The organism is Mycobacterium sp. SMC-13, assembly GCF_045311035.1.
GTDB lineage: Bacteria > Actinomycetota > Actinomycetes > Mycobacteriales > Mycobacteriaceae > Mycobacterium.
In genome coordinates this window covers 1-56,561 of record NZ_JBJIAI010000011.1, presented here as the reverse complement: position 1 = coordinate 56,561, position 56,561 = coordinate 1, and the positions used below count along the sequence as shown (strand labels likewise).

Genomic DNA, 56,561 nt, shown 5'->3' with positions numbered 1-56,561 from the left:
CACTGGCGCGGGGTCCTCGGTACCGACCAGCGGCGGCAGCGGTGGCAGGAAGATCGGCACGAGGCTGGCCCCCGTGACCCCGGTCAGCCTGGCGACGACCTGCGCGACGGCGTTCGTCGCCGCATAAGTCAGGCTGCCGACCAGCTGCACGGGCACCGTCATCGCCTGTGCCAGCGGGCTGATGACGAAGATGTTCTTCTCGGCGACCGACCGCAACTGCGCCGTCACCTGCTGGAACGCCTGGTTGAGGAAGTAGGGCACGGACGCGGCGACGGTGCGCACGCCGAGCGTCAGGTCGGTGCCGATGTTGGGGTACCCGTACTTGCCGATGACGTCCAGCACGGCGGCCCGCAGTGCCGCGTCGTCGTCGATCGGCGTGACGGTGCTGCCGCCGGGGCCCGTGATCGAGACGCCGTCGGACTTGGGCGCCGGTGTGCCGCCGAACAACGTCACGACCGTCGGCGTGACGTCCACGATCTGGTATTTGAGGTTGACGCCACCGGCGGTGAACAGATCGGGGTTGTTGGCGATGACGAAAGTCGATGTCTCGTTGGGTGATTGGAACCCATGGCCGAAGCCCTTGCTGTCCTGGTGACCATGGTCGGTGACGACGATGACGGTCCACTGCTCACCGGTCGCCGCTTCCCAGTCGTTGACCGACTGCATGATCTCGCCGATGTTGCGGTCGACGTTCCGCACCGCCTCGGCGTAAGCCGTGGACGCGCCGCCGTAGTTGTGCCCGTTCTCGTCGACGCCGACGAAGTAGCTGAACACGAAGTTCGGCTTGTCGGGGTCGGCGGCGGCGATCGCGGCCTCGGTTGCGTCGCCGACGGCGTCGTCGGTGAGCGACCAGTTCGAGTCGCCCGCGATGTGCGAGATGTTGACGACGTGGTCGGCGCCGACCGAACCCGACACGGCGATGGCCGAGATGACGTCCCAGTTCGCGATCGCCGTGGTCTGGATGCCGGGATTGAACGTCTCCAGTTGGTTGAACACCGTCGGAAACCGGTTGTAGACGGCTGGATTGAAGATGTTGTTGATGACGCCGGTCCTCTCACCCCAGACGCCGGTGAGGATGGCGGTCCATGACGGATTGCTGATCGTGGTGTGCCCGACGATGCTCGCAGGCGCCGTGGTGCCGCCCTGCATGAGCTGGAAGAAGTTGGCGTTGGCCGGGTCGGCCAGCACCCGGCTCAGATTGGTGCCATCGACGCCGATCACCAGCACATTGGGCGTGGTGTCAGCGAGCGTCGAAACCGACTGCGGCGCAGCGGCGCTGGTTGGCTTGAGGGTCTTGCGTTCCAGTTCGTCGCGCACCGCGGCGAGGGCCACCAGCACCGATGTCGAGCTGAGTGGCGATACCGGCGCCTGCAGCGACCGCAGGGCCCTGGTGAGTTTGGCGATGGGATCTGTCGATACCGCGGCCACCTTGACCGTGGGCTGCGCGGAGCTCGCTTGCGTCGAGATCGCGGCGGTGACTGTCGGCGTGCCGGCAGTCGTGGCCGCGGCCGTCGGGTGCTCTTCGCGGTTGAGGCCGGCGACGCGCGGCGGGGCTGTCCGCGGCGCGGGCTTGGTGCGCTCGGCGGCCTTCGTCTGGTTGGCGGCGGGCTGGTCAGCGGCGGGCTTGTCGGCTGTGGGCTTGTCGCGCTTCTTGTCCGGCTTTCCGGCCTGTTCCTCGTTGGCGGGTTTCGTCTTCGACTTGGCGGGCTTGCGCTGCTTTTTCGGCTTCTTGGCGGGAGCGGCTGCCGCCTGGGATGCCTGCGAGGTCGAGGAGGTCTGGGATGTCGATCCCGACCCTGCAGCTCCCGCCCCTGTGGTGTCAGCCCAGGCCGGGCAGTCGCTCCACCCCGCGAGCGCGGTTCCGATCCCCAGGGCGACCGCCAGTCCCCCGACCCGGCCAATGCATCTTCCCGCTGTCATCCGGAATGTATAACGCGCGACAATTATCGGCCGCACAGGAATCGCGAACCTGATGCACAGTCATCTCGAAGGTTGGGCACCCTCTGCCCCGCCGCGGGTTACCGTGGCAACGTGCCGCATCCGATCATGTTCGACGATGACGACCCCGGCCTGGCAGAGCTGCGCGCGGTCGCGCTGAGCTTCCCCGAGGCCTTCGAGAAGGTGTCGTGGGGCCGGCCGGTGTTCTGTGCGCCCAAGATGTTCGCGATGTACGGCGGCAATTCGAAGGCGACGGGCGAGATGGTCGCCTACCCGCATTCCCTGCTGGTCAAGGTCGACGAGTCCGACCGCGCAGCACTGGAACAGGATTCGCGCTTCTACTACCCCGCCTACATGGGTCCGTCAGGCTGGCTCGGGCTGGATTTCACCGCGGCGAAGGTCGACTGGGACGAGGTCCGAGAACTGCTCGACGCATCGTTCCGGCTCGTCGCGACCAAGCGATTGATCAAGCTGCTCGACGCGCAATGAGGTAGGCCTGCGGCGTGGATTCGGCCGCGTCTTCGTCGGGTTGCCGGACCGTTTCCGCATAGACGCGAAACCCGCTGCCCGACAACAGGTCTGCGACGAACTCGGGCCGCCGGCGGATGAACGTCAGGTCCACCGACTCGCCGTCGAAGTCCGTCAGCACCCGGGGCTCATCACCGACCTGAAATGCCAACAGCAGCACCCCGCCCGGCGACAGGACCCGGTGAAACTCGGCGAAGACCCGCGGCAGGTGCGCGTCTGGGACGTGGATGATCGAGTACCAGGCACAGAGCCCGCCGACGCTGCCCTTGGCCACGTCGAGGTCGAGCATCGACCCGACGCGGAACTCCAGAGCCGGATTGTGCTGCCGCGCCTGCGCGATCATGTTGGGAGACAGATCGATTCCGGTGACGTCGAGGCCCGCCGCCGCGAGTGCCGCAGTGGCCACACCGGTGCCGCAGCCCACGTCCAGCACGCCGGCCCCGCGGTCCACCAGTTCGGCGAACGCGCCGATCATGGCCCGGTCCACCGGCCGGTCGTCGAGATGGTCTTGGAACCGAGCGACGTAGTGCGCGGCCGCACGGTCGTAGCCGTCGCGGGTCGTGGCCAGGAAATCGGGCATCGGCCAACGGTACGCGGGAATGCCGACACGGTCGGCCGGACGCGCGGCTACCGCAGCGCGACCTGGTGTCGTGCTGCCGGGCAGCATGGGGCGCCGAATCACCCTGCGGTCCTGTCTGTTTCACCCTCTTCTTCTCTACTCTCGGGTGGGTAGAGGGTCGGGTGGTGGTAGTGATTCGTCCTTGGCTGGCCGACGTCCAGCAGGGGTGGTGGGGTCCATTGGGTGCGACCGTCGGGGCCCATGGTGGTGTGCCAGCCGCCGGTGTCGACCAGACGGTTGTCGCGGCCGCAGGCCAGGGTGAGGTTGGTGATGTCGGTCAGTCCGTCGTCGCGCCAGTTGGTGATGTGATGAGCCTGCGAGCGGGAGGCCGGGGCGGTGCAGTTGGGTCGGGTGCAGCCGTGGTCGCGGGCGAACAACGCCAACCGTTGTGCTGTGCTGGCGGTTCTGGCTGCGCGGCCCAGATAGAGGGGTTGGCCGGTGTGGTTATCGAAGATGGCGAGGTAGTTGTCCGAGCCTTGCGCGGCCATCCGCACCAGATCCTTGACCGGCAGCTTGGTACCGGTGTGCGTGAGCGCCATCCCGGCGCGCTTTTCCAGGTCGGTGACGGTGCAGGTGGCGACCACCGCGACCGGGAACCCGTTGTGCACCCCGGAGGCCCCGGTGGCCAGCATCATCCGGCCCACCATCTTGAAGGCGTCGTACTGCCGCTGCGCCACAGTCCTTGTGTCGTTGTCGATCTGCTCCTGCGTCGGGGTCCCGGAGAAGCAGGGCTGCGGATCGGCCGGGTTGCACATGCCCGGGGCGGCGTACTTGTCGAACAACACCTGCCAGTAGGCGCGCCCTTCGGGGTCGAGTTCGGCGGTGACGTCGGTGCGCCCGTCAGGCCGCTGCTTACCCATCACGAACGACCGCTTCGGGTCCGGCTCGTCGTCGTCGGGTTCGGGGCCGTCCTGATCCAGCTTGTACAACAAGTCCGCGGCCGCGCGCCGTAAATCCTCCGGGGTTTTGACCCGGGCATCGGCCACCAGATCCGTCTCGCACTGGGCCAAGGTGACCGGGTCGGCCGCCCACAACGGGACCTTGCCGAAAAACCAGGTGATCACCTGCACGTGCTCACTGTTGATCGCACCCTCAGCCAGCGCGGCGGCCACCAGTTCCCACACCGGACCCAACGGCTCACCGGTGATCGCCGAGCGCGGACCCAAATTATCCGTGTCGCGGACCCTCCGGCGGGCCTCCTCCCGGCTGATGCGGTGCCGGACATGCAGCACCTCAGGCCAATCCTTGGCCCCGATCCCCTTGGCGGTGGCCTGGGTCTGTGCGGCCGCCAAAATCTGGTGATCGACAGCCTCGGCCGCACACCTCAAGGTTTCGCGGCGGGACTGCAACTCCAACAACGTCGGCACATCCAGACCGCTGTAATCCAAGGATGCCAGCCGCGCATGCGCCGCCTCGTAAGCGGCGTACGCCTCCTCGACAACGGCCGGATCGGTCAATCCCATATATCGAACACTAGTTCGACCCACTGACAAATTTCTGCAGTTTGGGACGCCTGTGCCGAAAGTGAACAATGAGGTCAAACCTGTTGCCCAGCAAGGTGTTCCACCAGCCGCAACGACTCCGGAGTTACCGCGCCGACCGTCAGTCCTCGTGAAAGCCGGGCACCCACTTGTCGACGATCTCGGCGTAGTTGATGGTCGCGTCCAGCTGTGCGGCAATACCGAGCAGACCGCCGAGCACCCGGAACATCATCAGATAGTTGGGCGGCAGATTCAGCTGGCGGCTGGTCTTGAACGTGGCGGCGAACTGCTCGCTGCGGATGTCCGCGGCGGTGGCAGCGATGCCCTGCAGCCATCTGCGACTGAAGTGGAAGCTCTTGTGGCGCAACGGTTCGATGTACGGCAGCAGGTAGGCGTTGATCTCGTCGGATGACACGGTCGCGCCGGCCGGGATGAATCCTTCGTCCCTGAGATAGGCCGTCAGCTCCTCCCACTTCTCATCGCGCGCGAGGCGCAGGATGGGACCGGTCGCGCGGGGCAGACCGCCTTCGTGAACCGCAACGGCACCGAAGTCCATGACACCGAACCGGCCGTCGTCGAGCAGCATGAAATTGCCGGGATGGGTGTCCACGTGGAGCAGCCCGCAGCGATACGGGGCGCTGATGGTGACCTCCAGCAACAGGTGCGCGCACTTGTTGCGTTCGTCTTCCGTGCCATTGGCGATGATCTCGGAGAGCTTGCGGCCCTCCATCCATTCGGTGATGACCACCTTGGGTGACGACGCGACGACCGCAGGGACGTAGAACTGCGGATCGCCCGCAAAAGCCTTGGCGAACGCCCGCTGATAGTCCGCCTCGATGCGGTAGTTCAGTTCTTCCTCGGTGCGCTCGATGAGCTCGTCGATGATGCTCTTGACGTCGGCGCCCGGAACCACCTGCTTGAACAGTGTGGTCAGCATGCGCAACGTCTTGAGGTCGGCGCGCACGGCCTCGTCGGCACCCGGGTACTGCACCTTGACCGCGACGCGGCGGCCATCGCTCCACACCGCGCTGTGTACCTGCCCGATGCTCGCGGAGGCGACGGGCGTGTCGTCGAAGGACTGGAAACGCTCACGCCACTTGGTGCCCAGCTGGGCATCGAGCACGCGGTGCACCTTTTCGGCGGGCAGCGGCGGGGCGTCGCTCTGGAGCTTGGTCAGGGCTTCGCGGTAGGGCTCGGCGTACGCCGGTGGGATGGCGGCCTCCATGACCGAAAGCGCTTGTCCCAGCTTCATGGCCGCGCCCTTGAGCTCCCCCAGCACCTGGAACAGCTGTTCGGCGGCCTTCTCGACGAGCTCGGCGTTGACGTCCTCTTTCGACTTGCCGGCCATGCGCTTGCCGACGCCCAGGACGGCGCGGCCCGCAATCCCGGCAGGAAGGGTTGCCAGCTTGGCGGCACGTCCCGTGCGGCCACGGCGGATTTCAGCCATGGCCTCGATCTTGGCTTTCTTAGCCGATCTTGACAACAGCCCGCTACGAAACCGGGACAACCACCAGATCGTGCGGCTGGTTGTTCATCGACACACAGCCGTCGTCGGTGACGACGACGATGTCCTCGATCCGGGCGCCCCAGTGCCCCGCGAAGTACACACCGGGCTCGACGCTGAACGCCATGCCGGGCTCGAGCGGCAATGCGTTGCCCGCCACGATGTACGGCTCCTCGTGCACCGACAGGCCGATGCCATGGCCGGTGCGGTGGACGAACACCTCGGCCAGCCCCTCGGCAGCCAGCACATCGCGGGCCGCGGCGTCGATCTGCTCAGCCGTCATCCCGGGCCGGACCGCGGCCACCGCCGCGGCCTGCGCCCGCTGCAGCACCGAATACTGTTGTGCCACCGCGGGATCGGGCTCGCCGATGCTGTAGGTCCTGGTGCAGTCCGAGTTGTAGCCGGGCTCGACGGGCCCGCCGATGTCGACGACGACGATGTCCCCCACCTGCAATTCACGGTCCGAGCATTCGTGGTGCGGGTCGGCACCGTTCGGTCCGGAGCCGACGATGATGAATGCCACCTCCGAATGCCCTTCGGCGACAATCGCTTCGGCGATGTCCGCGGCGACGTCGGCCTCGGTGCGGCCCGGCTTCAGGAACTCGGGTACCCGCGCGTGGACGCGGTCGATGGCTGCGCCGGCCTTCGTCAGGGCGTCGATCTCACTGGCGTCCTTGATCATTCGCAACTGCCGCAGCACGTCGGTGGCGAGTACCGGCACCGCGCCGAGCACCGACGCCAGCGGCAGCAGATGCAGCGCGGGCATCGCGTCGGTCACCGCGACGGCACTGCCCGGCAGCGCCGCGGCGACCAGCGCATAGGGGTCGTCGCCGTCGACCCAATCCTGCACCGCCAGGCCCAGTTCCAGGATCGCCGACTCCTTCAACGACGCCAGTTCCAGCCGCGGCACCACGACCGCCGGCGTCGAACCGTCGGCGGGCACCACGAGTGCCGTCAACCGCTCGAAGGTCTGCGCCCGCGACCCCACCAGATACCGGAGGTCGTACCCCGGGGTGATGACGAGTCCCGCCAGGCCGGCCGCCTGGGCGGCCGCGGCGGCCGAGCGCAGACGCGCGGCATAGACGTCGGTGTTGAATCGACCTGCTGTCACATTCCCCGTCACTTCGCTCGCCCGCATAGCAATAGGCTAGTGCGATGCCGACCGACATCCGCGACAGGCGGGCCTGAGCATGAACCAGCCGATCCTGCTGCTCGACGGAGCCAGCATGTGGTTCCGGTCGTACTTCGGGGTGCCGTCCTCGATCACGGCGCCGGACGGCCGCCCCGTCAACGCGGTCCGCGGCTTCATCGACAACATCGCGGCCCTGGTCACCCAGCACCGTCCCGGCCGCCTGGTGGTGTGCCTGGATCTGGATTGGCGGCCGCAGTGGCGCGTCGACCTGATCCCTTCCTACAAGGCGCACCGCGTGCTCGAGGAGAACCCGGACGGCGAGCCCGATATCGAGGAGGTGCCCGACGATCTGACGCCCCAGGTCGCCATGATCATGGAGCTGCTCGACGCGTTCGGCATCGCCACCGCGGGCGCACCAGGTTTCGAGGCGGACGACGTGCTGGGCACGCTGGCGACCCGGGAACAGACCGACCCCGCGATCGTGGTGAGCGGTGACCGCGACCTGCTGCAGCTGGCCAGTGATGACGGACCTGGAATCAGGGTGTTCTATATCGGCCGCGGCCTGGCCAAGGCGGTGCTGTACGGGCCTGCCGAGGTCGCCGAGACCTATGGCGTCCCGCTGGATCGCGCGGGTGCGGCATACGCCGAACTCGCCCTGATGCGCGGCGATGCGTCCGACGGTCTGCCGGGCGTCGCCGGCATCGGCGAGAAGACGGCGGCAACGCTGCTGCAGACCTACGGCTCATTGGCCGCCATCGAGGCGGCCGCCCAGGACCCGACCTCCAAAATGGCTGCGGCGCAACGCAAGAAAATCCTGGCCGCGGCGGACTACATCACGGCCGCGCTGCCCGTCGTCCTCGTCGCGACCGATGCGCCGGTGTCCCTGTCGACGGAGTCCGACGCCCTGCCGCTGGCGGCCCGCGACCCGCAGCGCGTGGCCGACCTGGCCGGCAAGTACGGCGTCACCAATTCCATCGCGCGGCTGCAGAAGGCGCTCGACAAGCTGTAATCCGCCGGTTCATGCGACGAGTGTGCCGTCAGATCGCAGATCTGCTCGGTGGGGCGATCCAGCCGCACGCTCGACGGCGTAAACGACTCAGGCCGGAACCCCCGTGTCACATGTGACGTAGAGGTTCCGGCCTGGGCCTGGTGAGAGTTGAGTGGAACTACTTCGGGCGGCCGACTTCGTAGGTGCCCTTGTCGTCCTTGAAGGTGACCTTGACGGTGCGCTTGGTGCCGTCGATGTTCACGTCGCAGTCGAACGTCTGCCCGGACTTGACCTCAGGGTCGGTGCCATTGTTGCACTTGACGTCCTTGACGTTCTTGGCGCCGTAGCCGTTGGTCTCGTCGGTCAGGATCTTCTGCACGCCCGACTGCGCGGCGTTGATGTCGAGCTTGGTGGTGACGAAGAAGCCCGGCCACAGGAAACCGAGGACACCGACGACCGCGACGACAACCGCGGCCACGACCCCACCGATGATCATCAGCGTCTTGCTGCTGGCCTTCTTGGCAGCCGGGGCGCCGAACTGCTGGTCGAACTGCTGACCCGCGGCACCCTCACCGAACTGCGGCTGGCCGTACTGACCCGGCTGGCCGTACTGGGGCTGACCGTACTGACCCGGCTGGCCGTACTGCGGCTGACCGTAGGCGCCCTGCTGCGGGTAACCCTGCTGCGGGTAACCGGGGTACTGCTGCTGGGGGTAGCCCGGAACCTGCTGTGCCCCAGGCTGCGCGGCGCCAGGCTGCACCGCCGGGTACTGCTGCTGGTACTGCTCCGGGTTGTAGGCCGGCTGCTGCCCCCACGCCGGGGCGGCAGTGGTCGGCTGCTCGGCGCCGGACGCCGGCTGACCCCAAGCGGGCTGCTGACCTTGCCACTGCTGTGACGGATCAGTTCCCTCTGGACCGCTCATCGTCTCTCCCTCGGTGCTCTACTGCCCGGACGTCATCCGAGCTGCTGGTCAACCACACTACCGGTGTCACCGTTCCTGGATGACCCGCACGCGGGGCGCGTGTCTGGGCATCACCTGGCACGGCCGGCCTTAGTCTCGCGGTATGACGGACCGAATCCGGCTCGGCAACGCCGTCTTGACGCGCGTCGCGGAAACCCAGGTGCAAATCCCCACCACGCTGTGGCCGTCGACGCCGCCGGAGGCCTGGCACGCCGAGGCCGAGCTGCTGGCCCCGCGATTCTGGAACCCCGAGACCGACCTGTTCCGCATCGCGATCCAGAGCTGGGTGCTGCAGGTGGACGGGCTGACCATCGTCATCGACACCGGCGCGGGCAATGACCGGCACCGGCCGCACATGCTGCCGCTCGACCACCTCGACACGCCATTCCTCGACAACATGCGGGCCGCGGGCATCGACCCGGACGACGTCGACGTCGTCCTCAACACGCACCTGCACACCGATCACGTCGGCTGGAACACCCAACTGGTCGACGGCGCCTGGGTGCCGACGTTCCCCAACGCCCGCTACCTGATGCCGGAGGCCGACTACCGGTTTTTCGCGCCCGACAACCCCGAGACGACCGACGAGATGCGAGCGGTGTTCGAGGACAGCGTCATCCCGGTGGCCGACCAGACCGTGCAGTTCTCCGGCGACCATCAGCTGAGTGACTCGGTGTGGCTGCGCCCGGCCCCCGGCCACACGCCCGGATCGTCGGTGCTGTGGCTCGATGCCGGCAAGCCGGCGGTGTTCGTCGGCGACCTGACGCACTGTCCGATCCAGATTCCCCGGCCGGATGATCCGTGCGCTTTCGACGTCGACGCGGCCGAGGCGACCGTCACCCGCAAGCGGGTGTTCACCGAGGCATCGCGGCGCCGGGCGGCCGTGGTGCCGGCGCACTATGCCGGCCATGGCGGCGCCACCATCGTGGCGCGCGGCGACCGGTTCATGGTCGACGACTGGCTGGATCTCGGCCTGGCCTGAGGCGCGGCAGGTCACATGGTGTCGATGGCGACGACGCCGCGACGCACGGCCCCGATGGCACGTTTGGCCGTGGCCCGCAGCTGCGGCGCCGGCGCGGCGAGCCGCACCTGGTCCAGCAGGTCCAGCACCTGACGGCACCACCGCACGAAATCACCTGCGGGAAGCGCATTTCCGTTGCCGTTGTCGGACATCAACAGCGCCGCGGTCAGGTCGCCATAGGTCGCCCAGCTGTACATCGCCGCGGCGAACCCGGCGTCGGGTTCCCTGCTGAACGGCAACCGGTGCCGGCGCTCGTCGCCCCGGATGTCGGTCCACAGCCTGCGGGTCTGGGCCAGTGCCCGTCGCACCTCGTCGGTGACCTGTTCGGAGCCCGGCGGCACCGACGGGCCGTCACCGCGCGATTCGAACAGCACCGCCGAGACGACGGCAGCCAGTTCGGCAGGGTTCAGGTCATCCCACACCCCGCCGCGCAGACATTCGGCGACCAGAAGGTCGCTCTCGCTGTAGATCCGGGCCAGCAGCCGTCCGTCTTCGGTCACCGCCGGCTCACCTTCGGCGCCTTCGATGAAGCCCCGCTCGCTCAGCAGCGACACGATGCGGTCGAAGGTGCGGGCCAGGGAGTTGGTGGCCGCCGCGACCTTCTGCTGGGTCTGGTCGTTGTCGCGTTCGATGCGCAGGTAGCGCTCGGCGGCACGCACTCTGGCCTCGCGGTCGGGCAGTTGATGCGCGGGGTGACGGCGCATCTGTTCCCGCAGGCCGGCCAGCTCCGGGTCGATGTCCGGCGTCGCCTCGGCGGATCCGCGACTGCGCCGCACCGAGGGCACGTCGAGCGCTTCGGCCGCCGACAGCAGGGCCGACGCCAGGTCACGGCGCACCTTGGGTTGCCGGTGTTCCACCCGCTTGGGCAGCGACATGCTGCCCAGGCGCTGCGACGTCCCCGCGTAGTCGGCCGCGGAAATCCGTCCCGCCCAACGGTGTTCGGTCAGCACCAGCGGTCGGGGGTCGTCGGCGTCGTACGCCGGCTCCAGCACCACGGCCAGACCGCTGCGGCGGCCCAGGCCGATGGCGATGACGTCGCCACGCTTCAGCGCGGCCAGCGCGTCGTTGATGCCCTTGCGCCGCGTCAGGCGACCGGCCCGGGACTGCGCCCGCTCGCGTTCGGTGATGCGCGCCCGCAGCCGGGCGTACTCGAGCACCGACTCCCAGTCGTCCCCCTGCTCGGCTGCGATCTCGGCGAGCATCCGCTCACCGCGCCTGATGCCGCGCACCAGCCCGGTGACCGACCGGTCGGCCTGGTACTGCGCGAACGACTGCTCGAGCAGCCGGTGCGCCGCGGCCGGCGTCATGTGCTGCACCAGGTTGATCGTCATGTTGTACGACGGCGCAAAGGAGCTGCGCAGCGGGAACGTTCGGGTCGACGCCAGGCCGGCGACCTGGGCCGGATCGGCCATCTCGTCGGTGGCGTGCCACAGCACCACGGCGTGGCCCTCGACGTCGATACCGCGGCGCCCGGCGCGGCCGGTCAGCTGCGTGTACTCCCCCGGCGTCAACGGGGCATGCTGCTCGCCGTTGTACTTGACCAGCCGTTCCAGCACCACGGTGCGGGCGGGCATGTTGATGCCCAAAGCCAGTGTCTCCGTGGCGAAGACGGCCTTCACCAGGCCGGCCGTGAACAGCTCCTCGACGGTGTGCCGGAACACCGGCAGCAAGCCGGCGTGGTGGGCGGCCAGGCCGCGCAGCAGGCCTTCGCGCCACTCGTGGTAGTCGAGCACCGCCAGATCGGACTCGGCCAGATCGGCGCAGCGCCGGTCGACGATCTCGGCGATCCGCTCGCGCTCGGCCTTGTTGGTCAGCCGCACCGCGGACCGCAGACACTGCTTGACCGCGGCATCGCACCCGGCGCGGGAGAACACGAACGTGATGGCCGGCAGCAGGCCGGCCTGGTCGAGCGTGCCGATGACGTCGGGACGGCTCGGTGGCCGGTACATGGCAGGCCGGCCCCGGTGCCCGTCGCGGCCGCGCCCGCGGGGCTGCCAGTCCATCAGCCGGTCCGCCTCGCGGCGATGCGCGATGTGCCGTAACAACTCCGGGTCGACGCGCGCCTTGCCCTTGGCCCCCGACGCGCCCTTCGACAGGTCGAAGAGATCGAACAGCCGCTTGCCGACGAGCATGTGCTGCCACAGCGGCACCGGACGGTGTTCGTCGACGACGACGGTGGTGTCACCGCGAACCGTCTGAATCCAGCCGCCGAACTCCTCGGCGTTGCTCACCGTCGCCGACAGGCTGACCAGCCGGACCTCGTCGGGCAGGTGCAGGATCACTTCCTCCCACACCGCGCCGCGCATGCGGTCGGCCAGGAAGTGGACCTCGTCCATCACGACGTACGCCAGGCCGTGCAGCGCGTGCGAATCGGCATACAGCATGTTGCGCAGCACTTCGGTGGTCATCACGACGATGTCGGCGTCACCGTTGATCGCCTGGTCACCGGTGAGCAGGCCGATACGTTCGGCGCCGTAGCGGGCCACGAGATCGTTGTGCTTCTGGTTGCTCAGCGCCTTGATCGGGGTGGTGTAGAAGCACTTGCGCCCGGCGGCCAGCGCCAGATGTACCGCGAATTCGCCGACGACGGTCTTGCCGGCACCGGTCGGGGCGCACACCAGGACGCCGCGCCCGTTCTCGAGCGCCACGCAGGCCTCGGTCTGGAACGGGTCAAGCGTGAACGACAGACCGGCGGCGAAGTCGCGGAGCTGTGGCCCCGGTTCGACCGGGGTCACGTCCTGCGGGTCAGGTGGCGTCGTCATCGATGGTCAGCCGGGTCGGGGTGGGCACGGCAGCCGGCGCATCGATGGGTTCGACCGACCCGATCGGGGCGGCCTCGTCGTCGGGAACGGCCTGGGCTTCGAGCTCGGCCTCGCGCCGGACCTTGCGCCGGTCGTGCAGCCGCGCCACCTGGATCGACATCTCCAGCAGCACGGTGAGCGCCAGCGACAGCGCCAGCATCGAGAACGGATCGGAGCCGGGCGTCACGAACGCCGCGAACACGAACAGGCCGAAGATCAGCCCGCGGCGCCAGGCCTTGAGCTTCTCGTAGGTGAGCACCCCGACCAGGTTCAGCATGATGATCAGCAGCGGGAACTCGAAGCTGATACCGAACACGATCAGCAGGTTGATCAGGAAGCCGAAGTATTGCTCACCGGACAGCGCGGTGATCTGCACGTCGCTGCCGACGGTCAGCAGGAACGACAGGGCCGTGGACAGCACCACGTAGGCCAGGATCGAACCGGACACGAACAGCAGCGCGCCGACGCCGACGAACAACGACGCGAAGCGCCGTTCCTTCTTGTAGAGGCCCGGGGTGATGAACGCCCAGATCTGGTAGAGCCAGACCGGGCAGGCCAGGATGATGCCCGCCGCCATGCCGACCTTCAGACGCAGCATGAACTGGTCGAAGGGCGCGGTGGCCAACAGCCGGCACTCCCCGTCCGGCGCGATGGACGCCCGCGACGACGCCGGCAGCGAGCAGTACGGGCCGCGCAGCCAGTCACCGAGGCTGGGGAATCCGAAGAAGCTGTGGCCGTACCAGAGAAAGCCGACGACGGTCGTCAACAGGACCGCGATGACCGCGATCAGCAGCCGGGTCCGCAGCTCCTCGAGGTGATCGACGAGCGACATGGTGCCGTCAGGATTGACCCGCGACCGTCGGCGGCGCGGGTCGAGCTTTCGGAAAATTGCGGTTACTGGCACGTGAGTGTGAAAGAGGCCGACCGCCGCGTGCGCTGGGCCCGCGGCGGGATCACGGCAAAGGTCAGGCCGGGTGCTTGTCCGCGGCGTCCGGCGCCGCCTGCGGTGCGGGTGCCGGGTTCTCGACGCGCTCAGCAGTGATGGGACGCGGCGCAGGCTGCTGCTCCGTCGTGCCGTCCGACTGCATCTCCTTCAACTCGGACTTGAAGATGCGCATCGACTTACCGAGCGAACGCGCGGCGTCCGGCAGCTTCTTCGCGCCGAAGAGCAGCACGAACACCGCGATGACGATCAACCAGTGCCACGGTTGCAAACCGCCCAATTTGGGTCACCTCCAGAAGTTGAGGCCGAGTCTACTCGCCAGGGCCGGGTTCATACGCCGCCAGCGCCGCTACCGCGGACTCCCGCACGCGGTCGGCGAGTTCGGGCGGGTCCAGCACCCGGACCGCCGAACCGAAACCGAGGACGAACCGGGCCATCCACTCGGTCGACGCGTAACTCATCGTGGCTTCCCAGCTGCCGTCGGGAATCTCGCGCTGCACCGCCAGCGGGTAGTAGTCGAACATCCACGCCGCGGACTCGTCGATCAGCAGCGTCGCCACCGGGAGTGTCGGGTCCGCGGTCTCCGCGGAGAACAGCGACGTGTCGGGTCCGGCCTGCACCGCGGGTGCCGGCGGCGCGGCAGGTTCGTCCAGCGCGGTGGCGTCGACGACGCGGTCGAAGCGGAACAGCCGCACCCCCTCGGCGGTGCGGCACCACGCCTCGAGGTAGCTGTGGTCACCGATCAGGGCCACCCGGATCGGGTCGACGACGCGCTGCGAGACGGTGTCGTGCGAAGCGGAGTAGTACTCGAGGGACAACGCCCGCTTGTCGCGCACGGCGGCCCGCACCGTCGCGGTCGCCTTGTTCTCGACGTCGCCGGTGACGTCCGGGGCCGGCACCGCCGCGGCCGTCGCGCCGGCGGTCCCGGCAGCGGCCTCGATCTTGGCGATCACGCTGCGCGCCACGTCGGGATCCACCACACCGGGTACGTCGACCAGCGCGCGCAGCGCCATCAGCACACCGGTGGCCTCCGGCGACGTCAGCCGCAGTGCGCGGTCCATCCCCGCCGAGAAAATCACCTCGATGGTGTCGCCCTCGAAGTCGAGGTCGATCAGTTCCCCGGGGCCTCCACCGGGCAGCCCGCACACGAACAGCTGCCAGAGGTCGGCTTCCAGTTGCTTGCGCGTCACGCCCAGATCAGCGGCGGCCTTGGTGTGGCTGACCCGCGGATTGGCCTGGAAATACGGGACCATGTTCAACAGCCGCACGAGGCGGGTGGATACGTTGCTCACTTGTGAAGGCTCTCCCCCGCCTGCGCACGCAACCGTCCGATCACGTTGTCCCGCAAAGATTTCGGCTCCAGCGCGACCGCGTCGGCGCCGTAGCCGGCGATCTCCCGGGCCAGCCGGTCGACCATGCCGATGTCGACGACGATCTCGTCGCCGCTGCGCCCGCCGCGCGTACTGGGTGACGAGCTGACGGCCTGCCTGCGCAACGCCGTCGCCCGCCCCTCGGCGACCCAGATCCGGGCCTGTTCGCCGGCCGGCCACTCGGAGACCGCGCGGTGCACGATGTCTCGCAGGTTGACGCCCTCGGGCCGGGTGACGGCGTGGTCGGGTCCGACGGCGCGGACCTCGCCGGCGATGCGCGACACCCGGAAGGTGCGCGCGTCGTTGCGGTCGCGGTCGTGACCGACGACGTACCACCGGCCGCGGTAGGTGACCACGCCCCAGGGCTCGAGGGTGCGGTCGACGTACGGCGAACTCCGATTGGGACGGTGCGCGAACTGCACGGCACGGCCGGAGTCGATGGCCGACAACAGAATTCCCAGGGCCTCCTCGGAACCGCGCAGCCCCTGCGTGGTTCCGGTGGTGATCGCGACGCCCGCGTCGGGCGCGTCGACGTCCACGCCCGCGGCCCGCAGCTTGAGCAGCGCGCTCTGCGTGGCGGTGACCATCTCCTGCGATTCCCACAGCTGGGTGGCGATCGCGACGACGGCGCGCTCGTCGCCCGTCAGCTCGACGGGCGGCAGCTCGTAGGCGGTGCGGTTGATGCGGTAGCCGTCATTGACGTCCATCATCGAGGCGCGCCCGGTCTCCAGTGGGATGCCGAGGTCGCGCAGCTCGTTCTTGTCGCGCTCAAACATCCGGGAGAACGCCTCGTCGGTCGGCGGGTCCTGGTAGCCCGTGACGTTGGCCCGGATCTGCTCTGCGGACAGGTAGCTACGGGTGGACAGGAGCGCAATGACGAGGTTCATCAACCGCTCAACCTTGGACGTCGCCACGTCCAACAGACTAAGTGGTTGCTGTGCGCCACCCGGTTACCGGCGCGCCCGCGGTGACGGACGCGCCCGTCACATGCTGGCGATCAGCCGGTTCACCCGCTCGTCGACCGACCGGAACGGGTCCTTGCAGAGCACCGTGCGTTGCGCCTGGTCGTTGAGCTTCAGGTGCACCCAGTCGACGGTGAAGTCGCGCCCGGCTTCCTGTGCGGCGGTGATGAATTCGCCGCGCAGCTTGGCCCGGGTGGTTTGCGGCGGGGTGTTGACCGCCGCGTCGATCTCCTCGTCGGTGGTGACGCGGGCGGCCAGGCCCTTGCGCTGCAACAGATCGAACACGCCGCGTCCGCGCTTGATGTCGTGGTAGGCCAGGTCCAGCTGCGCGATCTTGGGGTCGGACAGCTCCATGCTGTAGCGATCCTGGTAGCGCTGGAACAACTTCCGCTTGATCACCCAGTCGATCTCGGTGTCGACCTTGGCGAAGTCCTGGCTCTCGACGGCGTCGAGCTGGCGGCCCCACAGGTCGACGACCTGCTCGAGCTGCACGTTGGGCTCGCGGGTCTGCAGGTAATCGACGGCGCGCGAATGGTATTCGCGCTGGATGTCCAGCGCCGAGGCCTGCCGCCCGCCCGCCAGCCGCACGGCGCGCCGGCCGGTCAGGTCATGGCTGACCTCACGGATGGCCCGGATCGGGTTGTCCAGCGAGAAGTCCCGGAACGGCACGCCCGCCTCGATCATCTCCAGCACCAGCGAGGCGCTGCCCACCTTGAGCATGGTGGTGGACTCGCACATGTTGGAGTCGCCGACGATGACGTGCAACCGGCGGTACTTCTCGGCGTCGGCGTGCGGCTCGTCGCGGGTGTTGATGATGGGCCGTGACCTGGTGGTCGCGCTGGAGACACCCTCCCAGATGTGCTCGGCGCGCTGGCTCAGACAGAACGTCGCGGCCTTCGGCGTCTGCAGCACCTTGCCCGCGCCGCAGATCAGCTGGCGGGTGACCAGGAACGGCAACAGCACGTCCGAAATCCGGGAGAACTCCCCGGCCCGCACGATCAGGTAGTTCTCGTGGCAGCCGTAGGAGTTGCCCGCCGAGTCGGTGTTGTTCTTGAACAGGTAGATGTCGCCGCCGATGCCCTCGTCGGCGAGCCGCTGCTCGGCGTCGACCAGCAGATCTTCGAGCACGCGCTCACCCGCGCGATCGTGGGTGACCAGCTGCGCGAGGTTGTCGCATTCGGCGGTCGCGTACTCGGGGTGGCTGCCCACATCGAGGTACAGGCGTGCACCGTTTCGCAAGAAGACGTTGGAACTGCGGCCCCACGACACCACTCGCCGGAACAGATACCGCGCTACCTCGTCAGGGCTGAGCCGGCGGTGACCATGAAAAGTGCAGGTCACGCCAAACTCGGTCTCGATTCCCATGATCCGTCGCTGCACACAATCGAGCTTACGGGTTGGGCATGGGTATTAGGTGGGCAACAGGCCGCGCATCAGCGAGAGATACCCGCGGCCTGCCGGGCGGCCCGGACGAAGGCGGTCTGGGTCGAGTCGATTCCGTCGAGGTATCCGCCGACGAGCGCGGCGTCCCGCAGCAGCACGAGCGATGCCGCGACCTGCTCGGCGTCGTCGCGAGCGCCGGCCGCGTCCTGCAGCGCACCACGAAACCAGTTGCGGTGCCGGGCGATGAGTTGCCGCACCGGACTGTCCGGCGCGGGGTACTCGGCGGCCGCGTTGATGAACGGACAACCGCGGGTGTGGTACCTCGCGATGTCTTCGGCGATGCCGTCGATCACCAACTCGAGCATGTCGGCATCCGGGCCGGCGGTGGCTGCGGCGTCGCGGAAGTAGCCGCGGATGGTCTCGTCCTCGAGCCCGAGGTACGCCTCGACGAGCCCTTCCTTGCCCTTGAAGTGGCGGTACATGGTGGCGCGCGTGACGCCCGCCTCGGCGAGTATCCGGTCGACGCCGACGGCGTGGATTCCTTCGCGATAGAACAGCTCCGCCGCGACCCGGAGCAGCCGCTCGCGTGGTCGCAGAGTCGCTTCGGCACTGTCCATGACCCCAGCGTACTCGCGAGCCAGAACGTTCTTTCTGATTCAGGGAACACATGCCGGGCGTCGGCGGTTATACAGGCAGAACGACCGTTCTTTCTACGTTAAGGAGACGCCATGACCATCACCCGGACCGAACAGGCCGACATCGACCGCGCCAACCGCACCGGACGGCAGCCCGTCGTGTTCGTACACGGCCTGTGGCTGCTGCCGAACAGCTGGGACAGCTGGCGGACGTTGTTCGAGGAACAGGGTTTCGTGACCGTCGCCCCCGGTTGGCCCGACGATCCGGCGACAGTGGAGGACGCCCGTCGCGATCCGTCGGTGTTCGCCCGCAAGAGCATCGGTGACATCACGCAGCACTACGTCGACGTCATCGGCGCACTCGACCGCAAGCCGATCGTCATCGGCCACTCGTTCGGCGGATTGATCACCCAGAAGCTGGCGGGCCTCGGCCTGGCCAAGGTCGCGGTCGCGATCGATCCCGCGCCGTTCCGCGGTGTGCTGCCGCTGCCGATCGCGGCCCTGCGCTCGGCGTTCCCCGTCCTCGGCAACCCGCTCAACCGTGGCCGCGCAGTCGCGCTGACGCCCGAGCAGTTCCGGTTCGGGTTCGGCAATGCCGTGTCCGAAGAGGAGTCGGCCAAGCTGTACGAGAACTACTCGGTCGCCGGCTCGGGCCTGCCGCTGTTCCAGGCCGCCACCGCCAACTTCCACCCGGGCACCGAGGCCAAGGTCGACACCCGGAATCCGGAACGTGGTCCGCTGCTGATCATCTCGGGCGAGAAGGACCACACCGTGCCGTGGGCCATCGCCAACGCGTCCTACAAGCGGCAGCAGAAGAACCCGAACGTCACCGAGATCGTCGAAATCCCGGGACGCGGCCACTCCCTCGTCATCGACAGCGGGTGGCGCGACGTCGCCGCCACCGCACTGGATTTCGTCCGGCGCTTCTGACACATCCAGAAACGGCTCCGTCCGCCACCCGAGGTGGGTGGCGGACGGAGCCGTGCCGGTTCGGCGGGGATCAGAACGACGTATCCAGGTAGCCGGCGCTCTGGTTGGCCTCGTCATGGTTGGAGAAGTGCTCGCCCAACACGTACGACGAGTGCGGGTCGGTTCCGTTGGGGATCAGCGGATCGGTGTCGGCGCTGGCGATCGGCGCCAGCAGGAGGGCACCGGCAATACCGGCCGCGGCCACTGCGGGAGCGATGAACTTGATCGGGTTCTTCATGATCGGTGCGCTTTCTGTCGAAGGGCTCGTCCGCTTTCGGACTGCCTCAATCGTCGGCTCTGACCAGGCAAAAGTCGCTACCGCAGGCATCAATTCGGTATTGCAGCCAGCAGGAAGACGCGGTTGGGTGCCAGCGCTGACGACAACGGCCCGGACGCCGGTGAATCTGTCCACATGATGATCAATCGACGGACGATGCTCGGCGGTGCGGGCGCGGTCGGGGTTGCGGCGATCGCCGGCGCCGGCGCCGACCGCGCGTTCTCATCCCCTTTACCCCGCAAGGAAACTCAGGAAAACACCATGACCGACGACGCCGCCCGGTTCGGCAACCCGCGCATTCCGGCCGAGCTGAACACGGCACAGCCGCACATGTTCCACCTCGGCGCCCTGGCGCCCACCCAGTTCGAGGGCGGCACGCTGCGCCAAGCCTACGAAGGCAATTGGCCGATATTGACCGGACAGGAAGCCAGCGTGGTGATGGTCACCCTGGAGCCCGGCGGCATCCGGGAACCGCACTGGCACCCCAGCGCCTGGGAGATCAATGTCATCACCAGCGGCGTGGCGACCTGGACCCTGCTCGATCCGATGGGGCACTCCGAGCAGTTCGAGGCCAACGTCGGCGACGTGGTGTTCGCGCCGCAGGGCTCACTGCACTACTTCGAGAACAAGGGCACCCAGAATCTGAGCCTGCTGATCGTGTTCAACGCCAGCACCCAGGAGGGCGAAGACGACATCGGCATCGGCGCGTCCATCAGCAAGCTGCCGCCCGATGTTCTCGGCGCCGTGTTCGGCGTTCCCGCAGACACTTTCACCAAGTTCAAGAAGATCGACCAGTCGCTCACCATCATCAAGCGGCCGGCCCACTGAGCCGCCTCACGCCAGCGACAGGAACAGCTTCTCCAACTCGGCCTCGGTCATCGGATCACGGCCCTCCGCGGCGTTGCCGGCCAGGCACTCGCGGAGGCCCGTGGCGACGATCTTGAATCCCGCCCGGTCGAGCGCCTTCGACACCGCCGCGAGCTGCGTGACGATGTCCTTGCATTCGCGGCCCTGCTCGATCATCGAGATGACACCGGCCAGCTGTCCCTGCGCGCGGCGCAACCGGGCCAGAACGGCGGCCATGGCCTCTTCATCGCCGACCATGTCGCACCTGCCTTTCCTTGGTTCACGGTCCGAGCCCGCTATACCCCTCAGGGTATCAGCGGCCGGCCGGGACGGCAGCGCGCTCCCACAGCGCCCGCCACTCGTTCTCTTCGGTCTGCTTGTCGCGGTGGAGCAGTTCGGACGGCTCGGTCAGATGGATCGTCGGGTGCGGCGTCGCAAAGAAGTTGCCCTTGCCCTGCGCCGAGACATGGCCGCCGACGTCGATGTAGCAGTAGCCCTCGCCCGACATCGCCGCACCGTCGCCGACCCGCCCGAGGTAGCGCAGCGCGTTACGGGCCGCCGCCCTCGCCCCGTTCTTCGCGAAGATCGCCGCCTTGGGCAGCGGTCGCCCCGACTCGGCGGTCACGGCGGCCGCGTCACCGATGGCGAAGATGCCCGGGTACCCGGTGGCCATCTCGGCGTCGACGGTGATCCAACCCGCGCCGTCGATCGTCACGGCCGGCTCGTGAGGCGGGACGAACACCAGGAGATCGAACTCGGTGGCGGTGCCGTCGGCGAAGTGGATCACCTTGTGCTCGGCGTCGATGTGCTCGACGGCATGCTCGCCATGGAAGCCGATGTCGTTGGCGCCCAGCATCTCCACCAGTTCCAGCCCGGCGTACGGCCCTGCCGAGGGCATGGGCTGCTTTTCCGGGGTGTACACCGCGATGTCGGTGGCCTCCCGGTGACCGTTGTCCCGCAACAGGTCCGCGGCCAGCAGCGCACCCTCGTAGGGGGCGACCGGACAGCGGTACGGCAACGAGGTGACCAGGAAGACGAGCCTGCCACCGGAGAACTGCCGCAACGCGGCGTGCGCGGCCGCGGCAGCCTCGGCGCTGTAGTAGTGCACAGCGGACCCGGCATCGACGGCATCACGCAGCCCCGGCACCTTGTCGATGACGTTGCGGGCACCGGTGGCGATGATCAATGCGTCGAACCCGATCTCGTCGCCGTCGGCCAGCGTCACGACGCGAGCCGAATGATCGATGTCGGCAACAGTGCCGGTGACGGTGTTGACGCCGCGCAGGGCGGAGACCGTGGGCTCGATGGGCACGCTGCCCTCCTCGCGCCAACCGCGCAGTACCCAGGGCAGGGTGAAGCCGAGGAAGTGCGAGAAGTCCTCGTCGACGATGGTCAGGTCGAGATCGTCAAGGGCCACTCCGGATTCGGCGAGTTCCTTGATGACCGACAGACCGCCGATACCGGCGCCGAGGATGACGAGCTTCGTGTCTTTCACGTTCCTACCTCCAGAACTTCATGCGGGACGGTCGATCGGATTTGGGGTGCCCGTCGCACCACTGGCCGGCGGGTACCGTGGCCTTGACGGCGTCGACGTGCATCCCACAGCCCGACCAGGTGGTCTTGCCGCATTGCGAACAACGCTTGGCCTGGCACATGATTCACTCCCTCCAGTGGTCGCGCGAGCGATCGAGCCGGTGAGCCATGTTGTGCTCCTTGGCGATTCGATCCGATCGGACTCTCCGCCGCGGCCCGTACCCTTCCTTCATAGCATGCCCCCTGGGGTATGTGACAACGAACTTGTCGGAGATCTCACACTAACATTCATACCCTAGGGGGTATGGTACGTTCGGCTTGATTCAGTACCCCTAGGGGTATCGCATATTGCGCGCGGCTACGGGCTACAGCCTGCGTCGTCGTGCGCGGCGAAGGGAGACAACGATGCCACCTGTCCTGGCGAGAATCTGGGTGCCTGCGGTGACCGTGGTCGCCGTCGCGCTGGGCGCGACGGCAGTCACGCAACTGCGCGGCGCGTTCGGCTCCGAACCGATCTTCACCGCCACCGGCCGCACTGCCGAGCCACTCGAGCCGACGCATGTCAAGCATGTGGTCTATGAGGTTTTCGGCCCCACCGGCACCGCGGGCAGCGTCAACTACCTCGATGACAACGCCCAGCCGGTGCAGGCAAGTTTCGCCGCCCTGCCGTGGACCGTCGAGATCACCACGACCGCACCGGCGACGATCGCGAGCATCGTCGCGCAGGGCGACGGCAACCGGCTCGGATGTCGTATCACCGTGGATGGCGAGGCCCGCCAGGAGCAGTCCGCCCTCGGGCGTGATGCCCAGACCTCGTGTCTGGTCAAGAACGCATGAGCAGCAACAACCGTGACCACGACACCCGCCCGGCGTACATGCGATTCATCCGGCGGTTCGCCTGGCCCATCGTCATCGGCTGGCTGCTGCTCACCGTCGCCCTGAATGTCCTTGTGCCACAGATCGAGTCGGTGGCCCGCGAACACGCGGTGACGATGTCGCCGCAGGACGCCCCGGCGTTGATCGCCGCCAAGAAGATCGGTGCGACGTACCGCGAGTCGGATTCCGACAGCATCGCGATGGTCATCCTCGAAAGCGACGAGAAACTCGGCGACGAGGCCCACCGCTTCTACGACAGCCTGGTGCGGGCGCTGCGGGCCGATTCCGCGCACGTACAACACGTGCAGGACGTCTGGGGCGACCCGCTGACCTCCGCGGGCGTGCAGAGCCGCGACGGCAAGGCGGCGTACGTCCAGCTGAATCTCGCCGGCGACCAGGGCAGCACGCTGGGTAATGAATCGGTCGACCGCGTGCGGGAGATCGTCGAGCGGCAGACGCCGCCCCCGGGGCTGAAGGTCTACGTGACGGGGCCGGCACCACTGACCACCGACATGAACGAGGCCGCCGACAAGAGCATGCTCACGATGATGGGCGTCACAGGCGTCGTGATCATCATCATGCTGGCCGTGGCCTACCGCTCCGCGAGCACTGTCGCGCTCGTGCTGGTGATGGTCGGTTTCGAGATGGGCACCGCAAGGGGCCTGGTCGCGCTGCTCGGCGACCACGGTCTGCTGAGCTTCTCGACATTCGTGGTCGCCATGCTGTCCTCGCTGGCCATCGCCGCGGGAACCGACTACGCCATATTCCTGGTGGGCCGCTACCACGAGGCCCGCCAAGCCGGACAGACCCCGGAAGCCGCCTACTACACCATGTTTCGCGGCACCGCCCACATCATCCTGGGTTCCGGCCTGACCATCGCCGGCGCGACGCTCTGCCTGCACCTGGCACGGCTGTCGTACTTCAAGGCGCTGGGCATCCCCTCCGCCCTGGGGCTCGTCGTGGTCGTTGCGGGCGCGTTGACCGCGGCGCCGGCCGTGGTGGCCGTCGCCACGCGCCGCGGCCTGCTCGAACCGAAACGGATGACCAAGACCACGGGCTGGCGACGCATCGGCACCGCCACCGTCCGCTGGCCGGCGCCGATCTTCGTCGCGTCCCTACTGGTCGCCCTCGTCGGAATCATGTTCATGCCCAGCATGAAACTGAGCTTCGACGACCGCTTCTACATCCCTCGCGACCTGCCGTCGAACGTCGGATACGACGCCGCCGAGCGCCACTTCAGCGCTGCCACGATGAATCCCGACATCCTGATGGTCGAGACGGATCACGACATGCGCAACAGCGCCGACATGATCATCCTGGACAAGCTGGCCAAGGACATCTTCAAGTTGCCCGGAATCGCGATGGTGCAGAGCATCACTCGCCCGTTCGGCGGGCCGACCGAACACACCTCCATCCCCTTCCAGGTCAGCGCCCAGTCCATCCCGATCCAGCAGAACCTCCAGATCATGAAAGACCGGATGGGCGACATCCTGAAGATGAGTGACGACCTCGGTGGCCTGATCGGACCGATGAAGCGCCTGCAGGCGTTGGTGGACCAGATGGGTGGCGCCACGGGGCACCTGGCGACGGATGTGCACGAAATGCACACCACCATGGGCGAACTGCGCGACCATCTGGCGGACTTCGATGACTTCGCCCGGCCGCTGCGCAACTACTTCTACTGGGAGCAGCACTGCAGCGACATTCCGGTCTGCGCGGCGACCAGATCGGTCTTCGACGCCATCGACAACGTCGACACGTTCAGTTCGGACATGGCCGCACTGGGCACCGACATGGACAGCACGGTCGCGCTGTTGCCACAGATGAGGGCCCAGTTCCCGCCCATGATCGCGACGGTGGAGTCCATGCGCGGCACGCTGCTCACATTGCACAGCAGTTTCTCCGGGCTGATCACCCAGATATCCGCGATGACCGACACCGCCGGCGCCATGGGCCAGGCCTTCGACGCCTCCCGCAGCGGCGACTACTTCTACCTGCCACCGGAAGCCTTTGCCAATGCGGACTTTCAGCGCGGCCTCAAGCTGTTCCTGTCCCCCGACGGCAAGGCCGCGCGCTTCATCATCACGCACGCCGAAGATCCGGCCACCCCGGACGGCATCGCCGCGGTCCTGCCGACGCTCGAGACCGCGCATCAATCGGTGAAGGGATCGGCCCTCACCGGTGCCAAGTTCTACCTCGCCGGCACCGCCGCGATCTATCGAGACATCCAGTCGGGCTCGCAGTACGACCTGCTGATCGTCGGCACCGCCGCGCTGACCCTGATCTTCGTCGTCATGCTGCTCATCACGCGGGCGCTGGTCGCATCGCTGGTCATCGTCGGCACCGTCCTGCTGTCCCTCGGTGCGGCGTTCGGACTCTCGGTGCTGGTGTGGCAGAACCTGTTGGGCCTCGAGTTGAACTGGATCGCACCGGTTTTCGGCCTGATCATCCTGCTGGCGGTCGGCTCCGACTACAACCTGCTGCTGGTCTCCCGGTTCCAGGAGGAAATCGGCGCCGGACTGAAAACCGGCATCATCCGCTCGATGGGCGAGACCGGCAGTGTCGTGACCACAGCCGGCCTGGTGTTCGCCTTCACCATGATGTCGATGGCCGCCAGCGATCTGAGCTCCATCGGTCAGGCCGGCACGACCATCGGACTCGGATTGTTGTTCGACACCTTGATCGTTCGGTCATTGATGACGCCGTCCGTCGCGGCGCTCCTCGGCCGGTGGTTCTGGTGGCCGCTGCGGCCCCGCCGCACGGCGGCGGCAACCGAGCAGCACTCCCCTGCGCCGGTGGGCTGATCAGTCGCCCGGCGTCCGCGCCAGGATCGCCAGCAGCAGTTCGGCGCGGACCCGGGCGATCGCGAGGTCGACGCCGAGCAGCGCCTCGGCGGTCTCGATGCGCTTGCGCATGGTGTGCCGATGCACGCCGACGGCCGCGGCCGCGGATTCCCAGTGGCCGTTGGCTTCCAGGAATGCGCGCAGCGAGGTGAGCAATCCCGAACCGAACTCGGCGTCGTGGTCGAGGACCGGAGTCAGTACCGCCGCGCCGAGGGCAACCAGCACGTCGCGACTCTCCCCGAATGCCAGCAGCGCGCTGCCGGCCAGCGCCGAGAATTCGAGCGGAGGCCGGCCGCATTCGGCGACGGAGGCCGCCAACCGGGCGTTGTCGACGGCCTCGGCGAGCTTGGCCAGCGGCTGAATTCCGCTGAGCCCCAGGCGGATGGTCCGGCGCAACGACGCATCGATCCGGGACACCAGGGCAGCGGCGATCTCCTCGGCCTCCGCTCCCGGCAACAGCACCGCGAGCCACGTGTCGGCGCCGTGCACGAATGCGGGTTGACCCGCCTGGTCCAACTGCTCATGGATCGCCGCGCTCACCTTCTTGAGCAGGTTGGCGGTGTCGGCGTCGGCGTTCGTGTCCGAGTCCGCCTGCGCGACCAGCACCCTGATCCGGCCCCGGTGATCGGCGGCCTGCGACAGTTGCGCCCAGGCCGGTTCCAGGTTGGCCTCACCGGTGAGGATGAGGCCGAGCGCCTGCTCGTTGAGCCGCTGCTGCGCCTCCTTCAAGCGCACCGGTTTCTCGAAATCCAAGGCGAGCAACGAGTTTGCGTGGCCCAACAGCACCTGATCGACCGGACTCAATGCCGTTTCACTGACCACGCCGAGCACCCCGTGTGAACGGCCGCCGACGCGGATGGACTGCTGCGCGACGGTGACACCTTCGGCCAGCACCGCGACGGCCGACGCGGCCCCGGGCTCGATGGCATCACGCACCAGGTTGACCGTGGTGACGTTGAGATTGCGCGGGTGGGAAGCGATCACCGTGCCGGACGGATCCAGCACCACCACGCTGGCGCGCAGCGCTCGCCCCAGTTCGGCGGCAACCTCTTGCGGGCCACCACTGACGACAGCCCGGGTGATTCGCGGCTGTGCGCGGGACGCCCGCAGCACCGCGTCGTACTGCAGTGCCGCGATACGCGAGCTGACCCGCTGCACGACGGCCGCGAACGGCGTCCGCAGCGGAATCTCCAGCAGCGGCAGCCCCAACTCCTCCGCGGCGGACACCAGTTCTTCCGGCACCTCGTCGAAGGTCAGCCCGATACCGAATCCCACACCGGCGACGCCACTTTCGTGGAGGCGGCGGAGGTAGTCCCGCCGGTCGGCGGACGCCGGCGGCAGACTGATCCCGGTGGTCAGTACCAGCTCACCCCCGGACAGCCATTTGGCCGGGTCGGCCAACTCGGTGGTCAGGACCAGACTGATCTCGCCACCGACGCCGACGGCGCCGCCACGCAGCCGGATCCGCAGATCAGCTTGGTCCAGCACCCATCGCACCGGAACAGTCACCGCCTGAATGTACAGAATGTCGAAAAACTCCGCCGAAAATCCCCGGATTGTCCGATGCTGAGGGGTGTGTCCTGGCGCACACTAAGGCCGCCAGACACTTCTGAACTTCACGAGAGAGAGCGGCGGTACGAGATGCCCGACGGCCTACTGCAGAACTACATCGACGGCCAGTTCGTCGACTCGTCATCGTCGGAGACCATCGACCTGATCAGCCCCGTCGACGGCTCGGTGGTCGGGCAGGCTCCGGTATCGAACCGCGCCGACGTAGACGCCGCAGTGGCCGCCGCCGAGCGGGCCTTCGTCACCTGGGGCCGCACCACACCCAGCGTGCGTCAGCAGGCACTGCTCAAGCTCGCCGACGCGATCGAGGCGCACAGTGACGAGATCGTCGAGGCACAGTGCCGCAACACGGGCCAACTCAAGTCGATGATCGCCGCCGAGGAAGTCGCCGTCAGTGCCGACCAGGTGCGATTCTTCGCGGGCGCCGCACGCATGGTCGAAGGGCTGTCCGCCGGCGAGTACCTGGAGGGCTTCACCTCCTACGTGCGGCGCGAGCCGATCGGCGTCGTGGGTCAGGTGACGCCGTGGAACTACCCGTTCATGATGGCGATCTGGAAGATCTGTCCGGCCCTGGCCACCGGCAACACCGTCGTCCTCAAGCCCAGCGACACCACCCCGGAGAGCACCTTGGTGCTGGCCCGCATCAGCAAGGGCATCCTGCCCGACGGCGTGTTCAACGTCGTCCTGGGCACCGGTGCGACGGGCGCCGAGTTGGTCGACCATCCGGCCATCGGACTGGTCTCCATCACGGGCTCGGTCCGCGCCGGCATCGCCGTGGCCTCGGCAGCCGCCCAGCAGCTCAAGCGCAGCCACCTCGAACTCGGTGGCAAGGCGCCCGCGGTGGTGTTCGGTGACGTCGACATCAAGAAGGCCGCCACGGGAATCGCCCAGGCCGCCTTCTTCAACGCCGGGCAGGACTGCACCGCGGCCACCCGCGCGATCGTCCACGAGTCCATCCACGACCAGTTCGTCGACGCCCTGGTCGAGGCCGCGCAGACGCTGCGCCCGGGCCTGCCCGATGACGCCGACGCGTTCTACGGGCCGCTGAACAACGTCAACCACTTCACGGCGGTCAGCCAGAAGATCGCCGCACTGCCGGACCACGCCACCATCGTCACCGGCGGAAAGCAGCTGGGCGACAAGGGCTTCTATTTCGAACCGACCGTGATCACCGGCGTGCGCCAGGACGACCCCATCGTCCAGGACGAGACGTTCGGCCCCATCCTCACCGTGCAGTCGTTCAGCACCGACGAGGAGGCCATCGACTACGCGAACGACGTGCGCTACGCCCTGGCTTCGAGCGTGTGGACCAAGGACCACGCGACTGCGGAAAAGTTCAGCCGCGCACTTGATTTCGGTGCCGTGTGGATCAACTGCCACATCCCGCTCGTGGCCGAGATGCCCCACGGCGGCTTCAAGTACTCCGGCTACGGCAAGGACCTGTCGATCTACGGCGTCGAGGACTACACCCGGATCAAGCACGTCATGAGCGCCCACGACTGATCCGTCTTCTCCCCCTTTTCACCCCACCGACTCGACCCGTGCCGACAGGAGTTGCACCGATGCCCGACACCTTCCACCCCCTCGACCCACTGACCGCAGCCGAATTCACCAAGGTCGCCGAGATTCTCGCGGCGGCACACGGCGTCGGGGACGGCTGGCGGTACACCTCCGTCGAGATGATCGAACCCGCCAAGGCCGAGGTGGCCGCATTCGACGCCACCGGCGCCAAGCCGGACCGGCGTGCGCTGGCGACGCTGCTCGACACCGCGAACAACCGCACCTACAAGAGCGTGGTGTCGCTGACCGACGAATCGGTGCAGTCGTGGGACCACATCCCGGGCGTGCAGCCGAACTTCACCGTCGACGAGTGGGAAGAGGCCGACGAGGTGCTGCGCAAGCACCCGGATGTCATTGCGGCCCTGGCGAAGCGCGGCATCACCGACATGGACCTGGTGTTCATGGACACCTGGACCTACGGCGACGTCGTGATGCCGGAGCAGTACAAGGACCGCCGCCTGGGCTGGACCGACACCTGGGTACGGGCCGCTGACGGCGCGAACCCCTACGCCGGCCCTGTCAACGGATTCCACTGTGTCATCGACATGAACACCATGGAACTGCTGGAGATCGAGGACACCTTCACCGTCGATCGGCCGGACATGATGGGTGAGTATGTGCCGCAGCACATTCCCGAGCGCATCCGCAATGTGGGCACCCGGGAGCCGCTGCAGCCGCTGAACATCACTCAGCCCGAAGGCGTTTCGTTCACCCTCGAGGGCAATCTGCTGAAGTGGCAGAACTGGTCGCTGCGCGTCGGGTTCAACTACCGCGAGGGCATGACGCTGCACGCGGTGAGCTACAACGACAACGGCAACGTGCGGTCGGTGGCCAACCGGATGTCGTTCGCCGAGATGATGGTCCCCTACCGCGACCACTGCACCGACCATTACCGCCGAACGGCTTTCGACATCGGCGAGTGGGGCATCGGCTTCATGACCACCTCGTTGGAGCTGGGCTGTGACTGTCTCGGCGAGATCCGGTACCTGGACGCCGTGCTGCACAACAGCAAGGGCGAGCCTTACACCATCAAGAACGCCATCTGCATCCACGAAGAAGACAACGCCGTGCTGTGGAAGCACGTCGACCACCACCACGGCGCCGAGGTGCGCCGCATGCGCCGGCTCACGGTGTCGTTCCACGTCACCGTCGCCAACTACGAGTACCTCACCTACTGGCGGTTCTACCAGGACGGCAACATCGAATGTGAGGTCCGCGCAACGGGAATCATGGTGGTGAGCAACTTCCCGGAGGGCCAGGCCCACCCGCACGGCACGCTGGTCGACAACCGCACCTATGCGCCGTACCACCAGCACTTCCTCGTCGCCCGGCTCGACCTCGACATCGACGGCACCGAGAACACGGTGTACGCCAGCGAGACCGAGATCGAACCGATGGGACCGGACAATCCCTACGGACTGTCGCTGCGGCAGCGCAACACCCCGCTGCGCACCGAGGCCGAGGGCAAGCAGGACATGAACTTCCAGACCCAGCGGGCATGGAAGGTCGTCAACGACAACGTCCGCAACGGCATCGGAACCCCACCGGCGTACAAGCTTGTGCCCGGCGGCGCCTTCCCCGCCATGTTCGATCCGAACTCCCCGGTTCTGGCACGCTGCCGCGCCATCGAGCACACCGTGTGGGTCACCCCCAACTCCCCCGAAGAGCGTTGGCCCGCAGGTGAATTCGTCACACAGAGCAAGGAAGACACCGGCCTGCCGATGTGGACCGAGGCGAACCGCTCGATCGAGAACACCGACGTGGTGCTGTGGTACGTGTTCGGCATCCACCACATCACCCGGCCGGAAGACTGGCCGATCATGCCGGTCGACACCGTCAACTTCTGGCTCAAGCCCGTCGGCTTCTTCGATCGCAACCCGTCGATCGACGTCGCACCGACGCCGCCGAAGGCCTGCCACATGTCCTCCAACTGTGAAGAAGGCTGAGCCGTGACCACTCCGCGAATCGCCGTCGCGTATCTCGCGACGCCCGGCGGTGACGACGCCGTCGCCGTCGGCGAGCAGATCGCCCGCACCCTCGGCGCCGAGATCGACCTGTGCATGGTGCTGCCCAGCGACCGGTCGGCGCTGGCCACCACGCCCGGCGGCATACTGCAGCGCGAAGCCGAAAGTTGGCTCGCCGCAGCCGCGGCCGGGGTCCCCAGCGACCTCAAGGTGACGACCCACCTGAGCTTCGACGAGTCCAGCACCGCGGGCCTGATCGTCGCGGCAGAAGCCGCCGGGGCCGAGGCCCTCGTGGTCGGCGGCGCGGGCGGCGGTATCGCCGGCTCGTTGTCCCTCGGCTCGGTGGTCAACGACCTGGTCCACGCGTCGCCGATTCCCGTGGTCATCGCGCCGCGCGGCGCCCGTCTGAAGCACAATGACCGGATTCGGGAGGTCACGTGCGCCGTCGGCACCCGGCCGGGCGCCAAGGCGCTCCTGGACAGCGCGCTGCGGCTCTGCCGTGACACCGGGACGCCGCTGCGTCTGGTGTCGCTGGTCGCCGTCGACGACGCCGACGATCTGGAGCTGGCACAGCAGCACGCACAGAAGGCCCTCGACCAAGCGAAAGCATTTCTGCCGGAAGGTATTCCGGTCAGCTCGCGCGTAGCCACCGGCGCCGGCGTCGAGGACGCCGTCAACAAGCTCGGCTGGCATGACGGCGACGTGATCATGGTCGGGTCCAGCCGGCTCGCACAGCCCCGCCGGCTCTTCCTGGGATCGACCGCGGCCAAAATGCTGCGCGTCCTGCAGGTCCCCATGATCGTGGTTCCGAAAGCTGAAGGGGCTGATAATGACTGAACAACTGGCCGATTCCGACCTCGCTCGCGTAGAGCGGGAAGAAGGCCTCGTCGCCAAGGGCCTCGCCGCAGGCAGAATCGGCACCTTCACCGGGGCCATCCTCGGTATCTCGACCGTGGCACCGGGCTACACGCTCACCGCCAGTATCGGCCTGATCGTCGCGGCGGTCGGGCTGAAGATGCCGGCCATCCTGATCGCCGGCTTCATCCCCATGTTCCTGACCGCCTACGCGTACCGCGAACTGAACTCGCGAGCACCCGACTGCGGCGCGTCATTCACGTGGTCCACCAAGGCTTTCGGCCCGTACGTCGGCTGGATGTGCGGGTGGGGCATGGTGATCGCCACCATCATCGTGCTGTCCAATCTCGCGTCGATCGGCGTCCAGTTCGGCTACGAGTTCCTGGGCAAGGTGCTCCACAACGAGAGTCTCGCCACGCTCTCCGCCGACAACGTCTGGGTCAACATCGGCTCGACCGTCGCGCTGCTGGCCATCGCCACCTACATCTCGTGTCGCGGCATCACGACCAGCGAGAAGGTGCAGTACGTGCTGGTCGGCTTCCAGATGATCGTGCTCATCACGTTCTCGATCGTCGCGATCGTGCGGTCCGGCGGGGCCGAAGGACACCTGAGCTTCGACATCGATTGGTTCGACCCCTTCACCGGACTCACCATGAGCGCCTTCGTGATCGGGCTCATCGGCTCCATCTTCGCGTTCTGGGGCTGGGACACCTGTCTGACCCTCGGTGAGGAATGCAAGGACCCCACCAAGGTGCCCGGTCGTGCCGGATTGCTCTGCGTCCTGTCGATTTTGCTGACGTACCTCCTGGTCGCGGTCGCCGTGATGATGTATGCCGGGATCGGCGACACCGGCCTCGGACTGGGCAACAAGGACAACGCGGCCAACGTCTTCGGCGCGCTGGCCTATCCGGTCCTCGGCGAATGGGGCGGGCCGCTGCTCCTGCTGGCGGTGTTCGCCTCGTCGATCGCCAGCCTGCAGACCACCGTACTGCCGGCCGCCCGCACCATGCTGGCCATGGGAACCTACGGGGCCTTCCCCAAGCGGTTCGCCAGCGTCAGCCCGCGCACCCTGTCGCCGGTGTACAGCACCGTCGTCGCCGGCGTGGTGACCGCCGCGTTCTACACCATCGTGACGCTGCTGTCCGAGCGCACGCTGCTGGATACCATTGCCGCCCTTGGCATCATGATCTGCTGGTACTACGGCATCACGGCGTTCGCCTGTGTCTGGTTCTTCCGCAAGGAACTGTTCCTCAACGCGCACAACGTCATCTACAAGCTGGTGTTCCCTCTGCTCGGTGGCATCATGCTGCTGTCCGTGTTCGTCAAATCGGTGCTCGTCAGCATGGATCCGACGGCCAGCGGCAGCGGCGCGGAGATCGGCGGCATCGGCCTCGTGTTCTATCTGGGCTTCGGCATCCTGATCTTCGGCGCGGTGCTGATGCTCGTGATGCGCGCGTCCCAGCCGGCATTCTTCCGTGGTGAGACGCTGACGATGGACACGCCCCCGCTGCCCTGAGGCGGCTCGATCTGACGCGCCCCGTCACGCTTCGGTGTGGCGGGGCGCGTTTCGTGCGTGGGGCCGTTGACTCTGCATCGTGGGCGCAAAAAGCCGAGTAGCCGTGTGCGTAGGCGCAGGATCAACGCCCAGGCCAAGCATTCCCGCGTTCACCCTGAAACCTGGGCGCACAAAGGCCGAGTAACCAAGTGCCTGAGCACAGGATCAATGCCCGCACCCGGCGCGCCGGGCTACTTCCGCAGGTCGCAGTACCCGCACAACGCCACACTCCCGAACGCTCGACAAAATGGCGCGGCTATCGCTCTCGGAATCGACAATGTGGACATAGTTATCCGCGCCACAACCGCAGAGAATCAGCAGTACACAAGCCGTTCGATCACCAGGAGCAACCGATGACCGACATCACCTATCGACTGGCGCAGAAGCGCAACATCGTCACCGCGCTGCCCGGTCCGCGATCGGCCGAGATGTCGGCGCGCCGCCAGGCCGCGGTGGCGGGTGGCGTCAGCTCGTCGGCACCGGTCTACGCCGCGGACGCCGACGGCGGCGTCATCGTCGACATCGACGGCAATTCGCTGATCGACCTGGGTTCGGGCATCGCCGTCACCAGCGTCGGCGCATCGCACCCCGGTGTCGCCGCGGCAGTGGCCCAGCAGGCCGCCCGCTTCACGCACACCTGTTTCATGATCACCCCGTACGAGGGCTACGTGGAGCTCGCCGAGCGGCTCAACGCCATGACCCCCGGCGATCACGAGAAGCGCACCGCATTCTTCAACTCGGGCTCCGAAGCCGTCGAGAACGCGGTCAAGGTCGCGCGGCTGGCCACCGGCCGGCAGGCCGTCGTCGCCTTCGACCACGCCTACCACGGCCGCACCAACATGACCATGGCCCTGACCGCCAAGGCCATGCCCTACAAGACGCAGTTCGGTCCGTTCGCGCCCGAGATCTACCGCATGCCCGCGTCGTACCCGTACCGCGATGGCCTGACCGGCGAGGCCGCCGCCAAGGCCGCCATCAGCCGCATCGAGACCCAGATCGGCGCCGCGTCGCTCGCCGCGGTCATCATCGAGCCCATCCAGGGTGAGGGCGGCTTCATCGTGCCCGCGCCGGGATTCCTTGCCACCATTGTCGATTGGTGCAAGGCCAACGGCGTCGTGTTCATCGCCGACGAGGTGCAGACGGGCTTCGCCCGCACCGGATCCTGGTTCGCCTCCGACCACGAGGGCATCGTCCCCGACATCATCACCATGGCCAAGGGCATCGCCGGCGGCATGCCGCTGGCCGCCATCACCGGCCGCGCCGACCTGCTGGACGCCGTGCACCCCGGTGGCCTGGGTGGCACGTACGGCGGTAACCCTGTCGCCTGTGCCGCGGCGCTCGCCACGCTCGACGCCATGGCCGAGATGGACCTGCCTGCCCGCGCCCGCGCCATCGAAACCGCGGTCGTGCCCAAGCTGCAGGCCCTGACCGACACCGGAGTGATCGGTGACGTCCGTGGCCGCGGCGCCATGCTGGCCATCGAGATCGTCAAACCGGGTACCAATGAGCCGGATCCGGTTCTCACGAAAGCCATTGCGGCAGAGGCCTTCAAGCGCGGCGTCATCCTTCTGACCTGCGGCTCGTACGGAAACATCATCCGCCTGCTCCCGCCGCTGGTCATCAGCGACGAGCTGCTCGACGAGGGCATCGCCGTCCTGGTAGACATCGTGCGCGAAATGGCGGCAGCCCGATGATCGACCGCACCACGCTGCTGGAGTCCATGCCCACCGAGCTGTGGCTCGGCGGCCTGCAGGTCCCCGCTTCCACTGGAGCGCGGTTCGCCGTGCACGACCCGGCTACGGACGCCGTGCTCATCGAGGTCGCCGACGCCTCGCCCGCCGACGGTGCCCGCGCCCTCGACGACGCGGTCGCCGCGCAGGCATCGTGGGCCGCCACCCCGGCCCGGGAACGCGCCGAAATCCTGCGCCGCGCTTGGGAACTGGTCATGGAGCGTCGCGACGACTTCGCCCTGACCATGACCCTCGAGATGGGCAAGCCCCTGGCCGAGAGCCAGGGTGAGGTCAACTACGGCTGCGAGTTCCTGCGCTGGTTCGCCGAAGAAGCGGTGCGGATCAACGGCCGCTACACGCAGTCGCCCACCGGCACCGGCCGCATCCTGGTCACCAAGCAGCCCGTCGGCCCGACCCTCGCCATCACACCGTGGAACTTCCCGCTGGCCATGGGTACCCGCAAGATCGGCCCGGCGCTGGCTGCCGGTTGCACCATGATCGTCAAGCCCGCGGCCGAGACCCCGCTGACCATGCTGCTGCTGGGCCAGGTGTTCGCCGACGCCGGCCTGCCCGCCGGCGTGCTGTCGATCCTGCCGACCACCGATGCCGCCGGTCTGACCGGCCCGCTGCTGACGGACCCGCGGCTGCGCAAGCTGACGTTCACCGGCTCGACCGGTGTCGGACGAAAGCTGTTGGCACAGTCCGCAGACCGGGTGCTGCGCACCTCGATGGAACTCGGCGGCAACGCCCCGTTCGTGGTGTTCGACGACGCCGACCTGGACGCCGCGATCGACGGTGCCATGGCCGCCAAGATGCGCAACATGGGTGAGGCATGTACCGCCGCCAACCGCATCCACGTCGACAACGCGGTCCGTGCCGAGTTCACCGAGAAGCTCGCCGCCCGCATGGCGGCACTGGCCACCGGCCCGGGCGACCAGGCGGGCAGCCAGGTCGGTCCGCTGATCACCGCCAAGCAGCGGGCGACGGTCGACGAGCTGGTGCAGGACGCCGTCAACAAGGGCGCGACGGTGGCCACCGGCGGCAAACCCGTTGAAGGCGAAGGCTTCTTCTATCCGCCGACGGTGCTCGCCGACGTGTCGACCGACGCCCGCCTCCTGCGCGAGGAGATTTTCGGACCGGTCGCCGCGATCATCGGATTCGACGGCGAACAGGCCGGCATCGATGCCGCCAACGACACCGAATACGGCCTGGCCGCGTACGTCTACACGCAGGGCCTGGACCGGGCACTGCGGGTCGCCGAGGCAGTCGAGGCCGGCATGGTGGGCGTCAACCGCGGCGTCATCTCCGACGTGGCCGCGCCGTTCGGCGGTATCAAGGAATCCGGCATCGGCCGTGAAGCCGGCAGCGAGGGCATCGAGGAGTACCTCGAGACCAAGTACATCGCCCTTCAGTAGTTGCGCCGCAACAACTTTCCCCTCTCCCTCCACACACAGACATCCAATTAAATAGACCGGAGTAGTCCTCCCATGCAGAATTCCGCTGCCCGGGTGTCTTTCGACGCCGACGGGCTGAACAACCACGCCCAAATCCAGTGGCCCGGGCATCCGCCGTTCCTGGCCGACGTCTGCGCGATGTTCGAGTCCTTCGGCCTGCGCGTCGCCTCGTACCACCACTCCGACGATGCCGGGCACTGCTACGAGTTCGGCGATCTCTCGCTGTCCGAGGCGACACGTGACCTGGTCGCGCAGGCCTGTGAGGCCGCCATCGCGGGGCGCTGGAGCGTCGACCGGTACGCGATGCTCATCGTCGCGGCCGGCATCGACTGGCGCCGCGCGGTGCTGATCCGCGCGGCGTGCCGGTTCCTCCGGCAGACGGGCCTGGGATTCTCCGAGGACTACATCATCGAATCCCTGGTCGCCGCAACCGGTTTCGTGAACGCATTGCTGGCGCTGTTCGACGCCCGGTTCAACCCGGACGCCACCGCTGACGTCGAGCAGGCGGATCGAGAGGTCGCCGGTCTCGTGGATGCCGCCACCTCGCTGGACGACGACCGGATCCGGCGGGCACTGCACGCCTTCGTGGCGGCGACACTGCGCACCAACTGGTTCCAGGTCGGCGCCGACGGCCTACCCAAGGACTACGTGTCGTTCAAGATCGACTCGGCGCGCCTGTCGATCACCGGACCTGTTGTGCCCTACCGCGAAATCTTCGTGCACTCCGACACCGTCGAGGGTGTGCATCTGCGCAGCGGCGCGATCGCCCGCGGCGGCCTGCGCTGGTCCAACCGGGCCGAGGACTTCCGTACCGAGGTCATGGGCCTGATGAAGACGCAGGCCGTGAAGAACGCCCCGATCGTGCCGACCGGCGCCAAGGGCGCCTTCGTCTTGCGTTCTGCCACTGTCGATCCCGCGGACGGCTACCGCACCTTCATCCGCGGCCTGCTCGACGTCACCGACAACATCGTCGACGGCACCGTCCGCCATCCCGACTGCACCGTGTGCCCCGACGGCGACGACGCCTACCTCGTCGTGGCCGCCGACAAGGGCACCGCCACGTTCTCGGACCTGGCCAATTCCATTGCCGCCGAATACGACTTCTGGCTGGGCGACGCCTTCGCCTCGGGCGGGTCGGCCGGGTACGACCACAAGGCCATGGGCATCACCGCCCGCGGTGCGTGGTTGTCGGTGCGGCGGCACTTCGCCGAGGCCGGCCATGACATCGACGTCGAACCGTTCACCGTGGCCGGCATCGGCGACATGTCGGGTGATGTGTTCGGCAACGGAATGCTGTTGTCCCGCAACATCAAACTGGTCGCCGCGTTCGACCACCGGCACATCTTCCTGGATCCGAATCCGGATACGGAGACCTCGTACGCCGAGCGCGACCGCCTCTTCCGGCTCCCCCGATCCAGCTGGCAGGACTACGACCCGGCGCTGATCTCGTCGGGCGGCGGCGTGTGGTCACGCACCGCCAAGTCGATTCCGCTGTCGGATCAGGTCCGGGCCCGCCTGGGCATCACAGCCGCCGAATGCACGCCCGACGAGCTGATCAGCGCGGTGCTGCGGGCACCGGTCGATCTGCTGTGGAACGGCGGCGTCGGCACGTATGTTCGCGCCGATGACGAGACCGACGCCGACGCCCAGGACAAGGCGAACGACCGTGTACGGGTCACCGCATCGCAGTTGCGCTGCAAGGTGATCGGCGAGGGCGGCAACCTCGGGCTGACGCAACAGGCCCGGATCGCGTTCGCGCTTCGCGGCGGCCGGGTCAACGCCGACTTCATCGACAACGCCGCCGGGGTCGCCACCTCCGACCTCGAGGTCAACCTCAAGATCGCACTGGACTCCGGCACCATCGCCACCGCCCGACGCAATGCGCTGCTCGCCGGTGCCACCGACGACGTCGCCGCACGGGTCCTGGCCGACAACGCCGACCAGATCCTCGCGATCAGCATGGCTGCCGCCGAGGCCGGCTCACTGTTGGAGCGGCACGTCCGGCTCATCGGCAACCTACAGGACGTGGCCGGCGTCGACCCCGATGTCGAGGGACTGCCGTCGAAGCAGGAACTGGATCGCCGCCGTCTCGTCGGACTCGGGCTCACCCGTCCCGAAATCGCCGTGCTACTGGCACAATCCAAGAATCTGGTGTCGCAGGAGCTGTTGGCCTCCGACGTGCCGGATCACGAGATGTTCGTCGGCCGCCTGGTGCAGTACTTCCCGGCCGGCATCGCCGAGCACGTCCGGGCAGAGATCGCGAACCACCCGCTGCGGCGCGAGATCGTCGCGACCTCGGTCGCCGGTGAGCTGATCAACCGCGTCGGTCCCGGCACCATCTACCGCATGCAGGAGCGACTATCGGTGAGTACGGCCGACGTGGCGATGGCATACGCGACGGTGCGCGACATCCTCGATCTCGACAACCTGTGGTCCGAGGTGCTGACCGGTAAGACCGATGAGAGCGGGCGCATCCAGGCGCTGCTGGAGATCCGGGAACTGCTTGAGCACCTGACGTCGTGGGTGGTGCGCAACGGCGCGGGCAACCGCGACCGGGTGAGCGCCGCGGTCAGCCGGTTGATGGCGGTCAGCTCTTCTTGAGCTCCTCGGCGAGCATCACGATGATGCCGCTGGGCCCACGGACATACGTGAGCTTGTAGATGTCTTCGTAGGTCGCCACGCCGCGCAGCGGATGGCAGCCGTGCCGCGCGGCGATCTCGAGGGCAGCGTCGATGTCGTCGACCGAGAACGCGACGCGGTGCATGCCGATGACGTTGGGCAGAATGGGCTCCGACTCGATGGCCTCGGGATGGATGTACTCGAAGAGCTCGATGCGGCCGTGACCGCCCGGCGTCTCGAGCATCGCGATGTTGGCGTGGTTACCGTCGAGACCCACCGCGGTTTCGGTCCATTCGCCGCTGACCGTGGCACGGCCGACCACCGTCAGCCCCAGGTCGGTAAAGAACGCGATGGTCGCGTCGAGATCGCGCACGGCGATGCCGACGTTCTCGAGTTTGATGGCCATGCGGACGATGGTACCGAGTCGGACCGAGCCTCACCGGTCGGCTTCTAGCCCGTGACCCTGCCCTTGCACTGCTCGTCACGCCAGTTCTGCCAGAGCACGTTGGCAATGGTCGGAGGACCAGCCATGAATCTCATGGTGATGAATTCATCGGTTCCGGGCTTGATCCATGAGTACGGGCCGCCGGTGTAAATGGTGCACTGCTGCCATCCTTTACGCAGCAGACCGCCATCGGCCACCGCAAATATCGTGTTTCGGATCGGGATGTCTTTCCGCGAGTCCAGGCGGTCGCCCTTGTAGCCCCATGCCTCACGTGACGAGGTCTTGCTGTAGCTGCTCTGAACTAGCCAGGTAGCCGCCGGCATGTCGATCCCGAGCAACTTCGACTTGTTGTCCCGGGTGGTGGTCGTCGGGGTCGATGACGCCGACCGCCGTTTCTCCAGATTCTCACGAACCGTTTCGCTGGCGATCCGGTCGGTCTCCACGACACAGCCCGTCAGCACCACGGGGCCGACGATGGCGGCCAAAGCGAGTGCAGCAAAGCGACTCTTGATGGCTCCTCCTGACGTAGGTGACTGAATCAAGAGGTTAGGAGCAAATCTTGCCGATGGGAAGGGGCACCAACAGGGCTGCTACTCGCCCATCGCCGCCGGCTGGTGCTGCGTGATGCAGTGGATGCCGCCGCCGCGCTCGAACAGCGGCCGCGCGTCGACGCTGACCACGCGCCGGCCGGGATACTGCTCGGCCAGGATCGCCGCCGCGTCGGCGTCGCGCGGATCACCGAACGCGCACGCGATGACGCCGCCGTTGACCACCAGGTGGTTGATGTAGCTGTAGTCGACGTAGCCCTCGGCATCGGTCAGCAGGTCCGGTGCGGGAAGTTCGATGATCTCCCACGGCCGGCCCGCGGCGTCACAGGTCTCGGCGAGGGCCTCGCGAATCTCCTTGCACACCAGGTGGTCCGGATGCACATCGGAGCGCTGCGCATGCAGCAGCAGGCGCCCCGGTGACGTGATGGCCGCGACGATGTCGACGTGTCCGCGGGTGCCGAAGCGCTCCGAGTCGCGTGTCAGACCACGCGGCAACCACACGGCGTGGGTGGCGCCGAGGGTGCGGGCCAGTTCGGCCTCGATGTCGGCCTTGGTGGCGCCGGGATTGCGGCCGGGGTCGAGTTGGACGGTCTCGGTGACCAGCACCGTGCCCTGCCCGTCGACCTGGATACCGCCGCCCTCGTTGACCAACGCCGAACTGATCACCGGAACGCCGGCCCAACCAGCCACGGCGGCACCGATTTTCGCGTCACGATCCCAGCGTGCCCAGTCCTGGCCGCCCCAGCCGTTGAACACCCAGTCCACCGCGGCCACCGAACCGTCGGCGGCGTGCACGAAGGTCGGGCCGATGTCGCGCATCCAGGCGTCGTTGAGCGGCGCCTCGACGATGTCGACCTCGGCGGACAGATACCGCCGCGCGGCAGCCGTCTCCGCGGGGTCAACCACGACGGTCACCGGCTCGAACTCCAGCACCGCGTGGGCCACGGCAGCCCATGTCGAGCGCGCCTCGTGGTGTTCGGTTTCGTTGTCCCCCAAGGAATATCCTTCGGACGGGAACGCCATCCACACCCGGTCCTGTGGTGCGCTCTCCGCAGGCATCACGTAGTTCGTCATTTCACCACCGCGGTGGCCTCGTGGCCGGCGCCGTACGGACGTTGCGCGTCGACCGGTGCGGTCAGCGCGCCGTAGCTCTCGGGCCGGCGGGTCAGCAGGAACGGGAACAGCTCCAGCCAGTCGCGGCGCTGGTCGAGGTCCAGATCGGCGACCAGCACCGCCTCCTCGTCGCGCGGCGCCTGCACCAGCACCCGGCCATAGGGGTCGGAGATGAACGACGAGCCGTAGAAGGTCACGGTGCCCTCGTCGCCAATTCGGTTGGGCACCACCATGAAAAGGCCGCTGTTGATGCCGTTGGCGACGATGACCTGCTGCCACAGCGGCTGCGTGTCGAACGCCGGGAAGACCGGTTCGGATCCGATGGCCGTCGGGTAGACGACGATCTCCGCACCGCCGAGCGAGTAGTTGCGAGCCACCTCGGGGAACCATTCGTCCCAGCACGTCGGCATTCCGAGCTTGGCGCCGAGTCCCTCCGGCTCGTAGACCGGGTACGGGTTGCCCTCGGCAGGACCGGCCCGGAAGTAGGTGTCCTCGTAGTAGCCCGCCGAGATCGGGATGTGCATCTTGCGGGTCCGGCCGGCGAGCTCGCCCGACGGGGAGACCAGGATCGCCGTGTTGAAGCCCAAACCGTCTGCCGCCGGCGACTTTTCGTAAAGCGACGCGTGCACGAAGATGCCGTTGGCGCGGGCCGCCTCGGCGGCGAGTGCGAACGTCGGTCCGTCGAGGAGATCTTCGGCGGTATCCCCCGGGTTCGGGCCGGCCGGGGTGTCGGCGGGATACCGCAGCAGGGTGATCTCCGGCAGGCAGACCAGCGCGGCGCCCTCTCCGGCCGCGCGGTCGATGCCGTCACGCAGCACCTTGGCGAGCTCATCGGCATCGGGACGCCAGCGGTGCTGCACCAGGCCGACCCGCACCGGCGGGCGCGTCGACTCGGTGCTGCGGGACAGCGACTCGGGTGCGGTGGCGGTCAGGGTGATCATCAGCTGGACTCCTAAAACGAATTTGATTCGTTTTATTGTGGCCCCACTTACCCGTGCTTGTAAAGAGGTAGTAGAAAGATTCCATGGGCCGCCCCTCCAAACCGCTGCTATCCACGGATCGCATCGCCAATGCAGCAATGGATTTGGTCAACAAGACCGGCGGCTTCACCGTGCCTGAACTGGCCCGGGCCCTCAAGGTCAGCCCGTCATCGCTGTACAACCACGTCGCCGGACGGGAACAGATCGTCGAACTCCTGCGCGAGCGGGCCATGTCCGACGTCGCGCTGCCCGCCGACGACCCGCAGCGGCCGTGGACCGACGTCGTCGCCGACATCATGCGGTCCTACCGCCAGAGCTATGCCCGCTACCCGCGGCTCATTCCCCTACTGACCTCGCACGCGGTGAACAGCGACCACGCCCTCACCATGTACAACGTGCTGGCCGTCGCGTTCGACCGGGCCGGGTTCGATCCCGCGGACACGTTGCGGGCCATCACCCTGATCGACTCGTTCGTGCTGGGCTCGGCGCTCGATGTCGCCGCGCCCGACGAACCGTGGCAGGCCGGCGCCGATGTCGCACCGGAATTCGCGGCCGCACTGGCCACCGGCACCACCAAACCCGAACGCGCCGATGACGCCTTCGAATTCGGCGTCAGAGTGCTACTCCGCGGACTGGCGGCGGTCCCGTCGGCCGAGTGATTACTCGGCCGCGTCGCCCTCGGGCTTGCTCTCGCCGTCGGTGGCCTTGTCCCCGTCCTCAGCTTCCGCCTCGGTCTTCGGCAGAACCGCATCCAGCGCCGCACCGGTGATCCGGCGGAACGCGCGGCGCGGCTTCTTGGCGTCGAGGATCGCGACCTCGAGCGTCGCTGCCCCCAGCACGCGATCGCCGGCCCCGGCGTGCAGCGCGTCGACGGCGATCTTCACCGCGTCGGCCAGGCTCGCGTTCTCCTGGTAGGAGTCGTTGAGCGCGGCGATGATCGGCTCGGTCGTACCACCCATGACGACGAAATGCGGCTCGTCGGCGATCGACCCGTCGTAGGTGATCCGGTACAGCTCAGGAGCTTTCGTCTCGCCGTGATGCGCGACCTCGGCGACACACAGCTCGACCTCGTAGGGCTTGGCCTGCTCGGTGAAGATGGTGCCGAGGGTCTGGGCGTAGACGTTGGCCAACTGGCGGCCGGTGACGTCGCGCCGGTCGTAGGCGTAGCCACGGGTGTCGGCGAACTGGATGCCGCCGCGACGCAGGTTGTCGAACTCGTTGAACCGGCCGACCGCCGCGAAACCGACGCGGTCATACAGCTCGCTGACCTTCTGGAGCGAGCGCGACGGGTTCTCCGCCACGAACAGCACGCCCCCGTCGTAAGCCAGGACAACCACGCTGCGACCCCGCGAAATGCCTTTGCGCGCAAGCTCGGAACGTTCCCGCATCGCCTGTTCGGGCGAGATGAAATACGGAAAGCTCATCAGGCATTACCTCTCGCGCGGGTCCGGTTGGCGATGACTTCCCGGGCCAGCGCGGCGATACGCTCCTCGGTGACCTCTTCGGCGCCCTCGGCACCGATCAGTACCGCGGTCGGATAGATGCCACGTGTCAGATCCGGTCCGCCGGTGGCCGAATCGTCGTCGGCAGCGTCGTACAGCGACTCGATGGCGACCTTGAGCGCCGAATCGGCGTCGGTCACATGCGAATACAGCTTCTTGATCGACGACTTGGCGAACAGCGAGCCCGAGCCCACCGACTGGTAGCCCTCTTCCTCGATGTTCCAGCCGCCGGCGGCGTCGAACGAGACGATGCGGCCCGCATTGCCCGGGTCGGAGTCGTCGAGGTCGTAACCCACCAGCAGCGGCAGCGCCACGAAGCCCTGCAGGGCCGCGCCGAGATTGCCGCGGACCATGATGGCCAGCCGGTTGACCTTGCCACGGAACGTCAGCGGCACGCCTTCGAGCTTCTCGTAATGCTCGAGTTCGACGGCGTACAGCCGCGCGAACTCCACCGCGATGGCCGCGGTGCCGGCGATACCGGTCGCGGTGTAGTCGTCGGCGATGTGCACCTTCTGCACGTCACGGCTGGCGATCATGTTGCCCTGCGTGGCGCGCCGGTCGCCCGCGATCAGCACACCACCGGGGTACTTGATCGCGACGATCGTCGTGCCGTGGGGCAGGTCCGCACCAGAGGCCACAGCATCCCCCACCACCGGCAGCAGGTGGGGCGCCTGCCGGCTGAGAAAGTCCGAAAACGAGGACAGGTTCAGGTGGGGTGAGGTGACATCCAGTCGATCAGAGAAAGGCCCGAACGCTGCCGTCACTGGCCGCCCTTTTGGACGTATGCGCGCACGAAGTCCTCAGCGTTCTCTTCCAGCACGTCGTCGATCTCGTCGAGCAGGTCGTCGGTGTCCTCAGCGAGCTTCTCGCGACGTTCCTGACCTGCGGCAGACGGGCCGGAGAGGTCGTCGTCCTCGCCGCCGCCGCCACCGCGCTTGGTCTGTTCCTGAGCCATCGCCGCCTCCTGATTGCTCGATTCTCTGACTTCACACTACCGGTCCGCGCCCGGGTTCCCCGGGAACACAAGCGTTTACGTCGTGAGCTGTTCCACCAACTCGACCGCGCTGTCCACTGAATCGAGCAACGCACCGACGTGGGCCTTGCTTCCGCGCAGCGGTTCCAGCGTCGGAATCCGCACCAGCGACTCGCCGCCGAGGTCGAAGATCACCGAGTCCCAGCTGGCCGCGGCGATGTCCGCACCGAACCGGCGCAGGCACTCGCCACGGAAGTAGGCCCGGGTGTCGGTGGGCGGGTTCTCCACCGCGTCGAGCACCTGCTGCTCGGTGACCAGACGCTTCATCGAGCCGCGCGCCACCAGGCGGTTGTACAGGCCCTTGTCCAGCCGGACATCGGAGTACTGCAGGTCGACCAGGTGCAGGCGCGGGGCGTTCCAGCTCAGGTTCTCCCGCTGGCGGAAGCCCTCCAGCAGGCGCAGCTTGGCCGGCCAGTCCAGGAGGTCGGCGCATTCCATCGGATCGCGTTCCAGCAGGTCCAGCACGTGGGCCCAGGTCTCCAGGACGTGGTCCGCGCGCGGGTCCGGATCGCGGCGTTCCTGCAGCTTGGCCACCCGGTCCAGGTAGATGCGTTGCAGCGCAAGGCCGGTCAGCTCGCGGCCGTCGGCCAGGGCCACGGTCGCGCGCAGCGACGGGTCCCGGCTGATGACGTGCACCGCGTGCACCGGGCGCGCCAGCGCCAGGTCGGACAGGTCGATGCCCTCGGCCGGCCCGAACTCGATGAGGTCGAGCACCAGCGACGTGGTGCCCACCTTGAGGTACGTCGAGGTCTCGGCCAGGTTGGCGTCACCGATGATGACGTGCAGCCGGCGGTACTTGTCGGCGTCGGCGTGCGGCTCGTCGCGGGTGTTGATGATGCCGCGCTTGAGCGTCGTCTCGAGCCCGACCTCGACCTCGATGTAGTCGGCACGCTGCGTCAGCTGGAATCCCGGCTCGTCCCCCGACTGCCCGATGCCGACCCGGCCGGAACCCGTCACGACCTGGCGGGACACGAAGAACGGCGTCAGCCCGGCGATCACCGAGTTGAACGGCGTCTGCCGGCTCATCAGATAGTTCTCGTGCGTGCCGTACGACGCGCCCTTGCCGTCGACGTTGTTCTTGTACAGCTGCAGCCTGGCCGCGCCCGGGACGCTGGCGACGTAGCGGGCCGCGGCCTCCATGACGCGTTCGCCGGCCTTGTCCCAGATGACCGCGTCCATCGGGTCGGTGACCTCGGGAGCGGAGTACTCCGGGTGGGCGTGGTCGACGTACAGGCGGGCGCCGTTGGTGAGGATCATGTTGGCCGCGCCGATCTCGTCGGCGTCGACGATCGGGGCCGGGCCCGTGGAGCGGCTCAGGTCGAAGCCACGCGCGTCGCGCAGCGGGGACTCGACCTCGTAGTCCCACCGCGTGCGCTTGGCCCGCTGGATGCCGCTGGCCGCCGCGTACGCCAGCACCGCCTGGGTGGACGTGAGGATCGGGTTCGCGGTCGGATCAGACGGCGACGAAATGCCGTATTCGACCTCAGTTCCGATGATCCGTTGCATGCCGCCAAGACTAGACGGCTGTCGATACGCGACGATTAGCCGCATGACCACATCACCGGCAGACCGGGTCGCCGCCGAGACCTGGTTTCTGCGGCGCGGGCTGCCCGCGGTGCTGCGTCCAGGGGCGCTGGTGCGACGGCTGTGGCAACGCTCGGCCCCGGCGCTGGCCGCGTTCGCGGTGTTCATGGCCAACTCGATCCTCGTCACCGCCGTCACCGGAAAACACACCATCAACATCGAGGGCCAGCCCACCCGGACCGAATGGTTCGTCCTGGCATTGCTCCTGCTGGTGGCGCCGGTGGCCGCGCTGGCGGGCTGGCTGGTGTCGCGCATCGCGTCGTGGCGCAATCGTGCCGGCGTGGCCGTGGTGTCGGTGGCCGTGTGCGCCGTCGGCGCGGTGCTGGGTGGTCCCGGTCCGAAAGTCGGCGGCAATCTGATCTACGTCGGGGTGATCGTCGCCGTCATCCTGATCTGTACCGCGACCGGAATCGGCTCGATCCTGGGCTGGGCCCTGGACACCACGGCGCACAACCTGACACTCGTGGGCAGCCTCTTCGTGCGCGCCCTACCGATCATGCTGTTGACGGTGCTGGTGTTCTTCAACACCTACGTCTGGCTGATGGCAGCCATCATCAGCCGGGCCCGGCTGTGGTCCGCGCTGGGCTTTCTGTCGCTCATCGCCGTGGCATTCGTCATCGCGACCACCATCGACCGGGTCCGGCCGATCCTGACGGCGTCGGCGCCTGACGCCCCCGAGGCCCAGGACGCGGTACTGGCCGACACCCCGTTCGTGCACCTGCCCGCGCCCGCGCACCGAATCCCGTTGTCGCGCATCGAACGTGTCAACGTCGTGTTCGTCCTGGCCATGTCGCAGGTGCTGCAACTGCTGATCGTCGCGCTGGTGACGGCCTTCATCTTCCTGGTGCTCGGCCTGATCCTCATCAGCCCGAAGCTGCTGGCGGAATGGACGCGGGGCAACGGCTCGCCCGACGGCACCATCTTCGGCATGACACTGCCCATTCCGGAGTCACTGATCCAGACGACGCTCTTCCTGGGCGCCCTGACCTTCATGTACATCACGGCGCGCACCACGACCGATGCCGAGTACCGCGCCGAGTTCGTCGACCCACAGGTCGACAGCCTGCGCCGCCGGCTCGACGCACGGGACCGCTACCTCGCCGACCTCAGACATGCGTGAGGCCGTGTGCGCAATTCCGGAGTATTGCGCGCACGGCCCCCACACCTGCTGTCCTGTTACAGGTACTGCCCCAGGTTGCTCTCGGTATCGATGGCCCGGCTGGCCGACGAACTCTTGCCGGTGACCAGCGTGCGGATGTAGACGATCCGCTCGCCCTTCTTGCCCGAAATCCGTGCCCAGTCATCGGGATTGGTGGTGTTGGGCAGGTCCTCGTTCTCGGCGAACTCGTCGACGATGGAGTCCAGCAGATGCTGCACCCGCAGACCGCGCTGCCCGGTTTCCAGCACCGACTTGATCGCGTACTTCTTGGCCCGGTCCACGACGTTCTGGATCATGGCACCGGAGTTGAAGTCCTTGAAGTACATGACCTCCTTGTCGCCGTTGGCGTAGGTGACCTCGAGGAAGCGGTTGTCGTCGATCTCGGCGTACATCCGGTCCACGATCTTCTCGATCATGGCCTTGATGGTCAGCGCGCGATCGCCGTTGAACTCGGCGAGGTCGTCGGCGTGCACCGGCAGTTCCTCGGTGAGGTACTTCGAGAAGATGTCCTGCGCCGCTTCGGCGTCCGGCCGCTCGATCTTGATCTTCACGTCCAGGCGGCCGGGCCGCAGGATGGCCGGGTCGATCATGTCCTCGCGGTTGGAGGCGCCGATGACGATGACGTTCTCCAGGCCTTCGACACCGTCGATCTCACTGAGAAGCTGTGGCACCACGGTGGTTTCGACGTCGGAGCTGACGCCGGTGCCACGGGTACGGAAGATCGAGTCCATCTCGTCGAAGAACACGATCACCGGGGTGCCCTCGGAGGCCTTCTCGCGAGCCCGCTGGAAGATCAGGCGGATGTGCCGCTCGGTCTCGCCGACGAACTTGTTGAGCAGCTCGGGACCCTTGATGTTCAGGAAGTAACTCTTCGCTTCCCGGGCGTCGTCGCCGCGCAGCTCGGCCATCTTCTTCGCCAGCGAGTTGGCGACGGCCTTCGCGATGAGCGTCTTGCCGCAACCAGGAGGGCCGTACAGCAGCACGCCCTTCGGCGGCCGCAGCGCGTACTCCCGGTACAGGTCCTTGTGCAGGAACGGCAGCTCGACGGCGTCGCGGATCAACTCGATCTGCCGCGTCAGGCCACCGATGTCGCTGTAGGCGACGTCGGGCACCTCTTCGAGGACCAGGTCCTCGACCTCGGCCTTGGGGATGCGCTCGAAGGCGTACCCGGCCTTGCTGTCGACCAGCAGCGAGTCGCCCGGGCGGAGCTTGCGCGCCCGCTCGTCGGCCAGGTCGTCGACGCCCTCGAGCACCTCGGCGACCTCGGGGTCGAGGAATTCGAGCGCGATCAGCGGCTCGGCGAGCCAGACGATGCGCTCCTCGTCGGCATGGCCGACGACGAGGGCACGCTTCCCGTCGTTCAGGATTTCGCGCAGGGTGCTGATCTCGCCGACCGACTCGAACGAGCCGGCCTCGACCACTGTCAGCGCCTCGTTGAGGCGGACGGTCTGGCCCTGCTTGAGTTCGGACACCTCGATGTTCGGCGACACCGACAGCCGCATCTTGCGGCCGGAGGTGAAGACGTCGACGGTGTCGTCGTCGTGGGTGAGCAGCAGGACGCCGTACCCGCTGGGCGGCTGCCCCAGCCGATCGACTTCCTCACGGAGCGCCAGCAACTGCTGCCGCGCCTCTTTGAGCGTGTCCATCAACTTGCCGTTGCGGGTCGTCAGCGAATCGATGCGGGCTTCGAGTTGCTGCACGTCACGCGGTCCGCGATGCGTCGCGGCCGCGTTCGTGAGCTGCTCTCGCAGCGCCGCCGTCTCGCTGCGAAGCCGCGCCAACTCGGCGGCATCGGTGCTGGACATGGGGTTCTGACGAGATGTGCCCGGGCTGCCGAAGGCGTCCGGGCGATCCATTTCAGACATCTTGCTGCTCCTTTCCCACACCGGAAGTTGGTGCGGCGGATACCTCAACGCTACCGGCGATCTGCCGATCGTGGGCGTCGAAGGAATTGCGACACACGGGTGTCCCTCTGACCGCGCTGTTAACCTCATACCCGAGTCGGGCTCATCGAAAGGACCGCAGTGATCGTCAAATCCCTCGTCACCGGCATCGCAGCCACCGCCCTCGTCGGCGCCGCAGCAGTCGGTACGACCGTGGCTTCGCAGACGGCCATCCCGACCACCGGCACGTCGACCGCGGTCGCGCCGGTCGTCCGCCAGGTCCCGCTGCCGCAGGCGCCCGCGCCGGGCCTGCAGTCGTCGCTGGTCTCGACGCTCAACGGGCTGACGGCCGCCGGGAGCTTCGCCGGGTCGAAGGGCAGCTACATCCAGGGTGGCGTCGGACGGCTCGAGGCGATCACCGCCGACCGGGCCTACAGCAACGCCGTGAAGCAGGGCGTGTTCCCCCTGAGCTTCGCCGTTGCCGACATCGATGACCTCGGAGACGGCACCGCGACGGCCAACGTCACCGCCACCGCCGCCACCGGTGCCACCGCATCGCAGCCGCTGACCTTCGTCGCCGGCCCCAGCCCCACCGGCTGGCAACTGTCCAAGGGGTCGGCCATGGCCCTGCTGTCGTCGGTGAAGTAGGCGCCAGGACCAGCCCGGTGAATCCGACCCGAGGAACCCTGATCGCCGTCGTCGTGGCGGCGATCGGGTTGGCCGGGTGCAGTGAACACGTCGAGCCGCCGGCCGACCCGATGCCCCGTTCACTGCTGACCACCGACGCCAAGGCGCCCGAGGCAGCGCCGCTGCCGCCGCCGGACGCGATCACCGCCGTGCTGTACAAGATCGCCGACCCCGCGGTGCCGTCGGCACAAAAGATCGGACTGATCCAATACGGCACCGCCGAGGATCAGGCCGGGCTGGACAACTTCACCAGGGCGCTGCGCGACAACGGCTTCAATCCGATGAACGTGACGGCGACGGACCTGCTGTGGTCGGCCGGGCAGCCGGGCGACATCATCGCCACGATCACCATCAGCTCGGTCGCCGCGCCGGACAACAAGTTCACGTTCCCCATGGAGTTCAGTCCCATCCGGGACGCCTGGCAGCTGAACCGGCAAACCGCCAATCTGCTGCTCAAGCTGGGGCAGCCGGGCGGGCCGGGCGCCTCGGTCGCTCCGGGTGCTACGGGCGCTCCGGGTGCTCCGCCGACACCTGGCCGCTGAGCCGTTCATGTGGGTCGGGTGGCTGGAATTCGACCTGTTGCTGGGCGATGTGTACTCGCTGAAAGAGAAGCGCTCGGTGATCCGGCCGATCATCGCCGAACTGCAGCGCAAGTTCTACGTGTCCGCGGCCGAGAGCGGCAATCAGGATCTGCACCGGCGGGCGGCCATCGGGGTGTCCGTCGTCGCGGCTGACCGCCATCACGTCGTCGAGGTTCTCGATGCCGCCGAACGCCAGGTCGCGGGCCGCCCGGAGATCGAACTGCTGTCCGTGCGGCGCGGCCTCGCCAACAGCGAGGACTAGATGTTGCGCTTGCGCCGCAGCGGCTGCGGCGTCACCGCACCCGGTGCGAGACGGCGCGCGCTGATCAGGAACGCGGTGTGGCCCCGCATCGAGTGCTGCGGGCGCACCGCGAGTCCGACGACGTCCCAGCCGCGCTGCAGCGACTCCCACGACCGCGGTTCGGTCCAGCACTGCTGCTCACGCAGCGCCTCGACGGTCTTCGACAACTGCGTGACGGTCGCGACGTAGACGATCAGCACGCCGCCCGGGACCAGCGCCTTCGACACCGTCTCCAGCACGTCCCACGGCGCGAGCATGTCGAGCACGACGCGGTCGACCTCGCCGCCGTCGTAGTCGTTGAGATCGGCGATGACGAGGTTCCAGTTCTCCGGCCGCTCGCCGAAGAAGGTCTCGACGTTGCGCACTGCGTGCACGGCATGGTCGTCGCGCACCTCGTAGGACGTCACCGAACCGCCCGGGCCGACGGCGCGCAGCAGCGAACACGTCAGCGCACCGGAACCGGCGCCGGCCTCCAAAACTCTTGCCCCCGGGAAGATGTCGCCCTCGTGCACGATCTGCGCGGCGTCCTTGGGGTAGATGACCTGCGCACCGCGCGGCATCGAGAGGACGTAGTCGATCAGCAGCGGGCGCAGCACCAGGAACGGGTCACCGTTGGTGGATTTCACGACGCTGCCCTCGGGCTGGTCGATCACCGAATCGTGGGCGATGATGCCGCGATGGGTGTGGAATTCCCCACCTGTCGCCAGCACCATCGTGTAGTGCCGGCCTTTGGCATCGGTCAGTTGGACGCGGTCGCCGACGGTGAAGGGTCCGGTGATTCTCACCGGGCCAGCCTGCCAGCCGACCCGTCCCGGCAGTCGGCCGGGGTTCGGCAACTTTGTCGTGGCCCCCACTTAAGCTGCTGGCATGAGTACCGCCATCGAGGAGCCGAAGGCGGATCGCGCATGACCGCCACCGTCCCCACCCGGCGGCCGGCGCTGTCGCCGTCGCGCGCCGGCGACTTCAAACAGTGCCCCCTGCTCTACCGGTTCCGGGCCATCGACCGGCTGCCGGAGCCACCGTCGACCGCGCAGTTGCGGGGCTCGCTGGTGCACGCCGCCTTGGAGCAGCTGTACGCACTGCCCGCCACCGACCGGGTGCCGGCGACCGCGCTGTCCCTGGTCACGCCGGCGTGGGACGCCGTGGTCGCGGAGAAGCCCGAGCTGGCCGAGGAGATCGCACCCGAACTGCGGGAGACGCTGCTCAAAGAGGCGCGGGCCCTGCTGTCGGGGTACTACCGGCTCGAGGATCCGACGCGCTTCGACCCGCAGAGCTGTGAACAACGCGTCGAGGTCGAGCTGTCCGACGGCACCCTGCTGCGCGGCTTCGTCGACCGGATCGACGTCGCGCCGACCGGTGAGCTGCGGGTCGTCGACTACAAGACCGGGAAGGCCCCGCCGGAGGCGCGCGCACTGGCCGAGTTCAAGGCCATGTTCCAGATGAAGTTCTATGCCGTGGCCCTGCTCCGGCTGCGCGGCGTGGTGCCGGCGCGGCTGCGGTTGCTGTACCTGGCCGACGGCCAGGTCCTCGACTACAGCCCCGACCTGGCCGAGTTGGAGCGGTTCGAGAAGACCCTGATGGCCATCTGGCACGCCATCCAGAAGTCGGGCGAGACCGGTGACTTCCGGCCCAACCCGTCCAAGCTATGTTCCTGGTGCACGCACCAAGACCTGTGCCCCGCATTCGGCGGCACTCCCCCGCCCTATCCGGGCTGGCCCGACAGTTTCGGAATCGCATGATCGACTGCTACTACCGTCGGCTCGACGCCGACGGTGATGTTCAACGCTTCGAATCGACCGAAGGCACCGGCAGCAACTGGGATTCGAGCATTCAGCACGGGTCGCCGCCCCTGGCGCTGCTGACCAAGTCGATCGAGGAGCTCGCCACCGGCAGCGGCATGCAGGTCGGCCGGCTGACTCTCGACATCCTCGGCGCCATTCCCGTTGCGCCGGTTGCGGTTCGGGCGTGGGTGTCGCGGCCTGGTTCGCGGATCTGCATGATGACCGCGGAGATGACGGCCGCGCAGCGCGACGGTTCCGAACGTGCGGTGGCGCGGATGTCGGCCTGGTTGTTGGCGACGACCGACACACGGGACGCCGCCCTGGACCGCTACCCGCCGATGAAGCGGTTGCCCGACACCGGTTTCCGGCATCACTGGCAGGGCCGGCCCGGCTATCTGGAGACGGTCACCTGGGTACCGCAGCCCGACGACGCGGGCGCGGCCGTCGTGTGGATGCAGCCGCTGGTCTCGTTGGTCGACGACGAGAAGCCGACCGACCTGCAACGGCTGGCGATGGTCGTCGACTCCGCGAATGGCGTTGGCGCCGCGCTGGATCCGAACGAATTCATGTTCATGAACACCGACACCACGGTGCACCTGCACCGCGCGCCTGTCGGCTCGGAGTTCTGCCTGCGGGCGCGCGGTTCGATCGGTCCCGACGGTCTCGGGTCGACCACCGCCGAACTCTTCGACGAACAGGGCTTCATCGGGACGTCAGCGCAGACGCTGCTGGTGCAGCGACGCTGAGTCGGGATCACTTGCCGACGTCGACCGCCGACGTGGGCGCGTCGAAGAAAACACGCAACGCCGCCACGTCGCCCGTGATGTCGACAAGCGGCGCGACGTCGTCGAGGGCGAGCAGGCCTGCCGCGAGCCCGAGCACAATCTGAGCCTCGGCGGTCAGCACGGCTTCGAGCTGGCGGCCGTCGGGCCAGCCGACGTCGATACCGGACCCGGTCGCGCTCAGTTGGACGGCGACACCGTCCACCACGATTCCCACCGTGGTCGGCCGATCGCCGGGCACACGCGTGGACAACAAGGCCGGCAGCGCCAGGAGCAGTCCGTCGGCGCGGAAGGAATCGCCCTCCGGGCCGCGGATCATCAGCGGCGTCGACCACCGGATCATGGCGTAGATGGGCTCCCGCAGCTGAGCACCCCAGTCGGTGAGGGCGTACGTGATCGCGTTGGCCTCGTCGGACAGGCGCCGTTCCACCACACCGGCGGATTCGAGATCGCGGAGCCGGTCGGTCAGTAGGTTCGTCGCGATCCCCGGCAGCCCCTCCCGCAGCTCACCGAAGCGTGCCGGGCCGATCAGGAGCTGGCGGACGATCAGCAGATTCCACCTGTCACCCACCACATCCAGCGCCCTGGCAAGCCCGCAGTACTGGCCGTAGTCTCGACTCATCATCACCCACTTGCTAATTTAAAGTACAGTTCACTATATCAACCATCTCCAGGGACGGCGGCCATGACCATCGAACAATCACCAACTCGGCCTGCGCGCCGCAAGGCGGGCATCCTGGCCGCCGTCTACGTCGCCGTGCTGGCCATCAACATCGACGTGACGATCGTCAATGTCGCCCTGCCCAGCATCGCGACCCAACTGCACGCCGACACCCGCGGCCTGCAATGGGTCGTCGACGGCTACACCCTGACCTTCGCGGCCCTCGTCTTGGCCGCAGGCAGCCTGTCGGACCGCTACGGCCGCCGCCCGGCGCTTCTCATCGGATTGCTCGGATTCGCCGTCACCAGCGGCATCGGCGCGGCGTCCACCAGCACCGAAGCCCTCGTCGCGGCGCGGTTCGGCATGGGCGTCTTCGCCGCGCTGATCTTCCCCACCACCCTGTCGATCATCACCAACACGTTCGACGACCGCCGCCAACGCGCGGCGGCACTCGGCGGTTGGGGCGCCGTGGTCGGCGTCGGCGTCGCCGCCGGACCGGTCACCGGAGGCCTTCTGCTCGAACACTTTTCGTGGAGCAGCGTCTTCTGGGCGCTCATCCCGCTGGCGCTGCTGGCCGCGGTTCTCGGGTTCTTCCTGGTGCCAGAATCGCGCGACCCGGGTGTGCCGCCGCTCGACATCCGGGGCCTGATCACGTCGACCGCGCTCCTCGGGGTGCTCGTCTACACCATCATCGAAGCCCCGGCACGCGGCTGGCACAGCCCCGCGACGCTGTCCGGATTTGTCGCTGCCGCGGCGCTGACCCTGGCCTTCGTCACGATCGAGCAGGCCGCAGAGCACCCCATGCTCGACGTCAGGCTCTTCACCGACCGCAGGTTCAGCGCCGCCAGTGCGTCGGTGGCCGTCACCTTCTTCGCACTGTCCGGCTTCATCTTCCTGATCACGCAGTACTTCCAGGTGCTGCGCGGATTCAGCCCATTCTCGACCGGCGCCCGCATCCTGCCCGTCGCGGGCTCCATCGCCATCGGCTCCATCGCCGGCGGACTGCTCGCACCGCGTATCGGTACCCGCGTCGTCGTGGTCAGCGGGCTGGCGTCCTTCGGCACCGCGATGGCCTGGATTGCCGGCACCATCGACACCGACACCCCCTACTGGGCCACCATCGTTGCGCAGATGGTGCTCATGGGCCTGGGCATCGGCCTGGTCTCCACTCCCGCAACAGAATCCATCATGCTGGTGCTGCCGCCCGCCCGCGCCGGTATCGGTTCCGCGGTCAACGACGCCACGCGCGAGCTGGGTGCCACACTCGGCGTGGCCATCGTCGGTTCGCTCTTCTCGTCGATCTTCAGCGCCCGTCTCGCCGACAGCGCCTTCGCGGCGACCGGGAGAGCCGAGGAGGCCGGCGACTCCGTGCCGACCGCGTTCGGGATCGTCACCGCACACCCCGAACTCCTTGCCGCCGTGCAACATTCGTTCCTCAGTGGCATCACCGCGGCGTGCGCCGTCGTCGCAGCGCTGTGCTACGCCGCGGCTGCCGCCGGCGTCTTTGCGCTACCCGGACGACGATTTGAGCCTCCGGTCGTCGCGACGAGCACCTCGGATGAGTCGGAGCCACGCGCATCGGTTGCGCAGCAGGTGTAGGTTTCCGGGCCCGACGTTCACGACCCAATTGACCCTCACGCCGCCGTCGGCTCACCCACCCACCCGGGTCTAGCAGTGGCGAAGGTAGTGAGCGTCGAGCCAGTCGGAGAAGCGTGTCGTGCAGATGGTGGCGTTGTCACCTGGTGCGAGGGAGAGATCATCGATCACTGCCCCGAAGTACGGCGCGCGGGCGTCGGTCACGATCCGGCGAGGATCGCCGGCCGCCGCGAGACCCGTGCGGACAAAGTCGTCCATCCCAATCACTTCCGGGCCGACAACCTCCACCACCCCATTGGTGGGGCTGCCAACAGCGGCACCGGCCACGGCGGCCGCCACATCGTCGGCGGCGATTGGGCGAAACGCGGCGTGCGGCAACGTCACAACGTCCCCATCGGTGGCCGAGTCGGCCAGGCCGCCCACGAATTCGTAGAACGGCGTAGCGCGAACGATCGAGTACGGCTGGCCGGAATCCTTGATCCGGTTTTCCTGGGCCCCTTTGGCAGTGTTGTAGCCGCTATCAGGCGTCGTGTGCGCCCCGACGACCGACAGTGCCACGTGGTGTCCTACGCCGGTTGCACGTTCGGCTGCCAGGAGATTCTTGGTCGTTGTGGTGAAGAAGTGCATCACCGCCTCGTCTTCGAACAATGGCGAGTCGGAAACATCGATGACGACATCCGCGCCTGCCAGCGCGTCGGCGAGACCCTCACCGGTGAGTGCGTCGATACCCGACCGGCGGGACGCGGTAACCACATCGTGGCCCTGCGCGGTGAGGATGGTCGATACCTTGGCGCCGATGAGCCCACGGCCGCCGATGACAACAATTTTCATGATGGTCCTTAAGTTCGTAGTTGCAGTTACTTCGTATTGATGAGCGTTACGTTGGGCTGTGACCCGGGTGGGTCGGGTATGGCTGCCATGGTGGTGCCGGCCCCTGGTGGTGCGGCTTGAAAGGACTGGCCGCCCGGCCTGCCTGGACTTCCTCGGGCCGCTGATTGAGATCTGCGAT

At 67.6% G+C, this 56,561-nt stretch carries 51 protein-coding genes (1 of these 51 running past the window's edge); 22 read left to right on the top strand and 29 right to left on the bottom strand.

What is annotated here, in order from left to right:
- On the bottom strand, positions 1 to 1,920 hold the 5' portion of the coding sequence (locus tag ACJH6I_RS17470) for an alkaline phosphatase family protein (RefSeq protein ID WP_406784345.1). It extends 57 nt beyond the left edge of the window; only the first 1,920 of its 1,977 coding nucleotides appear in the window; the start codon lies at positions 1,918 to 1,920; its stop codon lies off the left edge, out of view.
- Between the two features lie 111 nt (positions 1,921 to 2,031).
- Between ACJH6I_RS17470 and ACJH6I_RS17465 the strand changes: the two genes are divergently transcribed.
- Complete coding sequence (locus ACJH6I_RS17465; RefSeq protein ID WP_212811960.1) at positions 2,032 to 2,427, top strand: MmcQ/YjbR family DNA-binding protein; 396 nt, start codon at positions 2,032 to 2,034, stop codon at positions 2,425 to 2,427.
- Here ACJH6I_RS17465 and ACJH6I_RS17460 read toward each other — a convergent pair.
- From ACJH6I_RS17460 to ACJH6I_RS17445, 4 genes are all read right to left on the bottom strand, one after another.
- Positions 2,405 to 3,046, bottom strand: coding sequence for a class I SAM-dependent DNA methyltransferase (locus ACJH6I_RS17460; RefSeq protein ID WP_406784344.1), 642 nt, complete (start codon positions 3,044 to 3,046; stop codon positions 2,405 to 2,407). The genes ACJH6I_RS17465 and ACJH6I_RS17460 overlap by 23 nt on opposite strands.
- A 98-nt stretch (positions 3,047 to 3,144) precedes the next feature.
- The gene (locus ACJH6I_RS17455) at positions 3,145 to 4,548 is read right to left on the bottom strand and encodes a DUF222 domain-containing protein (protein WP_318985931.1); all 1,404 of its coding nucleotides are present in this window, start codon (positions 4,546 to 4,548) and stop codon (positions 3,145 to 3,147) included.
- A 139-nt stretch (positions 4,549 to 4,687) separates the two neighbouring features.
- On the bottom strand, positions 4,688 to 6,013 hold the full coding sequence (locus ACJH6I_RS17450) for an ABC1 kinase family protein (protein ID WP_406784343.1): 1,326 nt from the start codon (positions 6,011 to 6,013) through the stop codon (positions 4,688 to 4,690).
- A gap of 43 nt (positions 6,014 to 6,056) precedes the next feature.
- The gene (locus tag ACJH6I_RS17445; protein WP_406784342.1) at positions 6,057 to 7,208 is read right to left on the bottom strand and encodes a M24 family metallopeptidase; all 1,152 of its coding nucleotides are present in this window, start codon (positions 7,206 to 7,208) and stop codon (positions 6,057 to 6,059) included.
- 52 nt (positions 7,209 to 7,260) lie between these two features.
- On the opposite strand from ACJH6I_RS17445, the gene ACJH6I_RS17440 reads away from it, so the two are divergent.
- Positions 7,261 to 8,211 (top strand): 5'-3' exonuclease H3TH domain-containing protein, encoded by a 951-nt coding sequence (locus tag ACJH6I_RS17440; protein WP_406784341.1) that lies wholly within the window; start codon positions 7,261 to 7,263, stop codon positions 8,209 to 8,211.
- A gap of 157 nt (positions 8,212 to 8,368) precedes the next feature.
- On the opposite strand, the gene ACJH6I_RS17435 is transcribed toward ACJH6I_RS17440, so the two are convergent.
- Positions 8,369 to 9,112 carry a DUF4333 domain-containing protein gene (locus ACJH6I_RS17435; RefSeq protein WP_212811964.1) on the bottom strand — a complete coding sequence of 248 codons (744 nt, stop codon included), beginning with the start codon at positions 9,110 to 9,112 and terminating at the stop codon, positions 8,369 to 8,371.
- Between the two features lie 142 nt (positions 9,113 to 9,254).
- On the opposite strand from ACJH6I_RS17435, the gene ACJH6I_RS17430 reads away from it, so the two are divergent.
- Positions 9,255 to 10,133, top strand: coding sequence for an MBL fold metallo-hydrolase (locus ACJH6I_RS17430; RefSeq protein ID WP_406784340.1), 879 nt, complete (start codon positions 9,255 to 9,257; stop codon positions 10,131 to 10,133).
- Positions 10,134 to 10,144: 11 nt separating this feature from the next.
- On the opposite strand, the gene ACJH6I_RS17425 is transcribed toward ACJH6I_RS17430, so the two are convergent.
- The 7 genes from ACJH6I_RS17425 to ACJH6I_RS17395 all read right to left on the bottom strand — a co-directional run bounded on the left by ACJH6I_RS17425 (position 10,145) and on the right by ACJH6I_RS17395 (position 18,248).
- Positions 10,145 to 12,934 (bottom strand): DEAD/DEAH box helicase, encoded by a 2,790-nt coding sequence (locus ACJH6I_RS17425; protein ID WP_406784339.1) that lies wholly within the window; start codon positions 12,932 to 12,934, stop codon positions 10,145 to 10,147.
- Positions 12,918 to 13,805, bottom strand: coding sequence for a twin-arginine translocase subunit TatC (tatC, locus tag ACJH6I_RS17420; protein ID WP_406784338.1), 888 nt, complete (start codon positions 13,803 to 13,805; stop codon positions 12,918 to 12,920). Before tatC ends, ACJH6I_RS17425 begins: the two co-directional genes overlap by 17 nt.
- Positions 13,806 to 13,938: 133 nt before the next feature.
- Positions 13,939 to 14,196 carry a Sec-independent protein translocase subunit TatA gene (gene tatA, locus ACJH6I_RS17415; protein WP_020100720.1) on the bottom strand — a complete coding sequence of 86 codons (258 nt, stop codon included), beginning with the start codon at positions 14,194 to 14,196 and terminating at the stop codon, positions 13,939 to 13,941.
- Between the two features lie 31 nt (positions 14,197 to 14,227).
- Complete coding sequence (locus ACJH6I_RS17410; RefSeq protein ID WP_406784337.1) at positions 14,228 to 15,208, bottom strand: helix-turn-helix transcriptional regulator; 981 nt, start codon at positions 15,206 to 15,208, stop codon at positions 14,228 to 14,230.
- Positions 15,205 to 16,200 (bottom strand): YafY family protein, encoded by a 996-nt coding sequence (locus tag ACJH6I_RS17405; protein WP_212811969.1) that lies wholly within the window; start codon positions 16,198 to 16,200, stop codon positions 15,205 to 15,207. Before ACJH6I_RS17405 ends, ACJH6I_RS17410 begins: the two co-directional genes overlap by 4 nt.
- A 69-nt stretch (positions 16,201 to 16,269) precedes the next feature.
- A complete protein-coding gene (pafA, locus tag ACJH6I_RS17400; RefSeq protein WP_212811970.1) occupies positions 16,270 to 17,628 on the bottom strand; it encodes a Pup--protein ligase in 1,359 nt (452 codons plus the stop codon).
- 53 nt (positions 17,629 to 17,681) lie between these two features.
- On the bottom strand, positions 17,682 to 18,248 hold the full coding sequence (locus ACJH6I_RS17395) for a TetR/AcrR family transcriptional regulator (protein ID WP_406784336.1): 567 nt from the start codon (positions 18,246 to 18,248) through the stop codon (positions 17,682 to 17,684).
- Between the two features lie 111 nt (positions 18,249 to 18,359).
- On the opposite strand from ACJH6I_RS17395, the gene ACJH6I_RS17390 reads away from it, so the two are divergent.
- Positions 18,360 to 19,196 (top strand): alpha/beta hydrolase, encoded by an 837-nt coding sequence (locus tag ACJH6I_RS17390; RefSeq protein WP_406784335.1) that lies wholly within the window; start codon positions 18,360 to 18,362, stop codon positions 19,194 to 19,196.
- A gap of 70 nt (positions 19,197 to 19,266) precedes the next feature.
- Here the strand turns inward: ACJH6I_RS17390 and ACJH6I_RS17385 are convergent, their stop codons facing one another.
- Positions 19,267 to 19,473 (bottom strand): hypothetical protein, encoded by a 207-nt coding sequence (locus ACJH6I_RS17385; protein WP_406784334.1) that lies wholly within the window; start codon positions 19,471 to 19,473, stop codon positions 19,267 to 19,269.
- A 174-nt stretch (positions 19,474 to 19,647) separates the two neighbouring features.
- Here ACJH6I_RS17385 and ACJH6I_RS17380 point away from each other — a divergent pair, with 174 nt between their 5' ends.
- Positions 19,648 to 20,340 (top strand): cupin domain-containing protein, encoded by a 693-nt coding sequence (locus tag ACJH6I_RS17380; protein WP_406784356.1) that lies wholly within the window; start codon positions 19,648 to 19,650, stop codon positions 20,338 to 20,340.
- A gap of 6 nt (positions 20,341 to 20,346) precedes the next feature.
- Here ACJH6I_RS17380 and ACJH6I_RS17375 read toward each other — a convergent pair whose 3' ends face one another.
- A complete protein-coding gene (locus ACJH6I_RS17375) occupies positions 20,347 to 20,616 on the bottom strand; it encodes a metal-sensitive transcriptional regulator (RefSeq protein WP_212811975.1) in 270 nt (89 codons plus the stop codon).
- 55 nt (positions 20,617 to 20,671) lie between these two features.
- Positions 20,672 to 21,853: an FAD/NAD(P)-binding oxidoreductase gene (locus tag ACJH6I_RS17370; protein ID WP_318985928.1), complete on the bottom strand. Its 1,182-nt coding sequence runs from the start codon at positions 21,851 to 21,853 to the stop codon at positions 20,672 to 20,674.
- Between the two features lie 443 nt (positions 21,854 to 22,296).
- On the opposite strand from ACJH6I_RS17370, the gene ACJH6I_RS17365 reads away from it, so the two are divergent.
- Positions 22,297 to 22,728, top strand: a complete 432-nt coding sequence (locus ACJH6I_RS17365) for an MmpS family transport accessory protein (RefSeq protein WP_318985927.1) — start codon at positions 22,297 to 22,299, stop codon at positions 22,726 to 22,728.
- Positions 22,725 to 25,571, top strand: a complete 2,847-nt coding sequence (locus ACJH6I_RS17360; protein WP_318985926.1) for an RND family transporter — start codon at positions 22,725 to 22,727, stop codon at positions 25,569 to 25,571. Before ACJH6I_RS17365 ends, ACJH6I_RS17360 begins: the two co-directional genes overlap by 4 nt.
- Here ACJH6I_RS17360 and ACJH6I_RS17355 read toward each other — a convergent pair whose 3' ends face one another.
- The gene (locus ACJH6I_RS17355) at positions 25,572 to 27,107 is read right to left on the bottom strand and encodes a PucR family transcriptional regulator (RefSeq protein WP_212814859.1); all 1,536 of its coding nucleotides are present in this window, start codon (positions 27,105 to 27,107) and stop codon (positions 25,572 to 25,574) included.
- A 144-nt stretch (positions 27,108 to 27,251) separates the two neighbouring features.
- Between ACJH6I_RS17355 and ACJH6I_RS17350 the strand changes: the two genes are divergently transcribed.
- From ACJH6I_RS17350 to ACJH6I_RS17320, 7 genes are all read left to right on the top strand, one after another.
- Positions 27,252 to 28,682, top strand: coding sequence for an aminobutyraldehyde dehydrogenase (locus ACJH6I_RS17350; RefSeq protein ID WP_318985925.1), 1,431 nt, complete (start codon positions 27,252 to 27,254; stop codon positions 28,680 to 28,682).
- Positions 28,683 to 28,741: 59 nt separating this feature from the next.
- On the top strand, positions 28,742 to 30,685 hold the full coding sequence (locus ACJH6I_RS17345; RefSeq protein WP_318985924.1) for a primary-amine oxidase: 1,944 nt from the start codon (positions 28,742 to 28,744) through the stop codon (positions 30,683 to 30,685).
- 3 nt (positions 30,686 to 30,688) lie between these two features.
- Complete coding sequence (locus tag ACJH6I_RS17340) at positions 30,689 to 31,540, top strand: universal stress protein (RefSeq protein WP_318985923.1); 852 nt, start codon at positions 30,689 to 30,691, stop codon at positions 31,538 to 31,540.
- Positions 31,533 to 33,074, top strand: a complete 1,542-nt coding sequence (locus tag ACJH6I_RS17335; protein ID WP_318985922.1) for an APC family permease — start codon at positions 31,533 to 31,535, stop codon at positions 33,072 to 33,074. Before ACJH6I_RS17340 ends, ACJH6I_RS17335 begins: the two co-directional genes overlap by 8 nt.
- Before the next feature lie 392 nt (positions 33,075 to 33,466).
- Positions 33,467 to 34,807 (top strand): 4-aminobutyrate--2-oxoglutarate transaminase, encoded by a 1,341-nt coding sequence (gene gabT, locus ACJH6I_RS17330; protein ID WP_293021223.1) that lies wholly within the window; start codon positions 33,467 to 33,469, stop codon positions 34,805 to 34,807.
- Positions 34,804 to 36,258, top strand: a complete 1,455-nt coding sequence (locus ACJH6I_RS17325; protein WP_293021221.1) for an NAD-dependent succinate-semialdehyde dehydrogenase — start codon at positions 34,804 to 34,806, stop codon at positions 36,256 to 36,258. The genes gabT and ACJH6I_RS17325 overlap by 4 nt, the downstream gene beginning before the upstream one ends.
- A 72-nt stretch (positions 36,259 to 36,330) precedes the next feature.
- The gene (locus ACJH6I_RS17320) at positions 36,331 to 38,898 is read left to right on the top strand and encodes an NAD-glutamate dehydrogenase domain-containing protein (RefSeq protein ID WP_293021219.1); all 2,568 of its coding nucleotides are present in this window, start codon (positions 36,331 to 36,333) and stop codon (positions 38,896 to 38,898) included.
- On the opposite strand, the gene ACJH6I_RS17315 is transcribed toward ACJH6I_RS17320, so the two are convergent.
- From ACJH6I_RS17315 to ACJH6I_RS17300, 4 genes are all read right to left on the bottom strand, one after another.
- Positions 38,885 to 39,322, bottom strand: a complete 438-nt coding sequence (locus ACJH6I_RS17315; RefSeq protein ID WP_061001608.1) for a VOC family protein — start codon at positions 39,320 to 39,322, stop codon at positions 38,885 to 38,887. The two genes, ACJH6I_RS17320 and ACJH6I_RS17315, sit on opposite strands and share 14 nt — an antisense overlap.
- 44 nt (positions 39,323 to 39,366) lie before the next feature.
- The gene (locus ACJH6I_RS17310) at positions 39,367 to 39,846 is read right to left on the bottom strand and encodes a hypothetical protein (RefSeq protein ID WP_061001609.1); all 480 of its coding nucleotides are present in this window, start codon (positions 39,844 to 39,846) and stop codon (positions 39,367 to 39,369) included.
- Positions 39,847 to 39,951: 105 nt separating this feature from the next.
- Positions 39,952 to 40,983, bottom strand: coding sequence for an agmatine/peptidylarginine deiminase (locus ACJH6I_RS17305; protein WP_061001610.1), 1,032 nt, complete (start codon positions 40,981 to 40,983; stop codon positions 39,952 to 39,954).
- Positions 40,980 to 41,963 (bottom strand): nitrilase-related carbon-nitrogen hydrolase, encoded by a 984-nt coding sequence (locus tag ACJH6I_RS17300; RefSeq protein ID WP_053853861.1) that lies wholly within the window; start codon positions 41,961 to 41,963, stop codon positions 40,980 to 40,982. The genes ACJH6I_RS17305 and ACJH6I_RS17300 overlap by 4 nt, the downstream gene beginning before the upstream one ends.
- 83 nt (positions 41,964 to 42,046) lie before the next feature.
- Here ACJH6I_RS17300 and ACJH6I_RS17295 point away from each other — a divergent pair, with 83 nt between their 5' ends.
- Entirely contained in the window at positions 42,047 to 42,661 is a 615-nt protein-coding gene (locus ACJH6I_RS17295; RefSeq protein ID WP_061001611.1) for a TetR/AcrR family transcriptional regulator C-terminal domain-containing protein, read from the top strand.
- Here the strand turns inward: ACJH6I_RS17295 and prcA are convergent, their stop codons facing one another.
- The 4 genes from prcA to dop all read right to left on the bottom strand — a co-directional run bounded on the left by prcA (position 42,662) and on the right by dop (position 46,043).
- Positions 42,662 to 43,426, bottom strand: a complete 765-nt coding sequence (gene prcA, locus ACJH6I_RS17290) for a proteasome subunit alpha (protein WP_293021213.1) — start codon at positions 43,424 to 43,426, stop codon at positions 42,662 to 42,664. It lies immediately after the preceding gene.
- Positions 43,426 to 44,268 (bottom strand): proteasome subunit beta, encoded by an 843-nt coding sequence (prcB, locus tag ACJH6I_RS17285; protein WP_293021212.1) that lies wholly within the window; start codon positions 44,266 to 44,268, stop codon positions 43,426 to 43,428. The genes prcA and prcB overlap by 1 nt, the downstream gene beginning before the upstream one ends.
- Positions 44,265 to 44,459, bottom strand: a complete 195-nt coding sequence (locus tag ACJH6I_RS17280; RefSeq protein WP_064986355.1) for a ubiquitin-like protein Pup — start codon at positions 44,457 to 44,459, stop codon at positions 44,265 to 44,267. The genes prcB and ACJH6I_RS17280 overlap by 4 nt, the downstream gene beginning before the upstream one ends.
- A 75-nt stretch (positions 44,460 to 44,534) precedes the next feature.
- Positions 44,535 to 46,043, bottom strand: a complete 1,509-nt coding sequence (gene dop, locus ACJH6I_RS17275; protein ID WP_293021209.1) for a depupylase/deamidase Dop — start codon at positions 46,041 to 46,043, stop codon at positions 44,535 to 44,537.
- A 43-nt stretch (positions 46,044 to 46,086) separates the two neighbouring features.
- Between dop and ACJH6I_RS17270 the strand changes: the two genes are divergently transcribed.
- Positions 46,087 to 47,241: a hypothetical protein gene (locus ACJH6I_RS17270; RefSeq protein ID WP_293021207.1), complete on the top strand. Its 1,155-nt coding sequence runs from the start codon at positions 46,087 to 46,089 to the stop codon at positions 47,239 to 47,241.
- A gap of 56 nt (positions 47,242 to 47,297) precedes the next feature.
- Here the strand turns inward: ACJH6I_RS17270 and arc are convergent, their stop codons facing one another.
- Positions 47,298 to 49,136, bottom strand: a complete 1,839-nt coding sequence (gene arc, locus ACJH6I_RS17265) for a proteasome ATPase (protein ID WP_374704280.1) — start codon at positions 49,134 to 49,136, stop codon at positions 47,298 to 47,300.
- A gap of 168 nt (positions 49,137 to 49,304) precedes the next feature.
- Between arc and ACJH6I_RS17260 the strand changes: the two genes are divergently transcribed.
- From ACJH6I_RS17260 to ACJH6I_RS17250, 3 genes are read left to right on the top strand one after another with little or no spacing between them, the layout of a single operon-like run.
- Positions 49,305 to 49,811 carry a hypothetical protein gene (locus ACJH6I_RS17260; protein ID WP_318985920.1) on the top strand — a complete coding sequence of 169 codons (507 nt, stop codon included), beginning with the start codon at positions 49,305 to 49,307 and terminating at the stop codon, positions 49,809 to 49,811.
- Between the two features lie 17 nt (positions 49,812 to 49,828).
- Positions 49,829 to 50,392: a hypothetical protein gene (locus ACJH6I_RS17255; RefSeq protein WP_318985919.1), complete on the top strand. Its 564-nt coding sequence runs from the start codon at positions 49,829 to 49,831 to the stop codon at positions 50,390 to 50,392.
- A gap of 7 nt (positions 50,393 to 50,399) precedes the next feature.
- Entirely contained in the window at positions 50,400 to 50,693 is a 294-nt protein-coding gene (locus ACJH6I_RS17250) for a DUF503 domain-containing protein (protein WP_318985918.1), read from the top strand.
- Here ACJH6I_RS17250 and ACJH6I_RS17245 read toward each other — a convergent pair.
- Positions 50,690 to 51,517: a tRNA (adenine-N1)-methyltransferase gene (locus ACJH6I_RS17245; protein ID WP_053856389.1), complete on the bottom strand. Its 828-nt coding sequence runs from the start codon at positions 51,515 to 51,517 to the stop codon at positions 50,690 to 50,692. The genes ACJH6I_RS17250 and ACJH6I_RS17245 overlap by 4 nt on opposite strands.
- 120 nt (positions 51,518 to 51,637) lie before the next feature.
- On the opposite strand from ACJH6I_RS17245, the gene ACJH6I_RS17240 reads away from it, so the two are divergent.
- Both ACJH6I_RS17240 and ACJH6I_RS17235 read left to right on the top strand, forming a co-directional pair.
- Positions 51,638 to 52,471, top strand: coding sequence for a RecB family exonuclease (locus ACJH6I_RS17240; RefSeq protein ID WP_318985917.1), 834 nt, complete (start codon positions 51,638 to 51,640; stop codon positions 52,469 to 52,471).
- Positions 52,468 to 53,259, top strand: coding sequence for a thioesterase family protein (locus ACJH6I_RS17235; RefSeq protein ID WP_318985916.1), 792 nt, complete (start codon positions 52,468 to 52,470; stop codon positions 53,257 to 53,259). Before ACJH6I_RS17240 ends, ACJH6I_RS17235 begins: the two co-directional genes overlap by 4 nt.
- Positions 53,260 to 53,266: 7 nt before the next feature.
- On the opposite strand, the gene ACJH6I_RS17230 is transcribed toward ACJH6I_RS17235, so the two are convergent.
- A complete protein-coding gene (locus tag ACJH6I_RS17230) occupies positions 53,267 to 53,917 on the bottom strand; it encodes a helix-turn-helix domain-containing protein (RefSeq protein WP_318985915.1) in 651 nt (216 codons plus the stop codon).
- 63 nt (positions 53,918 to 53,980) lie between these two features.
- On the opposite strand from ACJH6I_RS17230, the gene ACJH6I_RS17225 reads away from it, so the two are divergent.
- Entirely contained in the window at positions 53,981 to 55,555 is a 1,575-nt protein-coding gene (locus tag ACJH6I_RS17225) for an MFS transporter (RefSeq protein ID WP_318985914.1), read from the top strand.
- Positions 55,556 to 55,624: 69 nt separating this feature from the next.
- Here the strand turns inward: ACJH6I_RS17225 and ACJH6I_RS17220 are convergent, their stop codons facing one another.
- Positions 55,625 to 56,383, bottom strand: a complete 759-nt coding sequence (locus tag ACJH6I_RS17220) for an SDR family oxidoreductase (protein ID WP_318986023.1) — start codon at positions 56,381 to 56,383, stop codon at positions 55,625 to 55,627.
- Positions 56,384 to 56,561 lie beyond the last annotated feature (178 nt).

What these genes read in the sequence shown, in the direction of transcription:
- ACJH6I_RS17390 (WP_406784335.1), top strand. Translation starts at nt 18,360, where the DNA reads ATGACCATCACCCGGACCGAACAGGCCGACATCGACCGCGCCAACCGC.
- ACJH6I_RS17365 (WP_318985927.1), top strand. Translation starts at nt 22,297, where the DNA reads ATGCCACCTGTCCTGGCGAGAATCTGGGTGCCTGCGGTGACCGTGGTC.
- ACJH6I_RS17345 (WP_318985924.1), top strand. Translation starts at nt 28,742, where the DNA reads ATGCCCGACACCTTCCACCCCCTCGACCCACTGACCGCAGCCGAATTC.
- ACJH6I_RS17320 (WP_293021219.1), top strand. Translation starts at nt 36,331, where the DNA reads ATGCAGAATTCCGCTGCCCGGGTGTCTTTCGACGCCGACGGGCTGAAC.
- gabT (WP_293021223.1), top strand. Translation starts at nt 33,467, where the DNA reads ATGACCGACATCACCTATCGACTGGCGCAGAAGCGCAACATCGTCACC.
- ACJH6I_RS17425 (WP_406784339.1), bottom strand. Translation starts at nt 12,934, where the DNA reads ATGACGACGCCACCTGACCCGCAGGACGTGACCCCGGTCGAACCGGGG.
- ACJH6I_RS17435 (WP_212811964.1), bottom strand. Translation starts at nt 9,112, where the DNA reads ATGAGCGGTCCAGAGGGAACTGATCCGTCACAGCAGTGGCAAGGTCAG.
- ACJH6I_RS17270 (WP_293021207.1), top strand. Translation starts at nt 46,087, where the DNA reads ATGACCACATCACCGGCAGACCGGGTCGCCGCCGAGACCTGGTTTCTG.
- ACJH6I_RS17430 (WP_406784340.1), top strand. Translation starts at nt 9,255, where the DNA reads ATGACGGACCGAATCCGGCTCGGCAACGCCGTCTTGACGCGCGTCGCG.
- ACJH6I_RS17335 (WP_318985922.1), top strand. Translation starts at nt 31,533, where the DNA reads ATGACTGAACAACTGGCCGATTCCGACCTCGCTCGCGTAGAGCGGGAA.
- ACJH6I_RS17385 (WP_406784334.1), bottom strand. Translation starts at nt 19,473, where the DNA reads ATGAAGAACCCGATCAAGTTCATCGCTCCCGCAGTGGCCGCGGCCGGT.
- ACJH6I_RS17315 (WP_061001608.1), bottom strand. Translation starts at nt 39,322, where the DNA reads ATGGCCATCAAACTCGAGAACGTCGGCATCGCCGTGCGCGATCTCGAC.
- ACJH6I_RS17220 (WP_318986023.1), bottom strand. Translation starts at nt 56,383, where the DNA reads ATGAAAATTGTTGTCATCGGCGGCCGTGGGCTCATCGGCGCCAAGGTA.
- ACJH6I_RS17250 (WP_318985918.1), top strand. Translation starts at nt 50,400, where the DNA reads ATGTGGGTCGGGTGGCTGGAATTCGACCTGTTGCTGGGCGATGTGTAC.
- dop (WP_293021209.1), bottom strand. Translation starts at nt 46,043, where the DNA reads ATGCAACGGATCATCGGAACTGAGGTCGAATACGGCATTTCGTCGCCG.
- ACJH6I_RS17440 (WP_406784341.1), top strand. Translation starts at nt 7,261, where the DNA reads ATGAACCAGCCGATCCTGCTGCTCGACGGAGCCAGCATGTGGTTCCGG.
- ACJH6I_RS17325 (WP_293021221.1), top strand. Translation starts at nt 34,804, where the DNA reads ATGATCGACCGCACCACGCTGCTGGAGTCCATGCCCACCGAGCTGTGG.
- ACJH6I_RS17350 (WP_318985925.1), top strand. Translation starts at nt 27,252, where the DNA reads ATGCCCGACGGCCTACTGCAGAACTACATCGACGGCCAGTTCGTCGAC.
- ACJH6I_RS17445 (WP_406784342.1), bottom strand. Translation starts at nt 7,208, where the DNA reads ATGCGGGCGAGCGAAGTGACGGGGAATGTGACAGCAGGTCGATTCAAC.
- tatC (WP_406784338.1), bottom strand. Translation starts at nt 13,805, where the DNA reads ATGTCGCTCGTCGATCACCTCGAGGAGCTGCGGACCCGGCTGCTGATC.
- ACJH6I_RS17455 (WP_318985931.1), bottom strand. Translation starts at nt 4,548, where the DNA reads ATGGGATTGACCGATCCGGCCGTTGTCGAGGAGGCGTACGCCGCTTAC.
- ACJH6I_RS17300 (WP_053853861.1), bottom strand. Translation starts at nt 41,963, where the DNA reads ATGATCACCCTGACCGCCACCGCACCCGAGTCGCTGTCCCGCAGCACC.
- ACJH6I_RS17235 (WP_318985916.1), top strand. Translation starts at nt 52,468, where the DNA reads ATGATCGACTGCTACTACCGTCGGCTCGACGCCGACGGTGATGTTCAA.
- ACJH6I_RS17295 (WP_061001611.1), top strand. Translation starts at nt 42,047, where the DNA reads ATGGGCCGCCCCTCCAAACCGCTGCTATCCACGGATCGCATCGCCAAT.
- ACJH6I_RS17225 (WP_318985914.1), top strand. Translation starts at nt 53,981, where the DNA reads ATGACCATCGAACAATCACCAACTCGGCCTGCGCGCCGCAAGGCGGGC.
- ACJH6I_RS17280 (WP_064986355.1), bottom strand. Translation starts at nt 44,459, where the DNA reads ATGGCTCAGGAACAGACCAAGCGCGGTGGCGGCGGCGGCGAGGACGAC.
- ACJH6I_RS17460 (WP_406784344.1), bottom strand. Translation starts at nt 3,046, where the DNA reads ATGCCCGATTTCCTGGCCACGACCCGCGACGGCTACGACCGTGCGGCC.
- ACJH6I_RS17395 (WP_406784336.1), bottom strand. Translation starts at nt 18,248, where the DNA reads ATGGACAGTGCCGAAGCGACTCTGCGACCACGCGAGCGGCTGCTCCGG.
- arc (WP_374704280.1), bottom strand. Translation starts at nt 49,136, where the DNA reads ATGGATCGCCCGGACGCCTTCGGCAGCCCGGGCACATCTCGTCAGAAC.
- ACJH6I_RS17380 (WP_406784356.1), top strand. Translation starts at nt 19,648, where the DNA reads ATGATGATCAATCGACGGACGATGCTCGGCGGTGCGGGCGCGGTCGGG.
- ACJH6I_RS17450 (WP_406784343.1), bottom strand. Translation starts at nt 6,013, where the DNA reads ATGGCTGAAATCCGCCGTGGCCGCACGGGACGTGCCGCCAAGCTGGCA.
- ACJH6I_RS17375 (WP_212811975.1), bottom strand. Translation starts at nt 20,616, where the DNA reads ATGGTCGGCGATGAAGAGGCCATGGCCGCCGTTCTGGCCCGGTTGCGC.
- ACJH6I_RS17360 (WP_318985926.1), top strand. Translation starts at nt 22,725, where the DNA reads ATGAGCAGCAACAACCGTGACCACGACACCCGCCCGGCGTACATGCGA.
- ACJH6I_RS17230 (WP_318985915.1), bottom strand. Translation starts at nt 53,917, where the DNA reads ATGAGTCGAGACTACGGCCAGTACTGCGGGCTTGCCAGGGCGCTGGAT.
- ACJH6I_RS17240 (WP_318985917.1), top strand. Translation starts at nt 51,638, where the DNA reads ATGACCGCCACCGTCCCCACCCGGCGGCCGGCGCTGTCGCCGTCGCGC.
- ACJH6I_RS17305 (WP_061001610.1), bottom strand. Translation starts at nt 40,983, where the DNA reads ATGACGAACTACGTGATGCCTGCGGAGAGCGCACCACAGGACCGGGTG.
- prcA (WP_293021213.1), bottom strand. Translation starts at nt 43,426, where the DNA reads ATGAGCTTTCCGTATTTCATCTCGCCCGAACAGGCGATGCGGGAACGT.